Raw genomic sequence first — 56833 nt, 5'->3', positions numbered from 1 at the left:
AAAAGGAGAGGTGTATGTGCCAACTGAAAGTCCAAAAGGCGAACTTGGATTTTTTATCCACTCAGATGGTAGCGGTAGGCCATATAGATTAAGAGCTAGAACCCCAAGCTTTTTTCATTGTGCATTTTTAGAAGAAATGCTTGTAGGATCATATTTGGCTGATGCAGTGGCAATTTTAGGAAGTATTAATATAGTTTTAGGTGAGATAGACCGATGAGACGCGTGGATTTAAGAAAAAGTCAAGATTTATTTAAGGATTTAGAACAAATCATTCAAAATGCCTATATGGGTGAAGTTTTAGTAGTTTTATTTGAAATAGGAGATTTTTCTAATGTAGAAAAAAGTTTTGCTTTCATAAAAGAGCGAAATTGTGAACTTTTAAATTCTTTAAAATTTAATCAAGTAGATTGGACTATAGTTTTTAAAAAGGTAGGACAATGAAATTAGCAAAATATCAAGAAGGCTTAAATGCTTTGTGTTTTGTGGATTTGCTTTCTTTAAAAAATCCTTCACTTTGCGCTAAGCTTAACAAAAGTAAAAATTATAATATTTCTTGTTTAGAGGATAAAAATTTAAAAGCAAACTTTTATAAATGTGAGATTGCAAGTGCGCCTTTCGTGCTTGCTTTGCTTTGTAAGATGAGCTTGGAGACTGAATTTAACGAATTTGATGAGGGGTATTTAAGTGCTGAATCTTGCTTTGGTGAAGAAGAAGCTTTAGAGATTTTAGAGTTTTTAAAAGAAGCAAAATGTATTATTTTTGATGAAAATTTATATCAACATAAAGATTTTGAAAATATTAAGTATTTTTTAGAAAAACTTTGTCATAAATTTAATCTTTTGCTAATTTGCTCTAATGAAAATGAAGAAAATTTATCAATACAAAATTCTTTTAGTGAGCTTTTAGAACTTGATAATTTTGATGGAACTATTATCATGCAAGCACCTTTAGAGGACAAAAATTTGCATTGCTCTTCTTCCTTTGCTTTAATTGCTAAGGTTAAGGATGAGGATAAAATTAATTTAAAAATAAACACTCAAGAATTTACAACTATAGTAAAAATCAATCATGATTTGAAAGGCACGGTGGCTTTGTTTGATTATGAAAGTGCTGATTTTGCTTTTTCAAAAGCTCAAGTTAAGGTTATAAAATGAAAGTTATCATTAATGGTATAGAATGTGAGGCAAATGAGGGTGAGTATATCTTAAATGTCGCAAGAAAAAATGATATTTTCATTCCTGCAATTTGTTATTTAAATGGTTGTTCTCCAACACTTGCTTGTCGTATGTGTATGGTAGAAGCTGATGGTAAAAAGGTTTATTCTTGCAATACTAAAGTTAAAGAAGGTATGGTAGTAGAGAGTGATTTGTCAAATTTATGGGATGAGCGCAATGCGATTATGCAAGCATATTGTATCAACCACCCTTTACAATGTGGGGTATGTGATAAATCTGGCGAATGTGAGCTTCAAAACTTTACACACAAAGCAAGAGTAAATGTGCAAAATTATTGGATTAAAGATACCCATAAAGAGCATAAAAAATGGGGCGAGATTAATTATGATCCAGCTTTATGTATCGTGTGTGAAAGATGTATTACAGTTTGTAAAGATAAAATAGGAGAAAGCGCTTTAAAAACTACTCCAAGAGGGGCAAGCGCGCCCGATGCAAGCTTTAAAGAAAGTATGAGTAAAGATGCGCTAGCTATTTGGACTAAATTTCAAAAGAGTTTAATTGCACCGAGTAGTGGCGATATGCTTGATTGTTCTTTTTGTGGAGAATGTACAAGTGTATGTCCAACGGGAGCTTTGGTGGGTTCGGCTTTTCAATATACATCTAATGCTTGGGAGTTAAAGAAAATTCCAGCTAGTAATCCACATTCAAGTGATTGTGAGTTGATGTATTATGATATTAAACAAACTAGTATTAATAATCAAAAAGAAAAAATTTATAGAGTGAGCAATGATTTTGCTTTTGCTACGCTAAATAAAGCTGCAAGATATGGTTTTAATACCCAAAATGAAGTTCAAGGTAAAGACGAAAAAGCTTTTGAAAAACTAGTAAATATGATAAAAAATAATGAAATAAAAAATATTTTATTTAATAGTTTTATTACTAATGAAGAAGCTTTAATCTTGCAAAATTTAAGTAAAAAATTTAATCTTAATCTTATAAATCATGAAGCTAAAAAATTCCAAGATTTCCTAGCTTGTTTTTATCAAAATGCAAATGCAATGTATAATGCAAATACAGACGATATCACTCAAAGTGATTTTTTAATCATCGTAGGTTCATTTTTACGCTATGATGCGCCAACGCTAGGATATAAAGTTAATAACGCTTTGGTAATGAATAAAGGTGCAGGGCTATATTTTCACCCTATAAAAGATAAAGGCGTGGATAAATATTCTAAAAATTTCTTGCAGATTAATCATGATATTAAAGATAATGAAAGTATTTTATTATTTATCTTGCAAAAATTTGCCAAAGAGCTTCCGCAGGATTTTAAAAACACATTAGAAAATGCGTATTATCAAGATACAAAAGAAATAGAAGAAACTATCAATGAAGAAGTTACTGAAAAGATAGAAAAGCAAAATGAAAACGGCGAAACTATTATAGAAGAAGTTAAAAAACTTGTACCTAAAAAAATTAAAAAAAGCATAGAGGTGCAAAGATCAAATTATGCGAAAAATTTTGGCATAGATGAGGATATTTTAGAAACTTTACTCGCAAAAAAGCAAAAATTTACACTTATTATAGGAAGTGATTTTTACTATGATGAGCAAAGTGTCAAGCTAGCAAAACTTTGTGCTTTGGTGCAAAAATATACTGATTTTAAAGTCTTTTTAAATCCAACTTGCACTAATACCTTAGGTGTGAGTTTAATTTGTGATTTAAGTCAAGATTTTCAAGCAGGAAAAACATTAGGTTATAACGAAAAAGGCGATTTTACTTTTTCTTATGATGGGCATTTTGATCTTGCAAGTTCTAGTTTAAATCAACAAGAAGGTAGCTTTGTAAATTATGATAAAAGATTAGTTCCTACAAATGCGGCTTTAGAATTTAAAGGTTATTTTTTAAATGATTTGGCAAATGCCTTAGGTTTTGATGAAGAATTTACGATCAACTATACTAAATTTTTACCACAAAATAAAGGCTTTAGGGTAATTGACTTTGATGAGTTAGAAAATCATTATGATAATGGTGGGGTAAATCATAGAGGTTATGAGCTCGATTTTTCCCATTTTGAGTTTGAAAAAACATTAAGCATTCAAGAAGTTAAAGAGCAAAATGAAGGAAATTTAACCTTATATCATGCAAATAGCATTCATCAGTTTTCAAAGCTTAGTAATAGAGCTTTTAATGAGGTTGGAGCTTTATTTTTATCGTCTGATTTAATGCAAAAATTTGATTTAAACCAAGATGATAGTGTTATTTTAAAAAATGAAAAAACTCAAATTGCTATAAGTGTAAAATGTGATGAATCTTTAGAAAATGGTGCGTATTTAGGGGATTATGATAGTAAGATTGATTATAAATCTTTATTTGATAATACTCGATATGTAAAAGTTTGGCTTGAAAAAGCAGGAGCTAAAATATGAGTGATATTACTTTTTTTATTGTAGAAACAATTATAAAATGCGTGCTTGTTATAGCTATTTTTGCTACTTTAGCAGGCTTGGCAACTTATCTTGAAAGAAAGGCTTTGGCTTTATTTCATCGTCGTTTAGGGCCTGATATGGTAGGTCCTTTTGGATTGCTTCAAGTAGTTGCTGATATGATTAAACTTTTTACTAAAGAGGATATAGTGCCAACTTATGCTCAAAAAGTGGTATTTTTAATTGCTCCATTGATTGCAGCAATTTGTGCTTTTGTAGCAATTGCAGCTATACCTATTTTTCCTGAATTTACTTTATTTGGTAGAGTGATTCGTCCTATTATCGCTGATATTAATGTGGCCTTGCTTTTTGTTGTAGGTATGGGTGGAGTTAGTTTTTATGCGATTTTTTTAGGAGGTTTAGCAAGTAATAATAAATGGTCGTTGCTAGGCGGGGCAAGAGGGCTTGTTTCTATTATCTCTTATGAGAGCGTTGCAGGGCTTTCTTTGGTGTGTGTTGTAATGCTTGTTGGATCTTTGTCTTTAGTAGATATTAATAACTATCAAAGTGATGGCATACTTTCTTGGCTTATTTTTAAACAACCTTTAGCTTTTATTTTATTTGTGATAGCTATTTTTATAGAAACTAATAGAACTCCACTTTGTTTAAGTGAAAACGAAACCGAACTTGTTTCAGGTTATGGCACTGAATATAGCGGACTTAGATGGGGTATGTTTTTTATCGGAGAATATACAGCCATGATTACCGGAGCGATTATGATATCGCTTTTATTTTTGGGTGGATTTAATGATTTTTGGATTATACCAGGGGCTATTATGATGCTTTTGAAAGTGTCTTTTGTGTTCTTTTGGTATTTTTGGGCTAGAGGTGCTTTTCCGCAACTGCGTCCTGATCAAGTAATGAGAATGTGTTATTTGATTTTAATACCTTTAGCGGTTTTAAATTTATTAATTAGTGCTTTAGTACTTGTGATATAGGAAAAAACAATGAAAAAAGGTTATTTTAAAGTAGATTTTGAGCGTAAAAATCCTCAAAATACTTATGAAAAATTCATGCAAGTAATCAAGCGTTCTTTAAATACGGAGCTTTTTGTAGGTTTGTTTGTCGTATTAAGAGAAATGTTTAAAAAAAACAATAGTGCAACGATTAAATATCCTATGGAAAAAGTTGCTTTAGATGATAGATATCGTGCAGTTCATCGTTTGATGCGTTTTATTGAAAGTGAAAATGAATGTTGTATTGGTTGTGGCTTGTGTGAAAAAATTTGCATTAGTAATTGTATAAGAATGGAAACGAGTTTAAGCGAAGATGGACGCAAAAAGGTCGAAAATTATAGTATTAATTTAGGGCGTTGTATTTATTGTGGATTTTGCGCTGATGTTTGTCCTGAACTTGCCATTGTGCATGGTAAAGAATATGAAAATGCCGCAGAGCAAAGATCTTATTTTGGTCAAAAGGAAGATTTTTTAACTCCTATCGATGAGCTTAAAAATCAAGTAGTGTTTGAGGGAAGTGGCAGTTTAAGAAAAGATGCTGATGATTTAGTAAAGAAAACTCCAAATTATTATGAGATAGATTTGCAAAGACAGCAAGATGCTCCAAAGGAAGAAAATGTTTGAAACGATAGCTTTTTGTTTATTAAGTGTTTTGGTGTTGGGATTTTTTTTAATTAGTGTTTTAAGCACTAGCGTGCTTTATGCTATCAGTTCTTTGGCTGCGGCTATGGTTTTTTTAAGTGGATTTTATTTTTTACTTAATGCTGAATTTATTGGAGCAATTCAAATAATTGTTTACAGTGGAGCTATTTTAGGTCTTTATAGTTTTGCTATGATGTTTTTTGATGCTTCTATAAAAGTAAAAGAAAGTTTAAAAGGTAAAAGAATCTTCATTTTTGCCGTGATTTTTAGTGCTGTTTTATTAGTTAGTATTATTATGGGATATGAGTTTGGTTTAAATGAAACTAGTGAAGTTTATAGTCTTGATTCTACTCAGCAAATAGGCTTTGCTCTATTTACAAAATATATGCTTGCTTTTGAATTTATGGCAATTTTACTTTTAATAGCTTTAATTTGTGCTATAGCACTTACTCAAAAAAATATAAAAAAGGACGAACAATGATGTTAGAAAAATACTACATTGTGGCTATTTTGATGTTTATCATTGGTCTAATAGGTATCATAAAACGCCAAAATTTAATTATGCTTTTTATTTCAAGTGAAATTCTATTAAATGCTGCTAATTTGGCTTTAGTTACAGCAGGAGCTTCTCATAAAGACATAGAAGGTCAAATTTTTGCTTTATTTGTAATGGGAGTTGCAGCTTGTGAAGTAGCTGTTGGGATAGCGCTTTGTGTTTTATGGTATAGAAAAACAGGAACACTAGAGCTTAGCTCTTTAGTTGAAAAAGGAGAGATAAAATGCAAAATTTAGCTTTAATTGCACTTTTTTCTCCTTTGGCCTCAGCTGTTATTTTAGGTATTTTTGCTTTTAGTGCTAAGAAAATTATTTTAGGTTATTTAGCTTCTTTATTTATAGCTTTTTCAGCTCTTGCTTCAATTGTTTTATTAAATAATGGAGTACATTTTAATTTTGAACTTGGTACTTGGATATCTTTAATAGATGTTAGTTTTGGTTTTAAAATAGACTCTATTACTTTGATTATGATGAATGTGGTAAGTATAGTAGCGACTTTTGTGCATTTATATAGTATATTTTATATGGAGCATGATGAAGGGTTTAATCGCTATTTTAGCTATTTGGGACTTTTTGTTTTTTCTATGATGTTTTTGATTATGAGTGATAATTTCTTAGGACTTTTCATAGGTTGGGAAGGTGTTGGACTTTGCTCATGGCTTTTGATAGGTTTTTGGTATCATAATGAAAAATACACTTTTGCTGCTAATGAAGCATTTATCATGAATAGAATTGCAGATTTGGCTTTGCTTTTAGGAATTTTCTTAATTTATATAGAATTTAACTCTTTAAAATATGATGAATTTTTTACCCTTTTATCTTTAGGGCATGAAAATGATGTGATTTTGATTTTAATAGCACTTTTACTTTTTGTAGGTGCTATGGGTAAATCAGCACAATTTCCTTTCCATACTTGGCTTGCTGATGCTATGGCAGGACCTACGCCAGTTTCAGCTCTAATCCATGCTGCTACTATGGTTACTGCGGGAGTTTATTTGGTAATTCGCGCAGGGGAGCTTTATTTACAAGTTCCTGAAGTAGGGTATTTTATCGCTATACTTGGAGCTTTTGTAGCACTTTTTGCTGCTTCTATGGCCATGGTGGCTAAAGATTTAAAAAGAATTATTGCATATTCGACGCTTTCTCAACTTGGGTATATGTTTGTAGCAGCAGGTCTTGGAGCTTATGCAATAGCTTTATTTCATCTTGCAACTCATGCATTTTTTAAATCTTTATTATTCTTAGGTGCGGGTAATGTTATGCATGCTATGAATGATAAGCTTGATATTAGTAAAATGGGTGGACTTTATAAAAGTATGCGTTTTAGTGCTATTTTAATGCTTATAGGTTCTTTAGCTTTAGCAGGAATTTATCCTTTTGCAGGATTTTTCTCTAAAGATTTAATTTTAGGATTTTCTTTTATAAGCCATCATCATGGAATTTTTTTAGTACTTTTAATAGCAGCTTTTATGACAGCTTTTTATAGCTTTAGACTTTTAATGCTTGTATTTTTTACTCCAAAAAGACATGAAGAACATCCCCATGAAGCTAGTAAAATAGCTTTGCTTGCGATGAGTCCTTTGGCTTTACTTGCTATTATAGCAGGACTTTTTGAGCATAGCTTTATGGATTTTGTAAGTAAAAATTTAGCTTTTATTGATGGTCAAAATTCTTTAGTTATGATACTTGCAAGTGTTTCTGCGGTACTTGGAGTGCTTTTAGCTATCATAGCTTATTGGAAAAATTGGTTTAAACCATCACTTTCTAAAACAAGTATTTACAAACTTTTGTTTAATGAATACTACATACCAAAATTTTATCATCAATTTATTGTTAGTAAGTATGCTTTATTTTGTGAATTTTTAAGAAAAGCTGATAAAGAAATTTTAGATGCTTTGGTAGATAGTATTGCATTTTTCCTTAAAACATTTGCTAGGATTCTTAGTATGGGTAAGGATTATTCTTTGGCTTTAAGAATTGTAGTTTTGGCTTTTGTGTGTTTATTTTGTTTAGCTTTGGCGGTGTAATATGCTTGGTTTATTAATGTTATTTCCATTTTTTGCGGCTTTTATAGCTTTATTTTTACAAAAAGAAGATAGCAAGTCCTTTGCTGTTTTAGTTAGTTTTTTGATTTTAGTTTTTAATGTTTTTTTGTTATTTAACTACGATGGTGGTATGGCTTATGAATTTAGTTTAAATTCTTTGATAGTTAATTTTCACATAGGTGTAGATGCTATAGCGCTTTATTTAATATTACTTTGTTCTATTATGATTTTTTTATCTTTTATATGTTTGGATATTCAAGATAAAAGTGTTGTAATAAGTATATTTTTATTACAATTTTGCATTGTAGGACTTTTTGCTTCATTGGATGCTTTATTGTTTTATGTATTTTGGGAGTTTTCTCTTATACCGCTTATTTATTTAATAGGTAGATATTCAGATAATTATAAGGCAGGGATTAAATTTTTCATTTATGCATTTTGCGGTTCTATGCTTATGCTTTTAGCTATTATTTATGTGGGATTTTTGTATTATCAAAGTTTTGGATATTGGAGTTTTGATTTGTTAGCTTGGTATAAGAGTGAATTTTTTATACCTGAGAATGCACAAAATCTAATATTTGTAGGATTTTTTATTGCTTTTGCGATTAAAAGTCCTTTATTTCCTTTTCATACTTGGGCTCCAAAGGTTTATACCAAAAGTCCGACTTTAGTATCTGTAATGCTTGTAAGCTTTAAAATGGCGCCTTTTGGGTTTTTAAGATTTATTTTGCCTTTAGCGCCTGATACTTTGAATCATTATTATTCTTTACTTGCTATTTTATGTATAGTTGGAATTTTATATGCAGCCTTAATTGCTTTTAAAGCCAAGGATTTAAAAGAATTAATTGCTTATAGCTCAATTTCGCATTTGGGTGTGGTAATTTTAGGCATCGTAACTTTTACTTATAATGGGGTTAGTGGTTCTGTATTTTATATGTTTGCACATGGTATAGTAACAGGTGGCTTATTTTTAGCCGCTTATATGCTTTACAAAAGATATCATACTTTTGATTTAGACTTTTATAAAAATTTAGCTAAAACAGCCCCATTATTTAGCTTTTTCTTTGCAGTATTGTTGTTTTCATCTATTTCATTGCCTTTGACTATTTCCTTTGTAGGTGAGTTTTTGATCTTGCAAGGTGTGGCAAGTGTAAATTTATGGTATGCATTATTTGCGGGCGGTGTAATCGTTTTAGGAGCTATTTATATGCTAAATATTTATAGAAATATGTTTTTTGCTACTTGTGAAGAAGAAGTGTGCAGTAAATTTACGCTTAAAAAAGGTGAAATTTTTGTTTTAAGTATTTTAAGTGCATTAGTGATTTATTTAGGGGTAGCTCCAAGTGCTATGCTAGATCAAATTGCTTCTAATGTAAATAGTATTCTTGAAGTTATGCAAACAAGAAATATCGCCATAGAAAATCAAAAAATCATAGATAGTATAAGAGGTTTTTAATGAGTGGTTTTAGTTTAGAAAAATTAAATTTTGTATTATTATTTCCTGTGTTGTCATTGCTTTTTTGGGCTATTGCATTACTTTTATTGAGTGCATTTAAAAAACTTTCTAGAAATTTTTATATAGGAGCAAGTGTTATAGCTTTGCTTAGCACTTTGTGTTTTTTATTGCTTTATAATGGTTTTGTTTTAGATAATTCTCATGCTTTTTTTGGTTTATTTGTAAGCGATAATTATGCAATTTTTGCGCAAATAATTATTTTGTTTTTTTCTATGCTTTATTTGCTTATAGACAAAGATGAACAAAGAGCAGAATTTTTTTCTTTATTTTTGTTTATGGTTGCTTCCTTAATATTAATGGTTTCAAGTACTAATTTAATTGTGATTTTCCTAGCTTTAGAAGGATCTTCTTTAGCTCTTTATACATTAATAGCATTAAGAGGAACTCATAATGCTATTAGTTCTAGCATAAAATATTTTGCCTTAGCTGCAGTAGGGGCTGGATTTTTTGTTTTTGCTTGTGCTTTTGTGTATTTAAAAACAAAGTCTTTGGATTTGGATAATTTATTGCATTCTGAATATATTTCAGATCCTATATTATTATGTGCTGGAGTAATGTTTTTGGTTATTGTTGGAGTAAAACTTTCTATCGCTCCTTTTCATTTTTGGCTAAAAGATGTATATTGTGGAGTTCATACAAATTTTATAGCTTTCATATCTATTGTTCCAAAAATTGCTATGATAATAGTAGTTTTAAGAATTTTTTCTGCTTTAGGCGGTGGAGTAAAATTTGAATACATAGTCGCATCGTTAGCAATTTTTTCTATGCTTGCTGTAAGCATAGTAGCTTTAATTCAAAAAGATGCAAAAAAAATGCTTGCATATAGCTCTATTACTCATTCTTCTTTTATATTGGCTGTTATTGTTTCTAGTATGAGTGTGAGTTCTCAAGGAGATGGAACTTCTTACCTGCTTTCAATTTTTGCCTTGTTCGTTTATTGGGTTTCTTTTGCTTTTGCAAACTATGGAATTTTTTTAATCTTAAGTTTATTTCAAAAAAGCTCATTTGAAAGTTTTTCTGGCTTATTTGATCAAAGACCCGTATTATCTATAATATTAGCTATGTTTATTTTATGTATAGCAGGAATTCCACCTTTTGGGATTTTTTGGGGTAAAATTTTAATTTTAGCTTCTATTTTAAATTCGGGCTATTATGTGCTTATATTTGCTATAGCTTTAAGTTCCATGATCATGCTTTATGCTTATTTGAAAATTTTAATTTATATCTTTTTTAAAAAAAGTCAATCTATAAAGAGTATAAATTTAGATATTAAGCAAAAGATTATTTTAAGTTTATGTTTTATCGGAAGCTTATCATGTGCGTTTTTGCTTTTGTGAAATAATATTGCTATAATCACGCTCATGATAAGGATTTTATTTTTATTATTATTAAGCATAAATTATATATTTTCTTTTGAGGTTATTGTTAATAAAGGGGAAGAACAAAATCGTCCCTTTACACTTTTGCATTTAAAAGATAATAAAGATTTTACTTGCAAGAGTATTTTTGAATTTGAAAAAACTCATTTTGAGTGCAATGTTTTGGGCGTTAGTAATATGCAATTTCAAAATAAAGAATTTGATGATTTTACAATTTATTTTGAAAAACACCAAACTTTTTTGACAATTAAAATATATCCTAAAATTTTAGCTAAAATGTTTAATTATTCTCAAGATATTTTTAATGCTAAAGAAATTCAAAGTCAAAATGGAGATACTTCTAAACATTTTGTGTTTATTTTTACTAAGGATTTAAGGTATTATAAACCTAGCGATGGACTTGATTTTGATATTTATTTTGATGATGCATTAATGCCTTATATTGGAGCATTGGATTTAAATTCTAATCCTATGGAAACTTCAAAAAGTGCAGATTTTAATGCATATTTTAATATCAAACAAGAATATGAAGCCAAAAAATACGATCAAGTTTTACGAGATGCTGTTAATGCTATTAAGCGTTATCAAGGTAGTGTATTTATGAATGAATTTGAGCTTTATAAATTAAGAGCGCAAAATAAGCTTTACACTTATGAGCTTGATAAAGATCAGCAAATTTTAGAGCAAATGCTAGATGATGCTAAAAGATGGGTGAGAACTTATATTAATGATAAAGATTATACGGAAGTAATGTATATCATGATGAGAGTTTATATGGGCTTATCTCAAAGATCTAATGTCGATTATATTATTGATACTTTAAGTACTGAGCATAAAGACGATAAATATACCATAATAGCTTTACTTGATTATGCAGATTATTTATATCATTTGGGTAAAAAAAATATAGCAAATAATATTTATCAAGATGTATATTATTCTACTCCGAATGCAGATTTAGCTAGTAGAGCTGCTTTATTTTTGTCTAAAAATTATTTAGAAGCGCAAAATACAAAAGAAGCCAAGGAGTTAGCAAGTAAAATTTTAGAATCAAATCCTGAATTTTTTATGAGTGATTTAGAAAATTCTTTATCCTTAGCTAAGGCTTTTAGTAATCATAGAATTTATGATTTAAGTTCTAAAATTTATGAGTATATTTTTACGCATTTGACTAAAGTCGATAAAGAATATGAAAGAGTATTAAAAGATCTTTCTTTGGCTTTGTTAAATGCAAATGAACATACTAAAGCTCAAAAGTATTTAGATCTTTACACGGAAGATTTTCCTTTGGGTGAATATGTGAGTTTAATAAAAGAAGCTCAAGATAAAAATTTCTTATATTTAAAAGATAATAATGCAAGTTTTTTACATCAAAGATATGAAGAGATCATGCAAAAGTATGCTGGAGAAATTTCTAGTATGGCTTTATTTGATAATGTGAGATTATATTTTCAAGAAAAAAATTATGAAAAAGTTGTAAGTTATCAAAAAGACATAGAAAAATATTCCAACAAAGAAATCAAAAATCTTTTAGAACAAGCTGCTATCTTAGTTTTAGAACAAAATTTAAAAAATGATGAGTGCTTAGCTGCTGTTAAAATATATGATGATTTTAAGATATATGATGTGGGAAATAAAATACAAAATAAAAAACAAATGCTTGAATGCTTTAAGCGTACTACTCGTATAGAAGAAGCTAAAAAATATATAGTTGAAAATGAAAATGATGATATTATTTTTTATAAACTCCAAAGTGCAGATTTGGCGCTTAAAGATAAGCGTTATCGTTTTGTTGTAAAAGCAATTAATGATATTTTAAATACAAGAACTATTATTAGCGATGATGAAAAATTTGAAGCAAATTATATTAAATTTTTTGCTGAACTTAAATTGCAAGATTATAATGCTATGATAAGAACTTTGCAAAAACTAGAGCAATTTCCTATGAATTATCGTATGGTGGAATTATATTATGAGTTTTTGCGTTATTGTGAAAAAAATAATTTTCTAACAAGTATTTTAACTTATGCTCCAAAGGCTATTGATTATCAAAATTTAAAAGGAGTAAATCTTTTTAGTCCGGATTTAGAATTTATCTATATTAAAGCCTTAAAACAAAACAATCAAGCTCAACAAGCCTTAACTTTGTTTAAAGATTTACTTGCTAATCCTTTAAAAGATGATGAGCGTGCAAGAGCTTTTTATATGCAAAGTAATATTTATGAAGATTTAAAAGATGTACAAAATCAAAAGCAAAGTTTGCAAAATTGTATAGATATTAACACAACAAGCAATTGGCAAAATTTATGTAAAGATAAATTAAATGTCTTAAACACTCAGCCTTGATGTTTTTTTAAAATATAAGCTTTTAAATTTTCATAAGCGTTTTGAAAATCTAAAATTTCTTTGTTGAATTTTTTATTAAAAGTTCTTTGTCTTTTGGCAAGTTGTCTTGTGTGAATGATGATGAGTTCTTCAAGCTCGTTTAAATTTATTTTTTTATCTAAAAAATCTTTACATTCTTTTAAGCCTATGGAATTTAGTGCTTTTAAATGATGATCGTAGTTACTATATAGCATTTTAGCTTCATCTATTAAACCCTCATCAAGCATATTTTTAGTGCGTTTAATAATGCGTTTTTCTAAAAGATCTTTTTGCCAAGAAATTTCAAAAATATCAAGTTTTTTAATTAAAGCTTCTTGTTTTGTTTCTTTTAAAACTTCGCTTGGGATTTTATTAGTTTGCTCATAAATTCCAAGCCATTTTTTTAAGCGATAGGTGTCGTTTTTTTCTATTTTGGCATGTGGATCAGTTTTTATCATTAAATGATAAATTTCATCATTACTTAGCGTGCTTTGACTTTCTTTGAAATTTTCACTCAAGCCATCCATTAAAGCTTTTAAATAAAAACTAGTTCCACCTGTGATGATAAGCATTTGATCGTTTTTTTGTGCAAAAGCTTTTGCTTTTTTATATTCTTCAAAAAACAAAGCGATGTTAAAATGCTCATTGACATTTAATAAATTTATGCCAAAATAATCAAGCTCATCTAAGGTTTTTTGCTCTGTTTTGGCTGAAGCGATGTTGATTTGTTTATACACGCAAAGACTATCAAGGCTTAAAATGCTTGCATTAAATTCATAAGCTAGTTTGTTAGCAAGTTCTGTTTTGCCACTTGCAGTAGTTCCAATAAGAGCAAATTCAAAAAACATCGTAAAAATATCCTAAATTTAAAATTATTTTAGTAAAATCATAACAAAAATATATTATAAAGAGAAAAAATGCCTTTATTAAAAGAAAAATTAAAAGATATTTTGGACTTGATTGTTTTTAAGCATTCTATTTTTGCTTTACCATTTTTGTTTGTTTCTATGATTGTAGCTTCTGTTATTTTAAATGATAGCACTTGGTTTGGTTTTAAAGCTTTGTTTTTGGGTGTTATTTGCGCGGTAAGTGCAAGAAATTTTGCAATGGCAATCAATCGTTTGATGGATGAAGACATTGATAAAAACAATCCAAGATGTGCAAATAGACCTAATATCGATGGTCGTATAGGTAAAACTAGCATTTTACTTTTTATTATTTTAAATGCTATTATTTTTGTTTTGGCAAGTTATTTTATCAACAAACTAGCCTTTGCTCTTTCTTTGCCGGTATTGTTTATTTTAGCTATTTATTCAGCCTTTAAAAGATTTTCATCCCTAGCGCATTTAGTATTAGGATTTTGCTTAGGACTTGCTCCTATTGCAGGCAGTATTGTGGTTTTGGGAAGTATTGAAATTTATAGTGTTATTTTGTGTTTGGGTGTTACTTTTTGGACAGCTGGTTTTGATTTACTTTATGCTTTGCAAGATATGGAGTATGATAAAAAGACAGGCTTGCACTCTATACCTGCTAAATTTGGGCTTGAAGCGACCTTGTTCATCTCAGCATTTTGTCATGTTTTAGCAGTGCTTTTTTGGTTTTTATTTGTTTGGGTAGCTCCAACAGGAAATATTGCATTTTTAGGTGTGATTGTTAGTGCTGTTATTTTATTTTTTGAGCACCGCATTGTTAGAAAGAATTTTGCAAAAATTGACAAAGCATTTTTTACTTTAAATGGGTATTTAAGTATAGTGTTTTTTATTTTTATATGGGTTGATCTTTTATGGAGATGAAATTTTTTAAAAGTTCTTTGGAATTAGAATTTGAAGAGAGCACAGAAAGATATGAAGAGTTTTTGCAAGAATATGTTTCAAGTAATAATTATGTCAATTTAAGCAAATGGAAAAAGCTTGCTTCAAGGGTAGAATTTAGCGAGGGTGAGCAGTTGATTTTTGATTTGCTTATGGATTTAAAGCAAGAATTGTATTTGATAAAAAATGATATTAATAAAACAAAATTATTTGTTAATTTAAAATATAAATCTTTTGTGATTGGGGTAAATTTTACACATATTCAATTTAAAGATAGGTGTTTAATGCAAGATGAAGATTATTATGCTAGATTTAATTTAAATGGTCAAAAAATTAGTATTTTTTTTAAAGCATTAAATGAGAATGAAGCAAAAATCACGCAAATAAAAGCAGAAGATGAGCTCGTGTATGATAATTTTGTAGCAAATATGCAAAGAGCAATGATTAAAATTTTAAAGGAGCAAGAAAATGGATAGTGATTTATTATTGTGGCTAGTTGTAACTTTATTAATTTTTGCTATGTTTGCTTATATGATGATTAAAGAAAAAGAAAGTATTGTTAAGATCAATGAGCTTGGTAAAATGATAGAAGATTTAAATAAACAATATCATTATTTAAAAAAAGAAAGTTTAGATGAGCAAGAGCAAGAAAAAGAAGAAATAGACACTGAAGCCATAAGAGAAGAATTAAAAGAAGAACTTTTGCAGGTGCTAGAACAAAAAATCAATCAAAATATTATTCCTATTTTAAGTGCTTTAAAAGAAGTGGAAGAAGTAATTGAAGAATTTCAAAGTGAGCAAAAAAATCGTTTATTAAATTTAGAACAAAAAACCCAAAGTATTACAAAATTAAGCCCAAGCTATGATAATGAAGAGCAAAAAGTTATCGAACTTTTTAATCAAAAAAAATCCATAGAGCAAATTGCCAAAGATTTGCGTATAGGTATGGGCAGGGTTGAGCTTATTTTAAAATTTAATAAATTATTATAAAGGCCTTTGATGTTAGTAGATAGCTATGGAAGAGTGATTGATTATTTAAGAATTTCAGTAACACAAAGATGTAATTTTCGTTGCCTTTATTGTATGCCAAAAACTCCATTTGAATGGAGTGCTAAGGAAAATCTTTTATCTTTTGAAGAACTTTTTATGTTTGTTAAAGTTTGCATTGATGAAGGAGTTAAGAAAATTCGTATTACAGGTGGTGAGCCTTTAGTAAGAAAAGATTTGCATAAATTTATTGCTATGATTAGTGAGTATAAGCAAGATATAGATCTAGCGCTTACTACTAATGCTTCTTTATTAAAACAACAAGCAAAGGATTTAAAACAAGCGGGCTTAAAAAGAATTAACATCTCTTTGGATACTTTAAAAGAAGAAGTGGCCTTTAAATTAGCTCAAAAAAACATACTCAAAGATGTGTTAAATGGTATTAATGAGGCTTTAGAATTAGGTTTTAATATTAAATTTAACACCGTAGCGCTTAAAGGAATTAATGATAGTGAATTTATCGATCTTTTAGAATTTGCTAAAGCACGCAAAAGCCAAATTCGCTTTATAGAATTTATGGAAAATTATCATGCTTATGGAGATTTAAAAGGCTTAAAATCAACAGAAATTTTAAATATCATTGCTCAAAAGTATTCTTTTAAACAAGGACAAAAAAGTCCAAATGCACCTGCGACTATTTATGAACTTGAAGATGGGTATGAGTTTGGCATTATTGATCCACATAGCCATGATTTTTGTGATAGTTGTAACCGTATAAGGCTTTCAGCCGAAGGGCTTTTAATACCTTGTTTATATTATGATGAGGCTTTAAGCATTAAAAAAGCTATACGCAATAAAGACATAGCAAGTGCTTGTGAAGTTTTAAAAACCGTGATAAAAAATAAATCAGAAAAAAATAGATGGGCAGAAAATGAAGCCAATCAAAGTTCCACAAGAGCCTTTTATCAAACAGGTGGATAATGGAAGTTGTTGAAACTTTTTTAAGCTTGCAAGGTGAGGGAAAATATAGTGGAAATTTGGCTATATTTGTAAGATTTGCCGGGTGTAATTTTAACTGCGCAGGCTTTGGAGTAAAAAAAGAAAAAGATTCTAAAATACTTTTGGGCTGTGATACTATAAGAGCTGTTTTTACTAAAGAATTTAAAACTTGTTATAAAACATATACTTCAGCAAAGCTTTTTGATGAGGTTTTGAAGCTAGCAAATTCACGCAAAGTTATAGTTGTAATTACGGGCGGTGAGCCTTTGTTAAATTATCAAAATAAAGATTTTTTGTGTTTTATTAATTTACTTTTAGAAAATGATTTTATGGTGCATTTTGAAACAAATGCAAGCATTGAAATTGATTTTGAAAAATATCCTTTGTATAAAAAATGTTATTTTGCTTTAGGAGTAAAGCTTAGCAATAGTGGTGTAAAAAAAGAAAAAAGAATTAATGAAAAAGCTTTGAAAGCTTTTAAAAATTATGCTAAGGAAAGTTTTTATAAATTTGTTTTGGATAAGGATTTTTTACAAGAAAATAAAGCCTTAAAAGAAATCAATGAAATTTTACAAGTTTGTAAAAATGATGTTTTTTGTATGCCTATGGGGTCAAATGAAGAAGAAATTTCCAAAAACGCCTTAAGTGTTGCTGAATTTTGTATAAAAAATGGATATAATTACTCCGATAGATTGCATATTAGAATTTGGGGAGATAAAGAAGGCGTATGATTATTAGAAAAATGTTTGAATTTGAAAATGCTCATATTGTTAGATTTTGTAGCTCCAAGCGATGTAAAACAAGCATACATGGCCACTCTTATAAGGTAGAAATTTTACTTGAGAGTAAATACCTTGATAATGCTGGAATGGTGTATGATTTTGGTTTGTTAAAAGATGAAATAAAACAAATTATTGATAGTTTTGATCATGCTATTACGCTTTTTAAAGATGATGATAAAGCTTATTTAGAAGATATGAAAAAGCACTCGCAAAGATGGGTGAGTTTACCTGTGAATGTAAGCGCGGAAAATTTTGTACGCATATTTTTTGTACTGATTGATACTTTGCTTTTAAAGACTAAGATGGTCAATGGCGAGCAAGGTGTTAGTTTAAAAAGCATTATTGTACATGAAACAAGAACGGGTTATGCACAAGGTTTTAGAGAAGATGCTTATAGTGAATTTTTACCAAAGATTGATTTGGCAGATATTGACTTTTCACAAGCTATAAGAGATGAATGGAAAGATAAAGATTTTTTTGAAAAACTTCAAGATGTAAATTTTGTTTTTATCAATCAAAAGGAGGTGTAATGAAAAAGATTTTATTGATTGTGCCAATATTGCTTTTTATGGCTTGTTCAAATCAAGAGAATAAAAATATAAAAAAAGAAATACAAACCGAGCAAGTTCAGATTGAACAAAGTGATTCTAATGTCATTATAGATGATGAAACACTTCCTATACCTGTTGATGATGATATACAAGATGAAAATAATACACAAGGACAATAATGGATCAAAGTTATGAATTTTTTTTAGCATTGCATGTGTATAGTTTATATACAAATGGTTTTTTAATGTTGTTTTATTTGTATTTGACTCAAAGTAACTTCTCACAAGAATTTATCTTTATAAAAAGAATTCGTCTATTTTTACCAATTTATTATTTGTTTTTAGCAATTACACTTTTTACTGGAAGTTTGTTATGGGCTTTAAAGCATTTTGAATTTAATTTCTATGTGCTTTCTATGTGGTTTTGTTGGATTTTGATTTTTGCTTTGGCTATTTATCAATTTGTTTTATTTAAAAAAGCAAGATTGTTTAAACGCTATGCTAAATTTAGATTTTTAAGTTTTTTTATTTTGTGTTTGGGTATATTCTTACTTTTTGTACCTTATTTACTTAAGAGGTTTTATTTTTAATGCAATTTTTATATCACCCACAAAGTGGTACTGCAAGTTTAGAGCTAGAAAATGAAGCCTTTTTGCACTTAAAGGCTCGAAGAATTAAAGTGAGTGATAAAATTATATTAAAGAATTTGAAAGATTTTTATACTTACACTTATGAATGCATAGAGCTTTCTAGACGCTCTTGCGTATTAAATTTACTTGATAAAAAAGAAGAAAAACAAGAATTAAAAACATATATACATTTAGCTTTGGCGGTGATTGATCCAAAGGTTATAGAAAAAACTTTACCTTTTTTAAATGAACTTGGAGTAGCAAAACTTTCTTTTGTGCATATGGAATACTCGCAAAAAAATTTTAAATTAGATTTTAAAAGAATGGAAAAAATTCTTATAGAATCATCCCAGCAATGCGGTCGTGCTTCTTTAATGGAACTTGAAAGTTTTGATGACTTTAAAAAATTTCAGCAAGCTTATGAAAATATTGTTTTGATAGATTTTGAAGGTGAAGATTTGATGAATTTTGATCCCGGTAGGTATGTATTTTTGGTTGGGGCTGAAGGCGGATTTTCGCAAAAAGAAAGAGAGATAAATATAAAAAGAGCAAAATTACAAGCCAACTATATACTTAAAGCACAAACAGCACTTATAGGGGTTGCTTCAAAATTTATAATTTAAAAGCATGCTTAAATTTAGCTATTTTTTATATAAAAATCTATATAATTACGCCTTAATGTTTTGAAAAAGGATAAACAATGAAGAAAGAAATTCATCCAGAATATGTAGAGTGTAAAGTTAGTTGTGCTTGTGGAAATTCTTTTACTACTAAGTCAAATAAATCAGAAATTAAAGTTGATATTTGTTCAAGCTGCCACCCATTCTTTACAGGTAGTGAAAAAATCGTAGATGCTGCGGGTCGTGTAGAGAAATTTAAGAAAAAATACGCAATGCAATAATGTTATATTTTATTCCTACACCCATAGGAAATTTAAACGATATTTCTTTTCATTCTTTAGAAATTTTACAAAAATGCAAGCTCTTTTTATGTGAAGATACAAGAGTTTGCAAATCTTTAATTCATCTTCTTAATGAAAAATTTAATTTAGAAATAAAGCCTGATAAATATATAGCTTTACATACTCATAATGAAAAAGATTTTTTAGCAAAAATAAATGAGGATTTTTTTAAACAAGATATTGCATATTTAAGTGATGCAGGTATGCCAGGTATTAGCGATCCGGGACAATTTTTAATCGAATATGCTATTAAAAACAATATTGACTATGAAGTCTTAGCAGGATCAAATGCTGCTTTGCTTGCATTGGTTTCAAGTGCATTTTGTAAAAAAGAATTTATTTTTATGGGTTTTTTGGCTAATAAAAATCCTCAAAGACAAAAAGATATTGAAAATTTAATGCTTAATCCTTATCCTAGTATAGTTTATGAAGCACCCACTAGAATACTTAATTTGGTAGAAGAAATTAGTAAAATTGATCCTTTAAGAGAAATTTTTATCATAAAAGAAGCAACAAAGAAATTTGAAACTAAATTTAGAGCAGAAGCTTTAGAGGTTTTGGAAAAATTAAAAACAATGGATTTACGCGGTGAGTGGTGTGTAGTGGTAAATGCTAAAGAAAAGCAATTTCATCAAAATACCTTGTGTGAGCAAGATATTTATGAGCTTGATTTATCTTTAAAGGCAAAGGCAAAACTTCTTTCGAAAATCAATGCAAAATCTCCAAAAGAAAATTATCAAAAACTGCTTTTAAGTTGAATTTGGTTATTATTTAAAAATGATAGTTTATGGTAAGCAAGTGTTTTTTTATATCTTAGAAAAGCATGAAGAAAAAATTAAAGAAATTTATTTAGCGAAAGAATGTGAAAAAGCTGATTTTTCAAAAATAACAAGGGCATCAAAAAAAATTAAAAAACTCGATTTTAAAGCCGCACAAAGCTTGGCAAGAGGTGGAAATCATCAAGGTTTTTTAATGGAAATTGATGAATTTGAATTTAGCTCTTTTGAGGGTTTAAAAGAAAAAGATTTTATAGTTATTTTATATAATATTAGCGATGTTGGAAATATAGGTGCTATCGTGCGTAGTGCTTATGCTTTAGGTGCTGATGGGGTTATTTTGGTAGCTAAAAGCGTGGCTATGGATGGAGTTATTCGTGCAAGTAGTGGAGCAGCTTTAGATATGAAAATAGTCTTAAATGATGATATTTTAAGCATGATAAATGAGTTAAAACAAAAAGGTTTTTATATCTATGCTAGTGCAAGCGGAGGTAGTGATATACATACTATCAAGGCTAAAGATAAAAAAGTTTTGATTATGGGAAGTGAAGGTTTTGGTATAGCGCCAAAGGTGCTTAAAAAATGCGATGAGTGCGTAGGTATAAAAATGCACAATGATTTTGATAGTTTAAATGTTAGTGCAGCATTTGCAATACTTTGCGATAGGATGAAAAATGGATAGTTGGAAAAAATTAGAAGATTTAAATTTGTTAGAAGTTCAAAAAAGAACACAAATAGAAATAGCTTGTCTTGAATATATCATTAAGAAAGATTTTAAGTCTTTATCCCGCTTTAATGTAAATGGCTTTATTAAAATTTTACAAAGAGAGTATGAGCTTGACTTTTCTAATTTTTTAGAAGAATATCATGCCTATTTAGAAGAAAATGGTATTGAGAAAAAAAATCATGTGCATATTTCACCTAGAATGAACTCATATACCAAAGAAAGCTCAAGTGTATGGTATATTGTGATTATAGTAGTAGTACTTTTGATAGTAGCTTTGGCCTGGGGTGTTTCAAGATTTTTTCAAAGTTCTACTTTAGATGAAAATACTACCAATGTATTAAATCAAGAGCAGGTTGTTTTAGAAGAAAAAGTTGATGAAAATGAAACACCAGTTCTTAATTTTTTTGCTGATGATGCTATGGAAAATAATGAAACAAACGCGACTATTTTAGAACCAATAAGCGAGAACAATAATACAGAAAAAACATTAGAAGATAATGCTAGCTCAAATATGCCTGAAGAAAATATCATTTTACTCAATGAAAGCATTATAAAACCAAGTGCAGAGCTTTGGATTGGTATGGTGGATTTAAAAACTTTTAGAAAGAGCTCTTTAACTATTAAAAATGATTATGTTTTACCTTTGGATAAAGATATGTTAATTACCACAGGCCACGCTGCTTTTAGCTTAAACGATGAAAATAATAATACTTTAGAGTTTAAAAACGGTGTGTCTAAATTTTTAATGATTAAAGATGGTAAAATCAAACAAATTACAAAAGCTGAATTTATCAAAGAAAATAGAGGAAAATTATGGTAAGAATTTTAATATTTTCCATTTTTTTTACTCTTAACGCTTTTGCACTAAGTGCTTTAGAAGTTGCAAAACATATTGTTAATGATAATTCTAAAGATGCGAAATTAGAGCTTTTGTTTGCAAGGAATGATTATAAAGATGAACGCGGAAACGTAGATATTTACACTATTTCTCAAATTTTAAAAACTAATTCTTTGGCAAATTTTATATTAAATGAGCCAAAAACTCTAACTTTTAGTTTTAAAGCTCAAGCTGATTCTGTTTTATTTTTTAAAACTATTAATGATACTTTAAATGAATTAGGCTATGTGTATTTTATACCAACTGAATTAACTTTAAGGGAAAATTATATCACCTATAAGTTAGCTGTAGATTCTCAATATATGCTTGATCCAGGAGTTTTCTATAAAGCCTTATTATCAAGCTCTGTTTTTATTAAAGATATTTCTAAAATTTCAGAGTTAAATTATGAGTATGAGCTAGATTTTTCAAAAGCAAAACCTAAAGTTAATACTCAAATTCCACTAAATACCATCACTCAATTAAATAAGCCTTTAAGAGAGTATATTGTTGATTTACAAGGAGCAAAAAGCATAGAGCTTAGCGCGCACAATCTTGATTCTTGGTTTTGTAAAATTCAATTTTTAGATAAAAATTTAAATTTTATTCAAGGTATAGAAAACACACACAAACAAAATGAAATTAATATAAATATCCCATTGGGTGCAAAATATGCTATCATTGGCGATATGTTTAGCCTTGATAACATAAAAAGGGGTTTAAAGATTTACTTAAGACGCTAAAAAGGATGGAAAATGTTTGAAGAAATTCATTTTAATACCATAGAAAGACTTCCAAATTATGTTTTTGCTGAAGTTAATGCGATTAAAATGGCAGCAAGAAGAGCAGGGGAGGATATAATAGATTTTTCTATGGGAAATCCTGATGGTAAAACTCCTCAACACATTATAGATAAACTTTGCGAAAGTGCAAATAAAGAAAAAACTTCTGGTTATTCTGCTTCGAGTGGAATTTATAAACTAAGACTTGCAATTTGCAATTGGTATAAAAGAAAATACGATGTTGATTTAGATCCTGAAAGTGAAGTAGTTGCAACGATGGGTTCTAAAGAAGGCTTTGTAAATTTAGCAAGAGCCGTTATTAACCCAGGAGATGTAGCTATTGTACCTACACCCGCTTACCCTATACACACTCAAGCTTTTATCATAGCAGGTGGTAATGTAGCAACTATGAATTTTGATTTTAATGAAAATTATGAATTAAATGAAAATACTTTTTTTGAAAATTTACAAAAAACACTACATGAAAGTATTCCGCGTCCAAAATATGTAGTAGTAAATTTTCCGCACAATCCTACAACAGTCACTGTGGAAAGAAGTTTTTATGAGAGATTAGTTGCAATGGCAAAAAAAGAAAGATTTTATATTATTTCTGATATTGCTTATGCAGATTTGACTTTTGGTTCTTATAAAACCCCTTCTATTTTTGAAGTTGAAGGTGCTAAAGATGTAGCGGTGGAAACTTATACACTTTCAAAGTCTTACAATATGGCAGGTTGGCGTGTAGGTTTTGTAGTGGGTAATAAACGCTTAATTGTGGCTTTGAAAAAAATCAAGTCTTGGTTTGATTATGGTATGTATACTCCTATACAAGTTGCTGCTACTATAGCTTTAGATGGAGATCAAACTTGTGTTGAAGAGATTAAGGCAACTTATGCAAAAAGATTAGAAGTCTTGCTTGATTCATTTTTTCAGGCAGGATGGGAGCTGAAAAAACCTAATGCAAGTATGTTTGTTTGGGCAAAACTCCCTCAAGGTAAAGCTCACCTTGGAAGTATGGAATTTTCTAAACAGCTTTTGCAAAAAGCAAATGTAGCGGTAAGTCCTGGAGTTGGTTTTGGTGAAGCGGGTAATGAGTATGTTAGAATAGCTTTAATAGAAAATGAAAATCGCATTCGTCAAGCAGCAAGAAATATAAAAAAATATTTAAGAGAATAAAATGAAAATCGCAATTTTGGGATATGGTACGGTAGGAAGTGCTGTTGTAGAGACTTTGCTAAAAAATCAAGATTTAATCAAAGCAAGATGTGATGAAGAAATTATTCCAGTAATTGCTTTGGCAAGAAATCCAAAACCAAATGCATTAATTCCTGTGGTAAATGATATTGATGAGATTTTAGAGCGTGAAGATATTGATGTATTTGTGGAGTTAATGGGTGGTATTGATTTACCCTTTGAGATAATTTCAAAAATTTTAAAAAGAAAAAAAGCAGTGGTAACTGCTAATAAAGCTTTGCTTGCTTATCATCGTTATGAGCTTGAAAAATTAGCACAAGATACAGCTTTTGGTTATGAGGCGAGTGTAGCGGGTGGAATTCCTATTATTAAAATTTTAAAAGAGGGCTTGAGTGCTAATAATATTGTTTCTATTAAAGGTATTTTAAATGGCACAAGCAATTATATTTTAAGTAAAATGACCGAAGATAATACCAAATTCCAAGAGGTGTTAAAAAAAGCACAAGATTTAGGATATGCTGAAGCTAATCCCACTTTTGATATAGAGGGTTTTGATGCAGCGCATAAACTTTTGATTTTAGCAAATATTGCCTATGGATTAAGAGTAAAACCTGAAGATATTTTGATTGAGGGTATTAGCAAAGTAAGTAATGAGGATATTTATTTTGCAAAAGAATTTGAATATACCATAAAACACTTGGGTATTGCTAAGATTAAAGATGAAAAAATAGAATTAAGAGTTCATCCTACCATGCTTAGCAAAGATAAAATACTAGCAAAAGTTGATGGGGTAATGAATGCTATTAGTATTGATGGAGATGTATTGGGTGAAAGTTTATATTATGGCCCAGGAGCAGGTGGCAGGGCAACTGCAAGTGCTGTTATAGCTGATTTAATCGATATAGCAAGAAAAGAAAAAAATAGTGCTATTTTTGGGTATTTAAATGATACTTCTTATAAACTTTTAAGTAAAGATGAAATTTATACAAGATATTACTTAAGATTAAAGGTATTAGATAAAATAGGAGTTTTATCAAAAATCACACAATTAATGAGCGAACATCAAATTTCAATCGATACTTTCTTGCAAAAACCTAAAAAAGAAAAGCAAGATTATAGTACTTTATTTTTCATCACTCATCAAACTTATGAAAAAAATATACAAATTTTAACTCAAAAGCTTAGAGAACAAGAATTTGTAAAAGATGATGTTTTTATGATGAGAATAGAAGAGTAATGGCATTATTTGAGTATCTTTTTGGTAAAAAAGGAGAAGAGTTAGCGTGTGAATTTTTAAAAACACAAGGATTTGAAATTTTAAAAAGGAATTTTTATTCTAAATTTGGAGAAATTGATATTATTGCTAAAAAAGATAAAATTTTACATTTTATTGAAGTTAAAAGCACGCAAGGTGATTATGAGGTAGAATATAGATTAGATAATAAAAAATATAATAAAATTATTAAGACTATAGAATATTACTTTATGAAACATAAAAATGATGAAAATTATCAACTAGATTTACTTTGCGTATATAAAGATGATGTAAAACTTTTAGAGAACATTAGTTATTAAGGGAATGTTTATTCTATTTTAATAGAATTTGAAAAAACAAAGGAGAAAAAATGGGAAAATATATTGATTTAACTACAGAAAATTTTGCACAAGCAAAAGAAGGTGTAGCTTTAGTAGATTTTTGGGCTCCATGGTGCGGACCTTGCAGAATGCTTGCACCGGTAATTGATGAGCTTGCAAATGATTTTGATGGTAAAGCTAAAATTTGTAAAGTAAATACAGATGAGCAAGGTGATTTGGCTGCACAATTTGGTGTAAGATCTATCCCAACTATCATTTTTTTTAAAGATGGTGAAGTAGTTGATCAACTAGTTGGTGCTCAATCAAAACAAGCTTTAGCAGATAAACTAAACTCACTTTTATAATCTTAAGCCACTTTTTGTGGCTTTTATTCATATTTTTTACTATTTAATAATTTTTATTATTTATAATTAAAGAAAAATTTGTATAATACTTATAAATAAAACTATAAGGAAAATATCATGTTAGATTTAGCTATTATAGGTGGTGGACCTGCAGGTTTGAGCGCAGGTTTGTATGCTACAAGAGGTGGATTAAAAAATGTTGTAATGTTTGAAAAAGGTATGCCTGGTGGGCAGATTACTTCGAGTTCAGAGATAGAAAATTATCCTGGAGTTGCTCAAGTTTTAGATGGAATTTCTTTTATGGCTCCTTGGAATGAACAATGTATGCGTTTTGGTTTAAAACATGAGATGGTAGGTGTTGAGCAAATTAGTAAAAATTCTGATGGAAGTTTTAATATAAAATTAGAAGGCGGTAAAAACGAACAAGCAAAAGCAGTTATTGTTTGCACAGGCTCTACTCCGCGTCGTGCTGGTTTTAAAGGCGAGGATGAATTTTTTGGTAAAGGTGTGAGTACTTGTGCAACTTGCGATGGCTTTTTTTATAAAAATAAAGAAGTGGCTGTTTTAGGTGGGGGAGATACTGCTTTAGAAGAAGCTTTGTATCTAGCTAATATTTGTTCAAAAGTGTATTTAATCCACAGAAGAGATGAGTTTAGAGCAGCACCTTCAACAGTTGAAAAAGTAAAAAATAATGACAAAATAGAATTAATCACAAATGCGGTTGTTGATGAGGTTTGCGGTGATAATATGGGTGTTAATAAAATTAAAATAGCATTTAATGATGGTTCTAAAAGAGAGCTTGATGTGCCTGGAATATTTACCTTTGTTGGATTAAATGTAAGAAATGAAATTTTAAAACAAGATAATGGTGAATTTTTATGTGCTATGGAAGAAGGTGGTCAAGTTAGTGTTGATCTTAAAATGCAAACTAACATAGCAGGGTTATTTGCAGCAGGTGATTTAAGAAAAGATGCTCCAAAACAAGTAATATGTGCAGCAGGCGATGGAGCGGTTGCAGCGCTTAGCGCTTTAGCTTATAATGAAAATTTACACTAGAATTTCTAGTGTAAATTGATTAACTTCCAATAACTCCGCCATCAATTTTACTTATTGCTATTATACTTGATCTTGGTGTTTTGCCATAAGGAAATTGACTGCCTTTTAATTTCTCTCCTGGATGTTGAATTCCAACAAACATAGTTTTATAATCTTGACTAAAAGCAATTCCTGTTATTTCGCAAGCTATTGGTCCTGTTAAAAATCTTTTTATTTCCCCTGTTTTTGGATTAGCTGCTAACATACAATTATTTCCCATGCCTTCAAATTCTTCTTGATTAGAATAGTTTCCATCAGTTTGTATCCAAAGGCGACCATCTCTATCAAAACTTAATCCATCAGGGGAATTAAATTTATTATTACTTGTAATGTTGTTTGAGCCTTTATTTAAACTTGTTTGATTATCAGGGTTTCCTGCAAGTGCAAAAATTTCCCAAGTAAATTCATCGTCTTTATGAGAATTTTTATGCTCCCATTTAATTATTTGTCCGTAAATATTTTTTGTTCTCGGGTTTGCTGGATTTGGGTTATTGTTTTTTTTATTGTTTGTTAAGGTAGCAAATACTTCTTTTGAGCCACTTTCTTTATGGCTTGCTATCCATTCACATCTATCCATAGGAGTTGCATTTACAATAGTTCCAGCAATTCTAGCATTGATTAACACATCTGCTTGAGAGTTAAAACCATTTTTTTTATTAAGGTTATTTTTACCATATTCTAACTCAATCCATTTTCCACTCCCTCTAAAATTTCCTATTTTTCCATTAAATTGTGCTACATATAAGGTTCCTTCATCTAAAATTTTGCTAGTATCTAGACCTTTTTTATATTTATGTTTGCTTATAAATTTATAAATAAATTCATTGGCTTCATCATCTCCCATATAAATTACAACGGTTCCATCATCTTCTACAATTAATTCTGCATTTTCGTGTTTAAATCTTCCAAGAGCTGTTCTTTTTATAGGTATGTTGTTTGGATCAAATGGATCAATTTCTACAACCCATCCAAATTTATTTGCCTCGTTTGGATTTTTACTTAAATCAAATCTTTCATCAAATTTTTCCCACCCATATTGACTTTGAGCTTTAAATCCAAATCTAAGTTGCTCTTTTGAAAATTTAATTTTTTCATCTAAACTTCCAAAAAAATCATTTATATTTTCTTCGCAAGTAAGATAAGTCCCCCAAGGTGTTTTTCCATTGGCACAATTATTTAAAGTTCCATATATAAAATTTTCATTTTGAAGTACTTGTTGTTTTGCTGGACCACTAACGCTCATTTTTGTATTTGCATCGATTCTGCGGTTGTATTTAGAATCAAGCACCACAGACCATTGATCTTTTTCTTTTTTTATTTCAAAAATACTCACCCCTAAATTTGCTTGTTCATATAAAATATCATCTAAGCTAAGATTTTTACCTTGATGTTTAAACATAATTTCAGGATTTATATATTCATTATTAATAGCTAGTATAGCCCTATCTTTTGAAAGAGGAAAAAAACTCATACCATCGTTATTGTCCCCAAAAGTTAATTTAGCATTTTCCACAGCTTTTTTATCGATATTTTTTTCTTCATCATAAATAGATGCTTTGCTAAAAAGAGGATCGCCCCATGAGATTAAAATATCTGCTTTGTAGCCATCTGGTACGATAACTTTATCTTCTGTGCTAGCAGGTATTTCTTTAAAATTTAGCAAATCCTTATCTTTTAATAAACTCGCATTTAAATTTGAGCTAGCAAAAAATGCTACCATAGAACCCAAAGCTGAACCTTTCAAAAATGTTCTTCTTTTCATAAAACTCCTTTTAAAAATGTGTTATAAATTTAAAGTTTTTTGGAAACTTTTTGGAAACTTTTGCTCATGGTATGTAATATTGTATTAATTAACTTAGTGATACAATTTCTCACTGCAAATATAAAGGATAAATTTATGATATGTATAGGAATTCATGGGAGCAATGGTCGCATGGGTAAACAAATTGAAAATTGTTTACAAGATCAAAAAGATGCTAAAGCAAGTGCATTTTTTTATCAAGGATCAAGCTATGAAGAATTTTTTAACAAATGCGATGTAATAATTGATTTTTCTTCCCCGAAAGGTTGTGAGGATTTGTTGTTATACGCAAGAAGCAATCCTAAACCTTTAGTGATAGGTACTACAGGATTAGATGCTAAGCAAAATGAGTTAATGCAAAGTGCAAGCATTACTATGCCAATTCTTTATGCTACCAATATGTCTTTGGGTGTAGCTATTTTAAAAAAACTTTCATGTTTAGCAAGTGAAGCTTTAAGGGATTTTGATATAGAAATACTTGAAATGCACCATAATAAGAAAAAAGACGCTCCAAGTGGTACAGCTATGACTTTAGCACAAAATGTCGCTAAGGCTAGGAATTTAGATTTGGAAAAGGTTAGAGTAAGTGGTAGAGATGGGATTATTGGTCAAAGAAGTAAAGATGAAATCGCAGTGATGAGCTTAAGAGGTGGTGATATAGTGGGTTCTCATAGAGTTGGATTTTATAATGATGGTGAATTTATAGAATTAAATCATAGTGCTACTTCAAGAGCTACTTTTGCTATGGGGGCTATTAGATGTGCTAAATGGCTGGTTTCTCAAGAAAATGGCTTATATGATATAGACGATTGTTTAGGAATTTAAATGTGTGCGGTAGTTGGAGTAATTAATTCAAAAAATGCAAGCACGGTGGCTTATTATGCTTTATTTGCTATGCAACATCGTGGCCAAGAAGCAAGTGGAATTAGTGTAAGTGATGGTTTAAATATCAAAACTCATAAAGCTAAAGGTGAAGTAGGACAAATTTTTAATACTCAAATTTTAGCAGATTTAAAAGGTAGTATAGCTATAGGGCATAATCGTTATTCTACCGCCGGAAATTCTTCTTTGCATGATGCACAGCCTGTTGCAGCTACTTGTTCTTTGGGTGATATTTCTTTAGTGCATAATGGAAATTTGATTAATAAAGAAGAAGTTAGAAAAGAGTTAATTGACAATGGGGCTATTTTTCATTCTAATATGGACACAGAAAATGTTGTACATTTAATAGCAAAAAGCAAAAAAGAAACTTTAAAAGATAGGTTTATAGAAAGTCTAATGCAAAGTAAGGGTGCATATTGCTTTATGTTGGCCAGTAAAAATCAACTTTTTGTGGTAAGAGATCCTTATGGGGTTAGACCTTTATCTTTGGGAAAATTAAAAGATGGTGGATATATTGTAGCGAGTGAAACTTGTGCTTTTGATTTGATAGAAGCTGAATTTATCCGCGATATAAAGCCCGGTGAAATGCTAGTTTTTACTCAAGGTAGTGATGAGTTTGAAAGCATTCAAGTTTTTGATAAAACAGATCCAAGAATTTGTGCATTTGAATATATTTATTTTGCTAGACCTGATAGTATTATAGAAGGTAAAAGTGTATATGAAGTGCGTAAAAAAATGGGTGAAGCCTTGGCTAAAAAATTTAAAGAAAAAGTAGATTTTGTAGTGCCTGTTCCTGATAGTGGAGTAAGTGCTGCTATAGGTTTTGCGCAATATTTAAAAATTCCACTTGAAATGGCCATAGTTAGAAATCACTATGTTGGAAGAACTTTCATAGAGCCAACTCAAGAAATGAGAAATTTAAAAGTAAAACTGAAATTAAATCCTATGAAGAAAGTTTTAGAAGGTAAAGATATAGTGGTGATTGATGATAGTGTAGTAAGAGGAACAACTTCTAAAAAAATCATCACACTTTTAAGACAAGCAGGTGCTAGAAAAATTCATTTGGCTATAGCTTGTCCAGAAATCAAATTTCCTGATATTTATGGTATAGACACTCCAACTTTTGAAGAGTTAATTTCAGCTAATAAGAGTATTGAAGAGGTTAGAGAATATACAGGTGCAGATAGTTTGACTTTTTTAGATATTAATGAGTTAGTTTCAAGCATAGGCAATGAAAGAAAATATTCTTTGATTAGTTTTGATGGGGATTATTTTATTAAATAATCCTTATCTGCATTTTAATTGTTTAAAAATTTTATAACTTTGAAAATGAGGTGGCAATCCCACTTCAAAAGAAAAGTCTTTGTAGGTATGACCTGATAATTGATTTGCAATGTTAATATTATACGAAACATCTCTTTGTTGTTGATTTGCTTTTTTTATGCTATCAAAATTTTGTTGATTAAAAATTTCTCCACTGATTTCATGCTTTTTATTATTATCAATAATTCTAAGTTCTAAAAAGCATTCTGAAATTTTAAAATTAGTATCGTTGGTTACTCTACCTTTTATAATAATACTTTCTGTAGCTAAGCGTCTGTAGGTTGAAAAATTACTCAAACTAGCTTTTTTTGTGTATTGATCTATAGTTAATAATAAAGAAATAGTTAAGATTGAGGCTAATATAAAACTTATTATGCAAAAAATTATCATATATTTTTTGTTTTGTATTTTTAAATAGAATAAAATCCAAGTAAGGAAAGTTGAAGCTAGCATAATAAAAATGATAAGAATATGAAAAAAAGTAAAATATCCCATTAAAAACACTTTGAATTAATTTTAATATCAAAATCTTGACCTTCATTAAAATCGGAAAATTTGGTTTTTAGATTAATAGTTTGGTTGGGACTTATTGTTTTTTCGATAGTGGTAGATTTGCTTCTTAATGGTTTTAATAAATGTATTAAATTTTTAAAAGTATTATTTTCATCGCTTTTTCTAAATACTTCTACTTTTATTTTGCAAAATTTAAAACTTTTTTTAGAAGTATTTGTCAAGCTATAATCAACACTTAAAGAATTATCATATACAAAAAATTGAGCATTATCTAAGCTGGCTATTCTGGATCTAACTTTAGTATCAATTAAAAAATATCCCAAATACGCAATACTAAGTGAACATAAAATTCCTAAAAAAATTATAATAAAAGCAAAAGTAGGTTTGTTTCTAACAATCAAAGCAATAAATAAAGTGACAATGAAAAAGAATACAACTAAAGCCATTAACAAAAAATCGATCAAGTGCAAATGAGCTGTATAAAAGATCATTTGCTCTCGGATATGTTGAACATTCATTATCACTTCTTTATTTTTTAATTTGCTACTGAACTTGTTCTTTTATTATCTTTGCTATCAACCCAAATATTTGGCACAGCTCCACCTGGTGTTAAGAAAATTTTAGCATCTTTATTGACTTTAAGTGCTTCATTAAATTGCTTTTGGGTTTCAATTTGTTTTAAATCAAGTAAAGGATTATTTAAACTTTTTGCTATTTCTCTATTTGAATATGCTTGTGCATCAGCTTCAATTTTTACGGCACTTGCTCTACCTTTAGCACTAATAATAGTTGCATTTGCCTCCCCTTCAGCTAAAGCCGCTTTTTTAAGTGCTTCTTGGTTAGCTCTTTCAACTTCATATTTAGTTCTTTCAGCTTCTTGTTTAGCAATTTGTACTCTTTCGATTTGTTCTTTTACTTTTATAGGTAAGATAATTTCTCTAAGCTGAACTGCTTGAAGCTCTGCTGGCTCATTTGGTTGGCTTTCAATAGTTTTTCTAATGCCCTGATCAATTTGCACCGCTATAGTATTACGATTTGTTGGAAGCTCTTCTGCAGTGTATTGACCTACAACATTTCTTACAACATCTCTTACTACTGGATCTATGATTTTATTTTCCCAATTAAGCCCCCATGTTGCGATAGTTTGAGGAACTTGTAAAGGATTTAATCTGTATTGAACGGTTACATCAATAGATACAGGCAAGCCTCTTGAATCAAGCACTGAAATACTATTTTTATTAACAACGCCTGATCCTATTTGTAAATTTTCATTTATTCCTTCGATTGAAGCATAGTTGATTTGTCTTACTCTAGTATCTACGATAGTGATTTTTTGCAGTATAGGCATAAAAAAATGAAGTCCTGGTTCAAGTGGGGTAGGGCTGTATTTACCTGTAGTGGATTTGATCCCCATTTCCCCTGAATTTACTATTGCAAAAGGTTTAAAAAGTGCAAAAACTAAAATAATCGCAATTGCACTATAAATTAATGGGGAAAATTTCCCAAAACCTTTGAAATTAAATTCTGGTGTTTTGAAGTTTAAATTTTGCTTATTGTTGTTTTGATTGTTTTTTTTATTAAAATAATCATTCAAATCAGCTGGCATTTAGTTCCTTTGTTAAATATAAGTTAGCATAGAAGCGTATTTTTCATTGCGTCCATAAACTATATCAAAATACGCATTTTGGAGCTTTGTCGTTAGCTCACCTCTTTTTCCATCTCCTATAATTCTTGCATCAATATTATTTATCGGAGTTATTTCTGCTGCAGTTCCTGTGAAAAATGCTTCATCAGCTACATAAACTTCATCTCTTGAAATTCTTTGACGCACTACACTTATGCCCAAATCATGTGCAATTTTTAAAACAGTATCTTGAGTGATACTTTTTAATGAAAAATCATTTGGTGGTGTGATTAGCTTATTATCTTTAATCATAAAAAAACACTCACCTGTTCCTTCTGCTACAAAACCTTCTTCATCGAGCATTAAGGCTTCCTCATATCCTGCTTCTATAGCTTCATATTTAGCCATTTGAGAATTTAAATAATTTGCACTTGCTTTTGCTTTACCTAAGCTAGATTTTACACTATTTCTAGCAAAAGAAGAAATTTTAACCTTAATACCTTTTTCTAAGCCTTCTTCACCTAAATAAGCACCCCATTCCCAAGCAGCAATAGCTACCCTAACAGGAGCTTTAGCATGATAAACTCCCATAGTACCATCACCTAAAAAGATTAATGGTCGCAAATAGGTGTTATTTTGAAAATTATTTGCTCTTAAAAGTTCAACTTGTGCATTTTCAAGTTCTTCTTGAGAAAAAGGAGAATTAATTAAAGTAATTTTTGCAGACTCTAAAAGTCTTTTGGTGTGTTCTTTTAATCTAAAAATTGCTAAACCATTTTGTGTTTTATAAGCTCTTGTTCCTTCAAAAACTGCATTTGCATAATGTAATGAATGTGTTAAAACATGAATTTTTGCATCATCAAAATCAATGATTTTTCCATCCATCCAAATTTTTTTTGCCCTAATCATAACTAAGCCTTTTTGTTGAAAATAAAACTAATTTTATCAAAAATATACTAATAATTACTAGAATATAGTAAAATTATTATATTTGAAACAAGGAAAAATCATGCCAATTATAAATATCAAATTAGCTAAACCAGAATTTAGCAAAACACAAAAAGAAGAGTTAATAGCAGATATTACAGAACTTTTACATACAAAATACAACAAGCCAAAGCAAAATATAGTGATTATGTTAGAAGATATTGAGCCATATAATATTGCTTTTGGTGGCGAAAGTGTAGAAAAATTAAGATTGAAAGATAAAAAATGAAAGAATTGCAAATTGGTGATAAAGCTCCTGTGTTTGAACTTTTAAATCAAGATGGAGTTAAAATTTCTTTAAGTGATTTCTTGGGTAAAAAAATTATTTTGTATTTTTATCCAAAAGATAACACCCCAGGTTGTACCACACAAGCTTGTGAATTTAGTCAAAGTTATGAGGATTTTTTAGAGCAAAATGCTGTGATTATAGGTATTAGTCCAGATAGTGTTAAATCGCATGAAAATTTCATAAAAAAATATGATTTAAAACACACTTTATTAAGCGATAGTGAAAAAGAAATTTGCAAACTTTATGGTGCTTGGGGTTTAAAGAAAAATTATGGTAAAGAGTATGAGGGGCTTATAAGATCTACTTTTGTGATTGATGAAAATGGAAAAATCTCAAAAATTTATAAAAATGTAAAAGCTAAAGATCATGCTTTTAAGGTGTTAAAAGAATTATGCTAGTGCATATTTGCTGTAGTGTGGATAGTCATTATTTTATACAAGAATTAAGCAAAACTTATCCTGATGAGAAAATTATAGGTTTTTTTTATGATCCAAATATTCATCCTTATAGTGAGCATGAACTTAGATTTTTAGATGTTAAGCGTAGTTGTGATAAATTGGGTGTTAAGCTTTATAAAGGTGAATATGAGTATGAAAAATGGCTTGAGAGTGTAAAGGGTTATGAAGACGAGCCTGAAAAAGGCGCAAGATGTCAAATTTGTTTTGATTTTAGAATGCATAAAAGTGTTGAATTTGCTCAAAAAATTGGTGAAAAAAAACTTACAACAACCCTTTTAACATCCCCTAAAAAAGACTTAGAGCAGCTAAAATTAGCTTTACAAAAAGAATGCGATAAATTTGGTATAGAGTTTTTGGCACCTGATTTTAGAAAAAATGGAGGCACGCAAAGACAATTTGCCTTAGCTAAGCAAGATATGCTTTATCATCAAAATTATTGTGGGTGTATTTATGCACTTTCTAAACAAAAAGGTCAAAAAGCTTTTATAGATGAGCTTATGAGTCCTGTAAATAAACAAATATTACCTTCAAGCATAGAAGAAAAGATAAAATTTTACAATCAAGTAAAAAAATTAGAAAAAAAGGGTGTTAAATTTGAAATTCAAAGAGAGAAATTTTTAAATTATCGCTTACTAAGAGCTTTGATAAAAGAAAACAAAAAAGCCATAAAAACTCATGTTTTATTTTATTCTCATTTTAAAAATTCTTACACTAAATTTAGTATTTTAGAAGAGGATTTAAAGTGCTATAAAAGCGTAAAGGATGAGATTAATTTATGGAGTTTTGATTATTTAAATAGTTTGTGCAAAATGCGATTTAAAAATTTTGAAGATTTTTTACAAAATCCTTTAAAAATAGAGCAAGAAATCAAAATAAGGCAAAAGCATTTTGGCGCTTATGATCTTTCGCCGGTGATTATTGTTGAAAACATCACCAAAGGTGCTTATGAATTTATAGCAAAAAGTGAAATTTATTTTGATAGTAAAGAAAAGATTGTGAAGTTATAAAACTTAACTAGTTTGTTAATATTTTTTTTGTAAAATCTGAATTTTGAATATATTTTAAGGCTAAATTTATGATAGATGTAATGCAAATTCAAAAAATTTTACCACATAGGTATCCATTTTTACTTGTAGATAAAATCGTAGAATTAAAAAATAAAGAAGTTGTTAGAGGTTATAAAAATATTAGTATAAGCGACCATGTTTTTATGGGACATTTTCCAGATCATCCAATTTACCCGGGTGTGTTAATTTTAGAAGGTATGGCACAAACTGGAGGGGTTTTGGCATTTGAAAGCATGGATGATAAGGTAGATCCAAGCACTAAAGTAGTATATTTTACAGGCATTGATAATGCTAAATTTAGAAATCCAGTGCGTCCAGGTGATAGGCTTGATTATGAGATGAGTGTGGTAAAAAATCGTGGAAATATGTGGATTTTTCAAGGAAAAGCTTTTGTTGATGGACAATTGGTTGCAGAAGCTGAACTTAAAGCTATGATAGTAGATAAATGATGAGCAAAATTCATCCAAGTGCTGTTATAGAAGATGGAGCTATCATAGCAGATAGTGTTGTAGTAGAAGCCTATGCTTATGTTGGAAAAAATGCCAATATAGGTGCAAATACTATCATCAAACAAGGTGCAAGAATTTTACCTAATGTAAGCATAGGTGAAAATTCTAAAGTTTTTTCTTATGCCATAGTTGGAGATATTCCACAAGATATATCTTATAAAGATGAGATAAATTCAGGTGTTATTATAGGAAAAAATGCAGTTATTAGAGAATTTGTTACTATAAATTCAGGTACAGCTAAGGGTGATGGTTTTACAAGAATAGGCGATAATGCTTTTATAATGGCTTATTCTCATATTGCACATGATTGTTTGCTTGGAGATAATATTATTTTAGCAAATAATGCTACTTTAGCAGGTCATGTGGAACTTGGAGATTATACTGTGGTAGGTGGACTTACTCCAATACATCAGTTTGTTAAGGTAGGTGAGGGGTGTATGATAGCAGGTGCTAGTGCGCTTTCTCAAGATGTGGTGCCATTTTGCTTAGCTGAAGGAAATCGAGCAAGCATTAGAAGTTTAAATTTAGTAGGCATTAGAAGACGCTTTGATAAAGAAGAAGTGGATGTTTTAAGCAAGGCTTTTAAATTTTTATTCAGACAAGGAAGTTTAAAAGATAATGCTTTAAGTTTGCTAGAAAATACTTCTAGTGAAAATGTGAAAAAAATGTGTAATTTTATCTTAGAAACAAAAAGAGGAATTCCTATATATAAGGAAAAAAGTCATGGTTAAAAGATGTAGTTTTTGCAATGAAATAGAAACAAGTGAAAGAAGAATTTTAGTAAATGATTATAATAATGCCTTTATATGTGAGTATTGTGCCGAAAGTGCTTGTAATATTTTCTTTGGAGAGGAAAAAGAATTAAAAAATAAAGAAGTTGATAAAGAAAATTTTAAAGATATTACTCCTAAGGAATTAAAAGCATATTTAGATAAATATGTTATCGGGCAAGATAGAGCTAAAAAAATCTTTAGTGTAGGGGTGTATAATCACTACAAAAGGCTTTTTAGATCTGACTTAGAAGATGATGATACAGAATTAGCAAAATCAAATATTTTATTAGTAGGCCCAACGGGAAGTGGAAAAACTTTACTGGCACAGACTTTAGCTAGATTTTTAGATGTGCCTATTGCAATTTGCGATGCGACTTCTTTAACTGAAGCAGGTTATGTGGGAGAAGATGTTGAAAATATCCTTACTCGTCTTTTGCAAGCTGCTGATGGAGATGTGCAAAGAGCACAAAAAGGGATTATATTTATCGATGAGATAGACAAAATCGCAAGAATGGGCGAAAATCGCTCCATTACAAGAGATGTAAGTGGTGAGGGCGTGCAACAAGCCTTACTCAAAATTATCGAAGGATCTTTGGTAAATATCCCACCAAAAGGCGGTAGAAAACACCCAAATCAAGACTTCATACAAATAGATACAACTAATATTTTATTTGTGTGTGGCGGGGCTTTTGATGGTATTAGTGATATTATTAAAAGAAAATTAGGCGATAATGTCATGGGCTTTTTTACTGATGATAAAAAAGATGAAAAAGAAGCTTTACTTCAAAGACTAGAGCCTGATGATTTGGTGCATTTTGGGCTTATTCCTGAACTTATAGGAAGATTACATGTGCTTGCTTCTTTAGAAGAGCTTGATGAAGAAAGCATGGTGCGTATTTTAACTGAGCCAAAAAATGCCATTATTAAGCAATATCAAAAACTTTTTGCTATTGACAATGTGGAATTAAAATTTGAAGATGAAGCACTAAGAGAGATTGCTAAGCTTTCACTAGAGCGTAAAACAGGTGCTAGAGGTTTAAGAAGTATTATTGAAGAAATGATGGTAGATTTGATGTTTGATTTGCCAGAGTATAATGGATATAGCATAGTAATTACTAAAGAAGTGATCAAAGAAGGTGCAAAACCTTTATTTATAAAAAATAAAAAAGTTAAAGGCTGAGAATGATTTTAGATCAAATAATTGGATTTTTTTCAAGTGATATGGGGATTGACTTAGGTACTGCAAATACTTTAGTTTTGGTAAAAGATAAAGGTATAGTGATTGATGAACCTTCGGTTGTTGCGGTAGAGCGTGAAAGATATGGTAGGGTTAAAATTTTAGCTGTTGGAAAAGAAGCTAAGGAAATGGTAGGAAAAACCCCAGGTAATATCGAAGCAATCCGTCCTATGAAAGATGGTGTGATTGCTGATTTTGATATGACTGAAAAAATGATCCGTTATTTTATAGAAAAAACTCATAGAAGAAAATCTTTTTTAAGACCTAGAATTATCATTTCAGTTCCTTATGGATTAACCCAAGTAGAAAGAAAAGCAGTTAGAGAAAGTGCGTTAAGTGCGGGTGCTAGAGAAGTATTTTTGATAGAAGAACCTATGGCAGCAGCTATTGGTGCAAATTTACCAATTAGAGAGCCTCAAGGGAGCTTGGTGGTAGATATTGGCGGTGGTACTACTGAAATTGGTGTTACTTCTTTGGGCGGTCTTGTGATTTCAAAATCTATCCGAACAGCTGGTGATAAGCTTGATACTAGTATAGTAAATTATGTAAAAGAAAAATACAATCTTGTCATAGGTGAAAGAACGGGCGAGGAAATCAAAATCGCAATAGGCTCAGCAGTTCAGCTTCCAAAAGAGCTTTCTATGGTAGTTAAAGGACGCGATCAAGTAACAGGATTGTTAAATAGAATAGAGTTAACAAGTGAAGATGTAAGAGAGGCTATGCGTGAGCATTTAAAAGAAATTGCTGATGCATTAAAAATCGTTCTTGAAATGATGCCGCCTGATCTTGCAGCTGATATTGTTGAAAATGGTGTTGTTTTAACAGGAGGCGGAGCTTTAATACGCGGTCTTGATAAATATTTATCTGAAATTGTAAAACTTCCAGTATATGTAGCTGATGAGCCACTTTTAGCAGTGGCAAAAGGCACAGGTAAAGCTTTGGAAGAAATTTCTTTATTGCACCAACTAACGAATGAAGAGTAAAATTCTTAGTGTTTTAATTTTATCTTTTTTAGTGTTTGTTTCGTTTTATTATGGAGATATAATAAAACGAAATGTTTTAGATTTAAATATTGCTATTGTTAATCAGTTTTCTCAAAGCATTAATCTTTTAAAAGATAAATTTAATGAGCATTTTAATCAAGCTCAAGAAATTAAAAAATTAAGAGAAAGAAATGCTGAACTTGAAAAAAACAATATCTATATGAAAAACTTTGCCAATGAATTAAACAATATTTTAAGTGATAAAAATTCAAGTTTTTATTATCCTAATGTTAGTTTAGTTAAGGCAACTTCTTATGCTCAAATTAGCGATTATCATAAGGTTTGGCTTGATGTGGATTATAAAGGAAAAATTAAAGGCTTAATTTATAATGGCTATACAGCAGGCATAGTTATAGAAAAAAATGGTAGAGCTTTGGGACTTTTACAAGGTGATGAAGAGTGTATTTTTTCCGTATATATAGGTAAGGAACAAGCGCCAGGTATAGCTCATGGTAGAAATGATTATGTTTTAGTTAAATATATTCCTAAATGGCTTGAACTTAAAATGGGTGATAAGGTTTATACAAGTGGCTTAGATGAGATTTTCTTTTCAGGAATTCCAGTGGGCGAAATTTTTAAAATAGAAGAAGAAGGCGCCTATCAAAATGCATATGTTAAACCTTATGTAAAAATGAAAGTACCAAGTTATTTTTATATGGTAGAAAATTTTTAATAAAAAGTTATTTATTTTAGTTGATATAAATTATTATTTACTATTAAATATTAGAATTATCTCCGAATTTTAAAAATTTAGGAGATTAAATGAAAAAATATATCAGTAGTTGTTTAGCTTTTTGCTGTTTAAGTGGTGCTATTTATGCAAATGAAGTGGAATATGATGCACAAAAAATAGCAGATATTTTTTATCAACTTAATGCTGATCCTAAAAATCCAAAAGCAAAAGTTAATCATGCAAAAGGCTTTTGTGCTATGGGAACTTTTGAGCCAGCTTTGTCTATTAATAAAGAAGTTGATGTGCCTTTGTTAACACAAAAAAGTTTGCCAATCCAAGTAAGATATTCTTTGGGTGGAGCTTTTAAAGATGATAAAAGCAAAACAAGAGGTATGGCTATTAGAATTACTGATCCTAAAGATTCTGCTTCTTGGACTATGGTTATGCTAAATACAGAAATAAATTTCGCAAAAAATCCTAAAGAATTCGGTCAGTTTTTTGAAATGAGACTTCCTGTAAATGGTAAAATCGATCAAGAAAAAATAAGCAAGATGATGCAAGAGGTTGATTCTTATAGAAATTTTGCTGCATATACTGATAAAATTGGCATTAGTAAAAGTGTAGCAAATACTCCATTTTTTAGTATTCATACTTTTTATTTTAAACAAGCAAACGGAGAAAACTATTTACCAGCAAGATGGAAATTAGTTCCAAGTGAAGGTGTGGCATATTTAAATGAAGCACAAATGAAAAGTGCGAGTAGTGATTTTTTAAAAGAAGATTTCCAAAATCGTGTAAAAGCTAATAAGCCGGTTGAGTATAAAATGTATTTAGTATATGCAAATAAAAATGATATTACCAATGAAACAACGGCTTTATGGAGTGGTAAGCACAAAGAAAGTCTAGTTGGGACTTTTAAGGTTAATGCCTTGAGCGATGAAGATTGTAATTTTGATGTATATTTTCCTTCGGATGTACCTCAAGGGGTTAATCCACCACAAGATCCTTTATTTGATGTAAGAAATGAAGCTTATGCTATAACTTTTGGTAAGCGTCAATAAAATTTAGCTCTTTAAGAGCTAAATTCTTTGTTAAATTCAACTTCTAAAAAACTTATATTTGTTATAATTTGGCTAAAAATTTAGCTTAGGAAAATACATGCCAAAAAGAACAGATATAAAAAATATATTATTAATAGGCAGTGGGCCTATCATTATAGGTCAAGCTTGTGAGTTTGATTACTCAGGAACTCAAGCGGCAAAAACTTTAAAAGAGCTAGGTTATAGAGTAGTTTTGATCAATTCTAATCCGGCTACGATTATGACAGATCCTGAATTTGCTGATGCAACTTATATAGAACCAATTACCAAAGAAAGTATTCTAAGTATTATCAAAAAAGAAAAAATCGATGCGATTTTACCTACTATGGGTGGCCAAGTTGCTTTAAATGTTGCTATGGAAGTTTATGAAAGTGGCGAGCTTGCAGATGTAAAATTTTTAGGTGCAAATCCTGAAGCGATTAAAAAAGGCGAAGACAGACAAGTTTTTAAAGAATGTATGAAAAAAATCGGCATGGATTTACCAAAATCTATGTATGCGTATAATTATGAAGAGGCTTTAAAAGCTGTTGATGAGATTGGCTTTCCTTTGATGATTAGAGCTTCTTTTACCTTAGGTGGTGCAGGAAGTGGCGTGGTATATAATATGGATGAGTTTGCAGAACTTGCAAATACTGCTTTAGCGCTAAGCCCTATCCATGAAATTTTAATCGAAGAAAGCTTACTTGGTTGGAAAGAATACGAAATGGAGGTCATTAGAGATAAAAATGACAATTGTATTATCGTTTGCTCTATTGAAAATGTCGATCCTATGGGAGTTCATACAGGCGATTCTATTACTATAGCTCCTGCTTTAACTTTGACTGATAAAGAATACCAAGCGATGCGTAATGCTTCTTTTGCTATTTTAAGAGAAATTGGAGTAGATACAGGTGGATCAAATGTGCAATTTGCTATCAATCCAACTAATGGTAGAATGATAGTTATTGAAATGAATCCTAGGGTTTCAAGATCTTCAGCCCTAGCTAGTAAAGCTACGGGCTATCCTATAGCTAAGGTAGCTACGCTTTTAGCAGTTGGATTTAGTTTAGATGAGATTAAAAATGATATCACAGGAACTCCTGCTTCATTTGAACCGGTAATTGATTATATCGTAACTAAAATTCCTCGTTTTACTTTTGAAAAATTCCCAAATGCAAGCACAGAGCTTGGCACTGCTATGAAAAGCGTGGGTGAGGTTATGGCTATAGGGAGAACTTTTAAAGAAAGCATTCAAAAAGCACTTTGCTCACTTGAGAGAAATTTAAGTGGGTTTGATACTATAGAATGTGATAAAAATGAGCTTTTAGCAAAAATTCGCCAAGCTAATGAAAAACGCTTACTTTATATAGCACAAGCTTTTAGAGAAGGTTTTAGCACACAAGAGCTTTTTGAGCTTTGCAAAATAGATCCTTGGTTTTTAAACCAAATCAAAGAAATAGTGGAATTTGAAAATCAAATAGATATGGATATTTTAAGTAATAAGCAACTATTAAGAAAAGCTAAAACCTTAGGTTTTTCAGATAAAAAAATTGCTAGCTTAATTAATCAAAAAGATAATCTTGAGTTAAGCCAAAATGATATTTATTATGCAAGAATTAAACACAAAATCATCGCTCAATATAGTGAAGTAGATACTTGTGCAGGAGAATTTGAAGCACTGACCCCGTATTTATACTCAAGTATTAATACAAATGAAGCTACGCAAGTAAAAGAAAGTAAAGATAAAAAAGATAAAAAAGTGATGATTATAGGTGGTGGACCAAACCGCATAGGACAAGGCATTGAGTTTGATTATGCTTGCGTGCATGCTTCTTTTGCTCTAAAAGATATGGGTGTAAAAACTATAATGTATAACTGTAACCCAGAAACGGTTTCAACAGATTATGATACGAGTGATATTTTGTATTTTGAGCCAATTGATTTTGAGCATTTAAGAGCGGTTATTGATAGAGAAAGACCCGATGGAGTGATAGTGCATTTTGGTGGTCAAACCCCGCTTAAATTTGCAAAACGCCTTAGTGCTTTTGGAGCAAAGATTATAGGAACAAGTGCAAGGGTAATAGATTTAGCTGAAGATAGAAAGAAATTTGCTAAATTTATTGAAGATCTAGGTATAAATCAACCTAAAAATGGCACAGCCATAAGTGTAGAAGAAGCGATTATAAAAGCAAATGAGATAGGTTATCCTGTGCTTGTTAGACCAAGTTATGTTTTGGGTGGTCGTGCAATGCGTGTAGTGCATGATGAGAGTGAGCTTAGACTTTATATGCAAGAAGCAGTAGATGTGAGTGATAAATCTCCGGTATTAATCGATCAATTTTTAGATAATGCAACTGAGCTTGATGTAGATGCGATAAGTGATGGAAAAGAAGTTTATGTAGCAGGTATTATGGAGCATATTGAAGAAGCAGGAATTCACTCAGGCGATAGCGCTTGCTCTTTACCTGCTGTAAATATTGATGAAGCTATGCTTGAAATGATTGAGCAAAAAACAAAAGATATTGCTTTAAATTTAGGTGTAGTAGGGCTTTTAAATATACAATTTGCTATTTATGATAATAAACTTTATATGATAGAAGTAAATCCAAGAGCTAGTAGAACCGTGCCTTTTGTGAGCAAAGCCACAGGAATTCCTTTAGCTAAGGTTGCAACGCGCGTGATGTGGCAAGGAAATTTAAGAGAAAGCTTGAAATTTTATGACACCTTTAAAGTGGTAGAGGAAAAAAACGGAATTTTAAGAGCTAAAAAACCAAAACATATTAGTGTAAAATCAGTGGTATTTCCTTTTGCTAAACTTAGCGGAAGCGATCTTGAGCTTGGACCTGAAATGCGCTCAACCGGTGAAGTTATGGGAGTAAGTAAAGATTTTGATAACTCTTATGCAAAAAGCCAACTTGCTTCTTCAAATTTCTTACCAGAAAGTGGTAATGTGTTTTTATCACTAAGAGAGCAAGATAAAAAATATGCAGTAGATTTAGCTAATGAGTATATTAAGCTAGGATTTAAAATCATTGCTACAAGTGGTACTTATAAAGTTTTACAAGAAGCGGGCTTGGAGTGTGAGTTTGTGCATAAAATTTCTGAAGGACGCCCGAATGTAGAGGATAAATTAAAAAATTCTCAAATTCAACTTGCTATAAATACTAGCGATGAGCATAGTTTTAAAGGCGACACTAAAAAAATTAGAGCAAATATTTTACGCTTTAAAATCCCATATTTTACAAATCTAAGAGCAGCTTATGCGGGGATTAAAGCTATCAAAGCTATACAAAATAAATCATGTCTTGAAGTAAAGAGCTTACAAGAATACTTAAAAACATGATTTATCTTGCTCAAACTGATACAACAGCAGGGTTTTTAAGTAAGGACTTAAAAGCCCTTAATACTTTAAAAAAAAGGCCCTTAAAGCAAGATTGTTTAATTACTACGGCTAAATTTAGTGAGCTTAAAAAACTTACAAGAGTGCCAAATTATTTTAAAAATACTATTAGAAAATCCAAAAAAACTACTTTTTTATATCCTAATTCTAAAGCAATACGCGTTGTGAAAGATTGCACTCATGAGGAATTTTTAAAAAAGTTTGATTGGCTTTATTCTACTTCTGCAAACATTCATGGAAAAAAATTTGATCTAAATTGGGCTATGCAAAATGCAGATAAAATAGTAGATGAAAAGTTTTTTGAAAGTGGGGCCTCAAAGATTTTTAAACTTCGAGGCATTAAAAAAGTTAAACTGCGTTAATTTCCAAGCGGCCAAAATACTTTTGGCTCTTCGCCGATTTTTGCTTGTCCATGATACATTCCAAGTTTATCTTTAGTCCAAGCATAACCAACTTTTCCATTTTTATCTATTGAAATAATTCCGCCTGTACCACCAAGTTTTGCAACTTGTTTGATGGTTTCTTGGGCTGCTTTTTGCACTGAAAGTTTTTTGTATTTGTATAAAGACGCAACTTCATGAGCTGCAGCTACTCTTATGTAAATGTCACCTGTTCCTGTGCAAGAAATTGCTACTGAGTCATTATTTGCATAATTTCCTGCTCCTATGATAGGAGAATCCCCAATGCGTCCTGTCATTTTATTTGTAGTGCCACCTGTGCTTGTACCTGCTGCTAGGTTGCCGTTTTTATCTAAAGCTATTGCACCTACTGTGCCTAAATATGGCTCGGTGCTTACACCAAGATGAGCTTTTGCCTTATCACTATCTAATAAAACTTCCTTGCTTTTTTTAGCTTCTTGAAGTTGTTTGTATCTGTGCTCTGTAAAGAAGTATTTTTGTCCTACTATTTCTAAGCCATGTTTTTTGGCTAATTTATCAGCACCCTCGCCCGCTATTAAAGTATGGGGTGTTTTTTCCATAACAAGTCTTGCTGCTTCTATAGGATTTTTAATCGTCCTAGCCATAGCAACTGCACCTGCTTTTAAATTTTTTCCATCCATTATAGATGCATCAAGCTCATTAAATCCATCAGAGGTAAAAACAGCACCTTTCCCAGCATTAAATTCAGGACTATCTTCCATTACTTTAATAGCGGCTATAACAGCATCAACCGAGCTTCCTCCTTTTTCAAGTATGCTTTGACCTGCTTTTAAAGATTCTTTCATTACCTTTTCTCTTTTGGCAAATTCTTCTTTGGTAAGTCCTAAGCCACTTGTTCCACCATGTATAACGATGATAGGTTCAAAATCTTTTGCAAAGACATTATTGCTTAGTAAAAATATTAAACTAGTTAATGTCAATAAAATTCTTTTACTACAGGTTAAAAATTTCATTATTTACTCCTTTTTTAAAATTATTTATTATATTTAATAAAAATTAAATATAACTAAAATTTAATTAATAAATGAGTATTTTTAGGACAAAAATTCTACTTTTTATTTTTATAGGTGTTATTTTTGAAAAATTTTTTAGAAATTAATTAAAATGTTTTTATATTTATTGCAAAATTAGGAGGTATTTTAATGTTTAAAACTATTGTAGCTAAGAAAATATCATTTTTCACAGCTTTGATTTTGGTTGTTGGATTTGGTATTTTTGTTGGACTAAATTATTATTCGTCTAAAACGGATATTCTTCAAAGTATTGTAAGTGGAAAGCAAGAAAGTGTTAAAAATGGAAAAAATTTTTCAGATTTATACTTCAATACCAAGATAGAGAATATTAAAAAAATCGCTGCAAATATTATTGAACATAAAAATGTAAGTGAGGAATATATTGGTTCTTTTTTAGAAAAGATGTTTGGTTTTTATTCTTTTAATGCTATTTATGTTGGGTATGAAAAAGATGGTAGCTTAATTGATGTAGATATTAATTCTAAAGGAAAACATTTTATTTTAAATCAAGAAAAAGATGGTTTTGATGCTAGAGAACGCGTGTGGTATCAAAATGCAAAAAATAAAAATAAGGTAAGCATTTCAGAACCTTTTTTAGATGTCGTAACTAAAAAAATAGCTTTGTCAGTGTCAATTCCGATTGTTATTGATGGGAAATTTTATGGAGTTTTAGCAGGCGAGTTTTTTCTAGATGATATACGCAATGCTTTTGGAAGATTAAAAACTACTGCAAGTAATAATGTGTTTTTAATCAATGAAAGAAAGGAAATGATAGCTCATTCTTCTGCTAATATAGATTTTTATGAAGACAATGAAGTTAAAGAAGTGTTAAAAAATTTTGTTAATGTTGCAAGTGTAACTCCAAATGAAACTACTGATTTGATTTTGTATAAACTTAAAGGTCAAGAACGCTTAGCTGTGTGTATTATGGGAGAAAATTCTTTAACTTTGTGTTCTTCTAATGCTTTGAGTGATTATGATGAGGTTTTAAACGGACTTTTAATTACCCAAGTTATATTTGGTGTGATTTTTGTCCTTGTTATTATCGTTATTTTGGGTGGTATGATAGAGCATTTTCTTAAGAAAATTATATTTATTAAAGAAGCTTTAGAAGATTTTTTTGAAAGTTTAAACTACAAAGGCGATATGAAAGATATAGATTTAAATATCAAAGGAAATGATGAATTTGCTATTATTGGTAAAGAAATCAATAATGGTATAAAAAATATCCAAAAGAATTTAAAGCAAGACAAGAAGGCTGTGTTTGAAAGTGTTCAAAAGTTGAAAGAGATAGAGCTTGGAGATTTATCTGTTAGAATTGATAATGATCCTATAAATCCTCAACTAATAGAGTTAAAAAATGTATTAAATGAATTGCTTGATATTTTAGAAGAGAAAATAGGATCAAACATCAACGAGCTTGATAGAGTGCTTGAAAGTTATAAGGCTTTAGATTTTTCAACACAGGTTGAAAATGCAAAAGGAAGTGTAGAAATAACAACAAATGTTTTAGGTTCAGAAATCAAAAAGATGTTGATTTCTTCTTCTAAATTTGCACATAAACTAACTATACAATGTGAAAAACTAGAAGAATTTATGCAAAAACTTGTTGATGGAACTTATTCTCAATCAAATTCTTTGGAAAAATCCATAAAAGCAGTAGAGCAAATAAACATTTCTATGCAAAATGTTGGAGGTAAAACTACAGAGGTTGTTTCTCAAGCTGAAAATATTAAAGAAGTAGTAAATGTGATCAAGGACATAGCAGAACAAACAAATTTATTAGCATTAAATGCTGCCATAGAAGCTGCTCGTGCGGGTGAACATGGCAGAGGTTTTGCTGTGGTTGCTGATGAAGTGCGTCATTTGGCTGAAAAGACAGAAAGAAGTTTAGGTGAGATAGAAGCTAATGTAAATATTTTAGTTCAAAGTGTTAATGATGTTTCTATATCAATGCATGAACAAACTCAAAGTATTTCACAAATCAATGATGCGATAATTCAACTAGAAGATGTCACAAAAGAAAATGTAAAAATAGCTAATTTTACTAATGAAACTACTAAAGAAGTAGGGGATATTTCTCAAGATATATTAAAAGAGGTGGAAAGTAAGAAAATTTAATACCAAGGAGCTTATTATTTTGTAATTTTGGTTATAATTTGCACTTTTAAAAAAGGTAGATTATGATTGAAAGAACAAAAATAAGCTCTAATTTTGGTTGGTTTATGGTAATTTTAGGTGGTTTGGTTGAGTGTTTTTGGGTAAGTGGTTTAAAATACTCTACTGAAATTTGGCATTATGCTTTAACAGCCATTGGAGTTTGTATATCTTTTACATGTTTTTTGAAAGCTTGTGAAAGACTTGAAGTAAGTATTACTTATAGTGTTTTTGTAGGTATTGGCACGGTTGGAGTGGTGCTTAATGAGATGTTTATTTTCAATGAGCCAAGCTCTATTACCAAGCTTACTTTAATAGCCATTTTGCTTTTAAGTATCATAGGCCTTAAAATCATTAGCAAGGAAGCTAAATAATGGAATGGTTTTTTTTATTTTTAGCGACCGCTTTTGAAATTTTTGGCGTGATTATTATGAAACAACTTGTAAGCACTAAAAATAAGCTTTATCTTTTAGCTTTGATAGTGTGTTTTGCTTTTTCATTTGGATTTTTAAGCCTTAGCATGCAAAGTATTGCTATGAGTGTGGCTTATTCTATATGGACAGGAGCTGGAACTGCAGGCGGGGTTATCATAGGGGTGCTTTTTTATAAAGAAAGCAAAAGCTTTTTAAAGCTTTTTTTGATCGCTCTTATCATTGCTTGCACCGTGGGTTTAAAAATACTTTCATAGGTTTAAAATGAAAATATACATTAGCGGTATAGACACAGATGTTGGCAAAACTTATCTAAGTGCTAGAATTTGTAAAGAATTGGGTTTTGATTATTTTAAGCTTATCCAAGCAGGCACGCCAAAAGATAGTGAGGTAGTAGCTGAGTTTAGCCCAAAAACTAAGATTTTCAAAGAAGGTGTGTTTTTAAAAACCCCTGCTTCACCGCACAAAGGTAGGATTTTAGAGAATTTAAACTATAAAGCTTTTGATATACAAATTCCACAAAGTGAAAAACTCATTATCGAACTAGCTGGTGGGCTTTTTTCGCCCCTTGATGATGAAAAAACAATGATTGATTATATGAGTGCGTTTAAGCACCCTACGATTTTAGTCGCAAAAGACTATCTAGGAAGTATCAATCACACTCTTTTAAGCATAGAAGCATTAAAACAAAGAGATATTAAAATCCTTGCTTTAATCTTAAAAACCCAAGATACTTTTAGTAAGGATTTTATAAGCAATTACGCTAAAATTCCTATCATAGAATTTGATGATAAAGTGTGCGAAAATATTAAACCAATTTTAAAAAATCTCTAAAACTTTCATTTAGCAAGCAATTTTCTAAACTTCTTTGGGAAAATAAAAATCTTCCATCACAAACAAAGCCAAGCTCATTCCAATCAATTTTATTTAATTTATCACATATTTTTTGTAAAAGATTTTTATCACATTTAAATTTTGGGAAAATAGCTAGTATAGAACCATCATAAGCTTTGCAATCATTTATAAAAAATGGATTTTTATTTCTTGTTTTTGTATTGACATAAATTCTTTCTAAATCACTTTTATAATAGTTTCTACCCCATTGCCACCAATTATCTTCATTAAATTTTTTGATTTTTCTTGTTAATAATATATTTTTATGTTGTATTAAATATTCACATGTTTTACCATAATTTCCATAAATCATCTTTTTTGTCTTTTTTGTTTTATTTGTTGAAGAACAAACGAAATCTATATTTCCAAATTTGTCATTTGTAAAAATTTTATCTGCACCACTTACAGCTCCAACTTTTACAAAAAATAATTTTGAAAATGGTATAAAATAATGATTCTTAGTAAATAGTATTTGTCCATTTATGCAATTAAATTCTTTTAAACAATTTGTACTTCTTTTAAAATTTCCTTTTTCAAATCTCCATATAGCACAATTTGGTTGGGCGTTATGAAAAATTTTTTTATCACCTAAATCTATAAAATCAGTTATACTTCCTTGAGAAAATAAAAAATTATTTAATTTTATACTAGAAGTGCTTTTTAAAAAATCTCTAGGTGTGATAAATATCAATTCGCCATTATCTTTTAAATGTAAAATGCATTTATATATGAAAAACAGATATAAATTGCTTCTTTCATCAAATATTTGACTATAAGTTTGTAGGGAAAATTTGGTGTTATATTTTATATCTTTATATTTTACATAGGGAGGATTTCCTATTATAGTATCAAACTTTTCATTTATTGGATAATCAAAAAAATCTATATTTAGTATTTGTTGATCATTTATAACATTTTTATCTATTTCTATACCTATTTTATTAGCAGGTAAATTTCTAAAAAATGCTCCATTTCCACAACTTGGCTCTAAAAACCTACCATTGTTTTTAATTAAGCTCATCATGTCACTTACTACATATTGTGGCGTAAAAACTTGCCCTAGTTCTTTTATATTAAGCATATTCATTAAAATATTTCTTAAAATGAAAATACGCATCAGCTCTAAGTTTTAAAGAATTAGCAAAACATTTCATTATAAAATCTTTGGCTTCTTTAAAATCTCTTGATATAGGACATCTATTTTCATCCCATTTTGCTTGAAAAGGTAAATTATTTCCATTAGGTGAAATTTTATTAAGACTTTTAAGTGAAGCTACAAATATATCTTGAGTATTATCTTTATTTATAATTAAAAAATAATAATCTTTGCAATTTTCTTTTAAATTCTTTTTTAAGTTATAAAAATATTGTTCCCAGTTTATATTATTAAAAATCGGAATATTTCCTGTCAATGCATAATATATACCTAGTTTACAATTTAAATTATCCGTAGTATGCGTTGTTGTGACTTTTATATTTACAGGATAAAATTCCCCGTTTTCTTCCAAACTAAAATCAAACCAAGCCCTAGCATTTGGTAAATTAATTTTAAAATCATTATTTATGATATTTATTATATCATCTTCATTTAAAGCAGAATTTATTCTTCCATCTCTTGAGTATTCTTTTAGTTGTGCTCTATTTTCTAATAAAAAATTTTGAATTTCAATAAGCTTACTTGGAAACATTTTATTCCTTATTTAGATTATTTGATATTTATTTTAAATTAAAAATCTTTAAAAATTTCTTTTAAAGATTTTACCATATAAGCAATCTCATCTTCATTTATAACATATGGTGGCATGAAATAAATTGTATTTCCAAGTGGTCTTAAAAGCAAGCCTTTTTTTAAGGCTCTTTGAAAGACTTCAAGTCCTGCTCTTTGATATTTGCTTTTTTGTATATCAAATGCACTTACCATACCTAAATTTCTAAAATTTCCTAAAAAGTCAAATTCTTTTAAACTCTCCCATTGAGTTTTTATAAAAGCACTTTTGATTTTATTTTTTGCGATGATATTTTCTTTTTCAAAAATATCCAAAGTCGCATTAGCCGCTGCACAAGCTAGGGCATTACCCGTGTAAGAGTGAGAGTGTAAAAAGGCCTTTTGGCTCTCATAGCTATCATAAAATTTCTCATAAATTTCATCTTTAGTAAGCACCACTGAAAGTGGTAAATACCCACCCGTGATAGCTTTAGAAAGACATATATAATCAATACTTTGTGAGCAATAATCAAACGCAAACATCTCCCCTGTGCGTCCAAAACCTGTGGCTATTTCATCAAATATCACTTGCACACCATAATCTTTAGCAAGTTTAACTGCCTCATCTAAATACCCAAGCTCGTACATATGCATATTGCCCGCACATTGAAGTAAAGGCTCGAGTATAAAAGAACAAATTTCATGATGATAATTTTTTAAAATACTTTCTAAAATTTCAAGTTCTTTTGTATAGTTCTTGCTTGTTGGCACAGGTGTTGTGATGCTTTTTAAAAGTAAAGGTTCATAGGTTTTTTTATAAAGCGCTACATCACCAACGCTTAATGCACCTAAGGTTTCTCCATGGTAAGAATTGCTAAGCGATAAAAATTTATCCTTTTTAGAGCCATTGTTTAGGTGGTATTGAAAACTCATTTTTAAAGCCACTTCTATGGCTGAACTACCATTGTCTGCAAAAAAGCATTTATCAAAAGGTAAAAGCTTACAAAGTCTTTGCGAAAGCTTTATGATAGGCTCATGTGAAAAGCCTGCAAGCAAGACATGCTCTAAATTTTGAAGTTGATCTTTGATTTTTTCATTGATGTATTCATTACAATGACCAAAGATATTTACCCACCAAGAGCTAATGCAGTCTATGTATGATTTTTCATCAAAATCATACAAATACACTCCCTTAGCCTTTTTTATAGGTATTAAAGGTAAAAACTCATGATCGCTCATTTGCGTGCAAGGGTGCCAAATGTGTTTTAAGTCTAGTTCTTTTAAATTCATTTTTACTTCTTTGATTTTTATTACTAATGATACTACAATTTTTACTCAAATTTATGCTTTAAAATGAAAAAGGATTATTTAGAAAATATTTATATAATTAGCTTTTATCTTAAATTTAGAGGTAAAGTATGAAAAAAGTTTTGATTATCTTAGCGATTTTATTTTTAAATTTTGCATATTCGCAAGAGGATATACTCGAAAAAGGAATTAAAGTCTATGAGAGTGGTGATTATATAAATGCTATGAAGTATTACAAACAAGCTTGTGATTTGAATAGTGGAATCAGTTGCTCTAATCTTGGTGTCATGTATGAAGATGGAAAAGGTGTTGAAAAAGATAATTTCAAAGCAGTAGAATTTTATCAAAAAGCTTGCAAATTGAATGATAATGTAGGTTGCTCTCACCTTGGGTATATGTATGCAAATGGATATGGTGTAAAAAAAGATAATTTTAAAGCAATTAGTTTTTTTCAAAAGGCTTGTGATTTAAACAATGGTTTTGGTTGTAGTGCTACTGGTGTTATGTATGCAAATAGATATGGTGTAAAAAAAGATAATTTTAAAGCAATTAGTTTTTTTCAAAAGGCTTGTGATTTAAATGATAACTTGGGTTGCTTTAATCTTGCTATTATGTATGAAAATGGCAAAGGTATTAGAAAGGATCTTTCTAAAGCTTTAGAATATTTTGGCAAGGCTTGTGATTTAAAAAATGATTTAGGTTGTCAAGCTTACGCAAGGCTTAAACAATAATGCAAATTGCACAAATTTTAGATGCGTTAAAACAACAAGATAATTTTAGAATTCTACGCTCATTAAAACATGAGGGAAAATATGTTATTTATAATGAGCAAAAATTGCTGAATTTAGCAAGCAATGATTATTTAAATTTAAGTAATGAAAAAGCATTGAAGCAAGATTTTTTAACACATTTAAAAGAATTTGAATTTTCTAGTTCAAGCTCAAGAAGCTTGAGTGGAAATTATGCGATTTTTGATGAATTTGAAAGCTTTTTAGAAGCTAAATTAGGCAGAAAAATCTTGCATTTTAACAACGGCTATGCCTTAAATGTTAGCTGTTTGCAAGCTTTAGCAAGCATTAAAAATACTTTGTTTTTAGCAGATAAACAAGTACATGCAAGTATCATCGATGGTTTAAGGCTTAGCGGGGCTAAATTTATAAGATTTAAGCACAATGATATAAAGCATTTGCAAAGCTTAGTGCAAAAGCATTATAAAGAATTTGAAAATATTATCATCATAAGTGAAGCACTATTTAGTATGGATGGAGATTTTGCACCTATAAAAGAATTCATAAATTTAAAAAAAGAATTTAAAAATATCAAAATTTACATCGATGAAGCTCATAGCATAGGGTGTTTTAATGATGATGGTTTGGGTTATGTGAAATTTTTAGGCTTAGAAAAAGAAGTGGATTTTTTAGTTTTTACCTTTGGTAAGGCCATAGCTTCCATGGGAGCTTGCATGATAAGTAATGAAAAAGATTTTTTTATCAACAAAGCAAGGGCCTTTATATACTCAACTGCCATTGCGCCTATCAATGTAGCTTGGACTTTGCATGTTTTTAAGCATTTGCATGAATTTAATACTCAAAGAAAAGAGCTTTTAGAGTTAAGCACTTGGTTTAAAAATGCTTTAGCAAGTAAAGGTACAGTTTTAGGTGAGGCTTATGTGATATCTTTTATTTTAGGGCAAAATGCACTAGCTAGTGAAATTTCACAAAAGCTTTTAGAAAATGGTATTTTTGCACCTGCTATTAAAGAGCCAACCGTAGCTAAAAATACAGCTAGAATTCGCTTTTCTTTGCATGCTGGTTTAGTGAAAAAAGACTTAGAAAAGGTTTTGGAGGTACTTTGAAAACTCATTTTTTACATGAAAATGCAAATTCATCTGAGTTGATTTTATTTTTTTCAGGATTTTGCTCGCATTTTAGCCATTTTACGCATTTAAAAAGTGATGTAAATGTTTTAATGGCGTATGATTATACGAGTTTTGATTGGGAAATTGATTTTAATAAATTTGAAAAAATCACTCTTGTTGGCTTTTCTATGGGAGTTTGCGTGGCGAGTAAAATTTTAAAAGATATAAAATTTGATAAAAAAATAGCCATAAATGGCACAAATTTACCTATAAATGATGAATTTGGGATTAAAAAAGCCATTTTTAAACTTACGATAAAAAGATTTGCTTTAGAGGATTTTAAAGCAAATTTGCTTGAAAAAAGAATGAGTTTGAGCGATGAATTTTACTTTGAAAAAAATGAGTATTTAAAAGAAGAACTTTTAAGTTTATATGAGTTTTGCACTAAAAACTTAAATGAAAATTTCACTTGGGATAAAGCCATAATCAGTAAAGATGATAAGATCTTTCCACCAAAACATGTTTTAAATTTTTTTAAAGAAAAGGCAGTGTTTATCGATGAGCCACATTTTGCATTTTTTAAATACCACACTTGGGAAGAGCTTTGCAAACTTTCATAAGAGCAAAAGATACTTATAGCGCAAATACACCAGTGCAAAAAGACATGGTTAAAGAGCTTTGTAAAATGCTTAGTGAGAATGATTTGAGCGATTTTAAAGCGGTATTTGAGTTTGGCTGTGGAGTAGGGGTTTTTAGTAAGGCTTTGCAAGAGTGTATTAAATTTAAGTATTATTTTTTAAATGATATTTATCCTTTTGAAAATCCTTGCAAGTTTGATGAATTTGGCGTTTTTGATATGAATGAACTTAAAAATCATCATTTTTATACGAAAAAATTTGATCTTATAGCTTCAAATGCTTGTATGCAGTGGCTAAAGATAGATGAGCTTTTAGAAAATTTTGCAAGCATGCTAAATAAAAATGGGATTTTGCTTTTTTCTACTTTTGGAGAAAAAAATTTCACTCAAATAAAACAAAGCACTAATTTATCACTTGAATATTTAACTTTAGAGCAAATTAGGCAAAAACTTTCTAAAAATTTTAAGATCATAAAAGCAAAAGAAGAATTAAAAGAGTTAAAATTTGATCATACTTTGGAGCTTTTTAGGCATTTGAAATTAAGCGGAGTAAATGCTTTGAGTGAAAAATTTTTCATAGGCAAGGTATTTTTAAAAAACTATGAAAAAGAATTTCAAAATACCTTGACTTATCATCCTTTATTTTTTCTAGTTAGAAAACTATAATCGCTAATGTTTTAAGTAAAATGGATAGGTAAAAAATATCAAATGGATTAAATTTAATCCATAGTGAAACAATACGCTCATCCATAAGCTTTTTGAGTATTTATAAGCTAAGCCATAAATCACGCCTGCAACACCAGCAAATACAATCATCAAAACACCGCTTTTATAATGCACTAATCCAAAAGCTATGCTTGCGATTAATAAAGCAAGATTGGGGTGAATAAATTGTGTAAGTCTTTGTTGGAGATAACCTCTAAAAAAAGCTTCTTCTACTAAAGCAACTAACAAAAGATTTGAAAATAAAAAATATAAAATCCATGATGGTATGCTTATTTCTAGTTTGATAACACCCAAATACCAAGGCACGCACAGCAAAAGAATAGGAGATAAAAGCAATAAGCTCCATTTTAGCACTGAAGCTTTGGTGTAGTTTGTGTTTTTAAATAAAATAGGAAAAAGTATAAAAAGTATAAAAACCCCTAGTGGCTTGTCAATACTAAAGTAAAGATTAAAAGGTGCGCTATTTGTGCTTGCATAAACTTGATCTAAAACTTTGATGTTATTTACACCAGGGATAAAATGAAGAAATAAAGCTAAAGCATAGATAAATAATGCTATTTCTAATATGAAAATTTTTTTATACTGATACAATATAGCCGTTATAAAAACTAATACATTAATCACTATAAAAGTTATATCTATAATTTTAAATACATATCCCAACAAGACTGAAAAGAGTAAAAAAATATACGAAATTTTGACTTTATCAAATGAAAGCAATATCAAAGAAATAGCCAAAAAAAGATGAGTGCTTAAAGCTAACATATAAAATCCTTGT

63 protein-coding genes and 1 pseudogene (1 of these 64 running past the window's edge) are annotated in these 56833 nt (G+C 29.8%); 53 read left to right on the top strand and 11 right to left on the bottom strand.

The genetic code is table 11. From position 1 onward, the window contains the following. The 12 genes in view from nuoD to L8Y18_RS03545 are tightly spaced (at most 24 nt apart) and all read left to right on the top strand, a layout consistent with a single transcriptional unit that may run on beyond the window. Positions 1-217, top strand: the end of a protein-coding gene (gene nuoD, locus L8Y18_RS03600; protein WP_263666587.1) for an NADH dehydrogenase (quinone) subunit D. The gene continues 1010 nt to the left of window position 1, outside the view; 217 of the gene's 1227 nt are visible here — the last part of the coding sequence; its start codon lies off the left edge, out of view; it ends in the stop codon at positions 215-217. After that, positions 214-441, top strand: coding sequence for an NADH-ubiquinone oxidoreductase subunit E family protein (locus L8Y18_RS03595; protein ID WP_263676259.1), 228 nt, complete (start codon positions 214-216; stop codon positions 439-441). Before nuoD ends, L8Y18_RS03595 begins: the two co-directional genes overlap by 4 nt. Next, positions 438-1154 (top strand): hypothetical protein, encoded by a 717-nt coding sequence (locus L8Y18_RS03590; RefSeq protein WP_263676258.1) that lies wholly within the window; start codon positions 438-440, stop codon positions 1152-1154. The genes L8Y18_RS03595 and L8Y18_RS03590 overlap by 4 nt, the downstream gene beginning before the upstream one ends. Beyond that, on the top strand, positions 1151-3604 hold the full coding sequence (locus L8Y18_RS03585) for an NADH-quinone oxidoreductase subunit G (protein ID WP_263676257.1): 2454 nt from the start codon (positions 1151-1153) through the stop codon (positions 3602-3604). The genes L8Y18_RS03590 and L8Y18_RS03585 overlap by 4 nt, the downstream gene beginning before the upstream one ends. Beyond that, entirely contained in the window at positions 3601-4599 is a 999-nt protein-coding gene (gene nuoH / locus L8Y18_RS03580) for an NADH-quinone oxidoreductase subunit NuoH (RefSeq protein ID WP_133319476.1), read from the top strand. Before L8Y18_RS03585 ends, nuoH begins: the two co-directional genes overlap by 4 nt. A 9-nt stretch (positions 4600-4608) precedes the next feature. Next, complete coding sequence (nuoI, locus tag L8Y18_RS03575) at positions 4609-5241, top strand: NADH-quinone oxidoreductase subunit NuoI (RefSeq protein ID WP_263676256.1); 633 nt, start codon at positions 4609-4611, stop codon at positions 5239-5241. After that, positions 5234-5740, top strand: a complete 507-nt coding sequence (locus L8Y18_RS03570) for an NADH-quinone oxidoreductase subunit J (RefSeq protein WP_133319478.1) — start codon at positions 5234-5236, stop codon at positions 5738-5740. The genes nuoI and L8Y18_RS03570 overlap by 8 nt, the downstream gene beginning before the upstream one ends. After that, on the top strand, positions 5740-6051 hold the full coding sequence (gene nuoK, locus L8Y18_RS03565; protein WP_263676268.1) for an NADH-quinone oxidoreductase subunit NuoK: 312 nt from the start codon (positions 5740-5742) through the stop codon (positions 6049-6051). Before L8Y18_RS03570 ends, nuoK begins: the two co-directional genes overlap by 1 nt. Further along, entirely contained in the window at positions 6039-7841 is a 1803-nt protein-coding gene (gene nuoL, locus L8Y18_RS03560) for an NADH-quinone oxidoreductase subunit L (protein WP_263676254.1), read from the top strand. The genes nuoK and nuoL overlap by 13 nt, the downstream gene beginning before the upstream one ends. A gap of 1 nt (position 7842) precedes the next feature. Beyond that, a complete protein-coding gene (locus tag L8Y18_RS03555) occupies positions 7843-9315 on the top strand; it encodes a complex I subunit 4 family protein (protein WP_220566536.1) in 1473 nt (490 codons plus the stop codon). Then, positions 9315-10712 (top strand): NADH-quinone oxidoreductase subunit N, encoded by a 1398-nt coding sequence (locus L8Y18_RS03550; RefSeq protein WP_263662756.1) that lies wholly within the window; start codon positions 9315-9317, stop codon positions 10710-10712. Before L8Y18_RS03555 ends, L8Y18_RS03550 begins: the two co-directional genes overlap by 1 nt. 24 nt (positions 10713-10736) lie before the next feature. Continuing rightward, a complete protein-coding gene (locus L8Y18_RS03545) occupies positions 10737-13100 on the top strand; it encodes a tetratricopeptide repeat protein (RefSeq protein WP_263676252.1) in 2364 nt (787 codons plus the stop codon). On the opposite strand, the gene miaA is transcribed toward L8Y18_RS03545, so the two are convergent. After that, the gene (miaA, locus tag L8Y18_RS03540; protein ID WP_263676250.1) at positions 13091-13966 is read right to left on the bottom strand and encodes a tRNA (adenosine(37)-N6)-dimethylallyltransferase MiaA; all 876 of its coding nucleotides are present in this window, start codon (positions 13964-13966) and stop codon (positions 13091-13093) included. The genes L8Y18_RS03545 and miaA overlap by 10 nt on opposite strands. A gap of 69 nt (positions 13967-14035) precedes the next feature. On the opposite strand from miaA, the gene mqnP reads away from it, so the two are divergent. The 19 genes from mqnP (at position 14036) to trxB (ending at position 27189) form a co-directional block, all read left to right on the top strand. Further along, positions 14036-14911, top strand: a complete 876-nt coding sequence (gene mqnP / locus L8Y18_RS03535; RefSeq protein WP_263660452.1) for a menaquinone biosynthesis prenyltransferase MqnP — start codon at positions 14036-14038, stop codon at positions 14909-14911. Next, complete coding sequence (locus tag L8Y18_RS03530; RefSeq protein WP_220566541.1) at positions 14908-15405, top strand: hypothetical protein; 498 nt, start codon at positions 14908-14910, stop codon at positions 15403-15405. Before mqnP ends, L8Y18_RS03530 begins: the two co-directional genes overlap by 4 nt. Then, a complete protein-coding gene (locus L8Y18_RS03525) occupies positions 15398-15919 on the top strand; it encodes a DUF6115 domain-containing protein (RefSeq protein WP_263676248.1) in 522 nt (173 codons plus the stop codon). The genes L8Y18_RS03530 and L8Y18_RS03525 overlap by 8 nt, the downstream gene beginning before the upstream one ends. A 9-nt stretch (positions 15920-15928) precedes the next feature. Continuing rightward, entirely contained in the window at positions 15929-16897 is a 969-nt protein-coding gene (gene moaA, locus L8Y18_RS03520) for a GTP 3',8-cyclase MoaA (protein WP_263661507.1), read from the top strand. Continuing rightward, positions 16897-17646 carry a 7-carboxy-7-deazaguanine synthase QueE gene (locus tag L8Y18_RS03515; RefSeq protein WP_220566543.1) on the top strand — a complete coding sequence of 250 codons (750 nt, stop codon included), beginning with the start codon at positions 16897-16899 and terminating at the stop codon, positions 17644-17646. The genes moaA and L8Y18_RS03515 overlap by 1 nt, the downstream gene beginning before the upstream one ends. Next, a complete protein-coding gene (locus L8Y18_RS03510) occupies positions 17643-18227 on the top strand; it encodes a 6-pyruvoyl trahydropterin synthase family protein (protein WP_220566544.1) in 585 nt (194 codons plus the stop codon). Before L8Y18_RS03515 ends, L8Y18_RS03510 begins: the two co-directional genes overlap by 4 nt. Continuing rightward, entirely contained in the window at positions 18227-18427 is a 201-nt protein-coding gene (locus tag L8Y18_RS03505; RefSeq protein WP_133319490.1) for a cytochrome C, read from the top strand. Before L8Y18_RS03510 ends, L8Y18_RS03505 begins: the two co-directional genes overlap by 1 nt. Continuing rightward, positions 18427-18837 carry a hypothetical protein gene (locus L8Y18_RS03500; RefSeq protein WP_220566545.1) on the top strand — a complete coding sequence of 137 codons (411 nt, stop codon included), beginning with the start codon at positions 18427-18429 and terminating at the stop codon, positions 18835-18837. The genes L8Y18_RS03505 and L8Y18_RS03500 overlap by 1 nt, the downstream gene beginning before the upstream one ends. Further along, on the top strand, positions 18837-19499 hold the full coding sequence (locus L8Y18_RS03495; RefSeq protein WP_263666595.1) for a 16S rRNA (uracil(1498)-N(3))-methyltransferase: 663 nt from the start codon (positions 18837-18839) through the stop codon (positions 19497-19499). Before L8Y18_RS03500 ends, L8Y18_RS03495 begins: the two co-directional genes overlap by 1 nt. 77 nt (positions 19500-19576) lie before the next feature. Beyond that, entirely contained in the window at positions 19577-19777 is a 201-nt protein-coding gene (rpmE, locus tag L8Y18_RS03490; RefSeq protein ID WP_039664588.1) for a 50S ribosomal protein L31, read from the top strand. Further along, positions 19777-20595, top strand: a complete 819-nt coding sequence (rsmI, locus tag L8Y18_RS03485; RefSeq protein WP_263676246.1) for a 16S rRNA (cytidine(1402)-2'-O)-methyltransferase — start codon at positions 19777-19779, stop codon at positions 20593-20595. Before rpmE ends, rsmI begins: the two co-directional genes overlap by 1 nt. A 19-nt stretch (positions 20596-20614) precedes the next feature. Continuing rightward, positions 20615-21295, top strand: coding sequence for a 23S rRNA (guanosine(2251)-2'-O)-methyltransferase RlmB (rlmB, locus tag L8Y18_RS03480; RefSeq protein ID WP_263676244.1), 681 nt, complete (start codon positions 20615-20617; stop codon positions 21293-21295). Continuing rightward, positions 21288-22160: a hypothetical protein gene (locus L8Y18_RS03475; protein ID WP_263676242.1), complete on the top strand. Its 873-nt coding sequence runs from the start codon at positions 21288-21290 to the stop codon at positions 22158-22160. The genes rlmB and L8Y18_RS03475 overlap by 8 nt, the downstream gene beginning before the upstream one ends. Further along, positions 22154-22960, top strand: coding sequence for a hypothetical protein (locus tag L8Y18_RS03470; RefSeq protein ID WP_263659525.1), 807 nt, complete (start codon positions 22154-22156; stop codon positions 22958-22960). The genes L8Y18_RS03475 and L8Y18_RS03470 overlap by 7 nt, the downstream gene beginning before the upstream one ends. Before the next feature lie 12 nt (positions 22961-22972). Further along, complete coding sequence (locus tag L8Y18_RS03465) at positions 22973-24175, top strand: LL-diaminopimelate aminotransferase (protein ID WP_263676241.1); 1203 nt, start codon at positions 22973-22975, stop codon at positions 24173-24175. A gap of 1 nt (position 24176) precedes the next feature. Beyond that, a complete protein-coding gene (locus L8Y18_RS03460; RefSeq protein WP_263676240.1) occupies positions 24177-25430 on the top strand; it encodes a homoserine dehydrogenase in 1254 nt (417 codons plus the stop codon). Then, positions 25430-25768 carry a YraN family protein gene (locus tag L8Y18_RS03455; protein WP_263676239.1) on the top strand — a complete coding sequence of 113 codons (339 nt, stop codon included), beginning with the start codon at positions 25430-25432 and terminating at the stop codon, positions 25766-25768. Before L8Y18_RS03460 ends, L8Y18_RS03455 begins: the two co-directional genes overlap by 1 nt. 50 nt (positions 25769-25818) lie before the next feature. After that, complete coding sequence (trxA, locus tag L8Y18_RS03450) at positions 25819-26133, top strand: thioredoxin (RefSeq protein ID WP_039619298.1); 315 nt, start codon at positions 25819-25821, stop codon at positions 26131-26133. 117 nt (positions 26134-26250) lie between these two features. Then, positions 26251-27189 carry a thioredoxin-disulfide reductase gene (gene trxB, locus L8Y18_RS03445; protein ID WP_263676238.1) on the top strand — a complete coding sequence of 313 codons (939 nt, stop codon included), beginning with the start codon at positions 26251-26253 and terminating at the stop codon, positions 27187-27189. 19 nt (positions 27190-27208) lie between these two features. Here the strand turns inward: trxB and L8Y18_RS03440 are convergent, their stop codons facing one another. Next, the gene (locus L8Y18_RS03440; protein ID WP_263676237.1) at positions 27209-28990 is read right to left on the bottom strand and encodes a PhoX family protein; all 1782 of its coding nucleotides are present in this window, start codon (positions 28988-28990) and stop codon (positions 27209-27211) included. Positions 28991-29125: 135 nt separating this feature from the next. Between L8Y18_RS03440 and dapB the strand changes: the two genes are divergently transcribed. Further along, on the top strand, positions 29126-29854 hold the full coding sequence (gene dapB / locus L8Y18_RS03435) for a 4-hydroxy-tetrahydrodipicolinate reductase (protein WP_133319502.1): 729 nt from the start codon (positions 29126-29128) through the stop codon (positions 29852-29854). After that, positions 29855-31195: an amidophosphoribosyltransferase gene (purF, locus tag L8Y18_RS03430; protein ID WP_220566553.1), complete on the top strand. Its 1341-nt coding sequence runs from the start codon at positions 29855-29857 to the stop codon at positions 31193-31195. A 3-nt stretch (positions 31196-31198) separates the two neighbouring features. Here purF and L8Y18_RS03425 read toward each other — a convergent pair whose 3' ends face one another. Genes L8Y18_RS03425 through ilvE form a run of 4 tightly spaced genes read right to left on the bottom strand, consistent with a single transcriptional unit; the run spans position 31199 to position 34280 of the window. Continuing rightward, entirely contained in the window at positions 31199-31687 is a 489-nt protein-coding gene (locus L8Y18_RS03425) for a DUF2393 domain-containing protein (protein ID WP_259443337.1), read from the bottom strand. Positions 31688-31728: 41 nt separating this feature from the next. Next, positions 31729-32265: a DUF2393 domain-containing protein gene (locus tag L8Y18_RS03420; RefSeq protein ID WP_263664566.1), complete on the bottom strand. Its 537-nt coding sequence runs from the start codon at positions 32263-32265 to the stop codon at positions 31729-31731. 17 nt (positions 32266-32282) lie between these two features. Beyond that, positions 32283-33353, bottom strand: a complete 1071-nt coding sequence (locus L8Y18_RS03415) for a prohibitin family protein (RefSeq protein ID WP_133319506.1) — start codon at positions 33351-33353, stop codon at positions 32283-32285. Positions 33354-33365: 12 nt separating this feature from the next. Beyond that, a complete protein-coding gene (gene ilvE / locus L8Y18_RS03410) occupies positions 33366-34280 on the bottom strand; it encodes a branched-chain-amino-acid transaminase (RefSeq protein WP_263666599.1) in 915 nt (304 codons plus the stop codon). A 100-nt stretch (positions 34281-34380) separates the two neighbouring features. Here ilvE and L8Y18_RS03405 point away from each other — a divergent pair, with 100 nt between their 5' ends. From L8Y18_RS03405 to L8Y18_RS03355, 11 genes are all read left to right on the top strand, one after another. Beyond that, positions 34381-34587, top strand: a complete 207-nt coding sequence (locus L8Y18_RS03405) for a tautomerase family protein (RefSeq protein ID WP_133319508.1) — start codon at positions 34381-34383, stop codon at positions 34585-34587. Then, positions 34584-35045 carry a thioredoxin-dependent thiol peroxidase gene (bcp, locus tag L8Y18_RS03400; protein ID WP_263659520.1) on the top strand — a complete coding sequence of 154 codons (462 nt, stop codon included), beginning with the start codon at positions 34584-34586 and terminating at the stop codon, positions 35043-35045. Before L8Y18_RS03405 ends, bcp begins: the two co-directional genes overlap by 4 nt. After that, complete coding sequence (locus L8Y18_RS03395) at positions 35039-36112, top strand: epoxyqueuosine reductase QueH (protein WP_263676236.1); 1074 nt, start codon at positions 35039-35041, stop codon at positions 36110-36112. Before bcp ends, L8Y18_RS03395 begins: the two co-directional genes overlap by 7 nt. A gap of 68 nt (positions 36113-36180) precedes the next feature. After that, positions 36181-36621 (top strand): 3-hydroxyacyl-ACP dehydratase FabZ, encoded by a 441-nt coding sequence (gene fabZ / locus L8Y18_RS03390; protein ID WP_039619275.1) that lies wholly within the window; start codon positions 36181-36183, stop codon positions 36619-36621. Then, positions 36621-37412 carry an acyl-ACP--UDP-N-acetylglucosamine O-acyltransferase gene (gene lpxA / locus L8Y18_RS03385; RefSeq protein ID WP_263664602.1) on the top strand — a complete coding sequence of 264 codons (792 nt, stop codon included), beginning with the start codon at positions 36621-36623 and terminating at the stop codon, positions 37410-37412. Before fabZ ends, lpxA begins: the two co-directional genes overlap by 1 nt. After that, a complete protein-coding gene (gene clpX / locus L8Y18_RS03380) occupies positions 37405-38634 on the top strand; it encodes an ATP-dependent Clp protease ATP-binding subunit ClpX (protein WP_039619273.1) in 1230 nt (409 codons plus the stop codon). The genes lpxA and clpX overlap by 8 nt, the downstream gene beginning before the upstream one ends. 2 nt (positions 38635-38636) lie before the next feature. Further along, positions 38637-39674 carry a rod shape-determining protein gene (locus tag L8Y18_RS03375; protein ID WP_012662095.1) on the top strand — a complete coding sequence of 346 codons (1038 nt, stop codon included), beginning with the start codon at positions 38637-38639 and terminating at the stop codon, positions 39672-39674. Then, positions 39664-40407, top strand: a complete 744-nt coding sequence (gene mreC, locus L8Y18_RS03370) for a rod shape-determining protein MreC (RefSeq protein WP_133319511.1) — start codon at positions 39664-39666, stop codon at positions 40405-40407. Before L8Y18_RS03375 ends, mreC begins: the two co-directional genes overlap by 11 nt. Before the next feature lie 89 nt (positions 40408-40496). Next, positions 40497-41468 carry a catalase gene (locus tag L8Y18_RS03365; RefSeq protein WP_263664569.1) on the top strand — a complete coding sequence of 324 codons (972 nt, stop codon included), beginning with the start codon at positions 40497-40499 and terminating at the stop codon, positions 41466-41468. 97 nt (positions 41469-41565) lie between these two features. Further along, a complete protein-coding gene (gene carB / locus L8Y18_RS03360; protein WP_263661499.1) occupies positions 41566-44829 on the top strand; it encodes a carbamoyl-phosphate synthase large subunit in 3264 nt (1087 codons plus the stop codon). After that, positions 44826-45248, top strand: coding sequence for a Sua5 YciO YrdC YwlC family protein (locus L8Y18_RS03355; RefSeq protein WP_133319514.1), 423 nt, complete (start codon positions 44826-44828; stop codon positions 45246-45248). The genes carB and L8Y18_RS03355 overlap by 4 nt, the downstream gene beginning before the upstream one ends. Here the strand turns inward: L8Y18_RS03355 and L8Y18_RS03350 are convergent. Then, positions 45245-46279 carry an isoaspartyl peptidase/L-asparaginase family protein gene (locus L8Y18_RS03350; RefSeq protein ID WP_263659513.1) on the bottom strand — a complete coding sequence of 345 codons (1035 nt, stop codon included), beginning with the start codon at positions 46277-46279 and terminating at the stop codon, positions 45245-45247. The genes L8Y18_RS03355 and L8Y18_RS03350 overlap by 4 nt on opposite strands. A gap of 189 nt (positions 46280-46468) precedes the next feature. Between L8Y18_RS03350 and L8Y18_RS08730 the strand changes: the two are divergent. The 5 genes and pseudogenes from L8Y18_RS08730 to bioD all read left to right on the top strand — a co-directional run. Continuing rightward, positions 46469-47245: pseudogene (locus L8Y18_RS08730) on the top strand (cache domain-containing protein); the annotation flags it as partial. A 21-nt stretch (positions 47246-47266) separates the two neighbouring features. After that, entirely contained in the window at positions 47267-48460 is a 1194-nt protein-coding gene (locus L8Y18_RS08725; RefSeq protein ID WP_404842198.1) for a methyl-accepting chemotaxis protein, read from the top strand. Between the two features lie 62 nt (positions 48461-48522). Then, positions 48523-48870, top strand: coding sequence for a DMT family transporter (locus tag L8Y18_RS03335; RefSeq protein WP_263676235.1), 348 nt, complete (start codon positions 48523-48525; stop codon positions 48868-48870). After that, complete coding sequence (locus L8Y18_RS03330) at positions 48870-49184, top strand: DMT family transporter (protein WP_087699706.1); 315 nt, start codon at positions 48870-48872, stop codon at positions 49182-49184. Before L8Y18_RS03335 ends, L8Y18_RS03330 begins: the two co-directional genes overlap by 1 nt. Before the next feature lie 7 nt (positions 49185-49191). Beyond that, positions 49192-49761: a dethiobiotin synthase gene (bioD, locus tag L8Y18_RS03325; protein WP_263664570.1), complete on the top strand. Its 570-nt coding sequence runs from the start codon at positions 49192-49194 to the stop codon at positions 49759-49761. Here the strand turns inward: bioD and L8Y18_RS03320 are convergent. From L8Y18_RS03320 to L8Y18_RS03310, 3 genes are read right to left on the bottom strand one after another with little or no spacing between them, the layout of a single operon-like run. After that, complete coding sequence (locus L8Y18_RS03320) at positions 49736-50908, bottom strand: class I SAM-dependent methyltransferase (RefSeq protein WP_263664571.1); 1173 nt, start codon at positions 50906-50908, stop codon at positions 49736-49738. The genes bioD and L8Y18_RS03320 overlap by 26 nt on opposite strands. Continuing rightward, the gene (locus L8Y18_RS03315; protein WP_263664572.1) at positions 50895-51509 is read right to left on the bottom strand and encodes a restriction endonuclease; all 615 of its coding nucleotides are present in this window, start codon (positions 51507-51509) and stop codon (positions 50895-50897) included. Before L8Y18_RS03315 ends, L8Y18_RS03320 begins: the two co-directional genes overlap by 14 nt. Positions 51510-51547: 38 nt before the next feature. Then, positions 51548-52816, bottom strand: a complete 1269-nt coding sequence (locus L8Y18_RS03310; protein WP_263676234.1) for an adenosylmethionine--8-amino-7-oxononanoate transaminase — start codon at positions 52814-52816, stop codon at positions 51548-51550. Between the two features lie 128 nt (positions 52817-52944). Here L8Y18_RS03310 and L8Y18_RS03305 point away from each other — a divergent pair, with 128 nt between their 5' ends. From L8Y18_RS03305 to L8Y18_RS03290, 4 genes are read left to right on the top strand one after another with little or no spacing between them, the layout of a single operon-like run. Then, positions 52945-53565 (top strand): tetratricopeptide repeat protein, encoded by a 621-nt coding sequence (locus L8Y18_RS03305; protein ID WP_263676233.1) that lies wholly within the window; start codon positions 52945-52947, stop codon positions 53563-53565. Then, the gene (locus L8Y18_RS03300) at positions 53565-54689 is read left to right on the top strand and encodes an aminotransferase class I/II-fold pyridoxal phosphate-dependent enzyme (protein ID WP_263676232.1); all 1125 of its coding nucleotides are present in this window, start codon (positions 53565-53567) and stop codon (positions 54687-54689) included. Before L8Y18_RS03305 ends, L8Y18_RS03300 begins: the two co-directional genes overlap by 1 nt. Then, positions 54686-55312 (top strand): pimeloyl-ACP methyl esterase BioG family protein, encoded by a 627-nt coding sequence (locus L8Y18_RS03295; RefSeq protein WP_263676231.1) that lies wholly within the window; start codon positions 54686-54688, stop codon positions 55310-55312. The genes L8Y18_RS03300 and L8Y18_RS03295 overlap by 4 nt, the downstream gene beginning before the upstream one ends. Beyond that, a complete protein-coding gene (locus L8Y18_RS03290) occupies positions 55297-55995 on the top strand; it encodes a methyltransferase domain-containing protein (protein ID WP_263676229.1) in 699 nt (232 codons plus the stop codon). The genes L8Y18_RS03295 and L8Y18_RS03290 overlap by 16 nt, the downstream gene beginning before the upstream one ends. Before the next feature lie 3 nt (positions 55996-55998). Here the strand turns inward: L8Y18_RS03290 and L8Y18_RS03285 are convergent, their stop codons facing one another. Beyond that, a complete protein-coding gene (locus L8Y18_RS03285; RefSeq protein WP_263662777.1) occupies positions 55999-56820 on the bottom strand; it encodes a CPBP family intramembrane glutamic endopeptidase in 822 nt (273 codons plus the stop codon). Positions 56821-56833: the final 13 nt, after the last annotated feature.

Origin of the sequence: Campylobacter sp. CNRCH_2007_0968H, from assembly GCF_025773245.1 — a bacterium.
GTDB lineage: Bacteria > Campylobacterota > Campylobacteria > Campylobacterales > Campylobacteraceae > Campylobacter_D > Campylobacter_D lari_D.
This window is presented reverse-complemented; position numbering and strand designations above follow the sequence as displayed.

Coding starts and splice junctions, on each gene's coding strand:
- L8Y18_RS08725 (WP_404842198.1), top strand. CDS start 47,267: ATGGGAGAAAATTCTTTAACTTTGTGTTCTTCTAATGCTTTGAGTGAT.
- L8Y18_RS03505 (WP_133319490.1), top strand. CDS start 18,227: ATGAAAAAGATTTTATTGATTGTGCCAATATTGCTTTTTATGGCTTGT.
- L8Y18_RS03440 (WP_263676237.1), bottom strand. CDS start 28,990: ATGAAAAGAAGAACATTTTTGAAAGGTTCAGCTTTGGGTTCTATGGTA.
- L8Y18_RS03475 (WP_263676242.1), top strand. CDS start 21,288: ATGGATAGTTGGAAAAAATTAGAAGATTTAAATTTGTTAGAAGTTCAA.
- L8Y18_RS03355 (WP_133319514.1), top strand. CDS start 44,826: ATGATTTATCTTGCTCAAACTGATACAACAGCAGGGTTTTTAAGTAAG.
- trxB (WP_263676238.1), top strand. CDS start 26,251: ATGTTAGATTTAGCTATTATAGGTGGTGGACCTGCAGGTTTGAGCGCA.
- L8Y18_RS03330 (WP_087699706.1), top strand. CDS start 48,870: ATGGAATGGTTTTTTTTATTTTTAGCGACCGCTTTTGAAATTTTTGGC.
- rlmB (WP_263676244.1), top strand. CDS start 20,615: ATGATAGTTTATGGTAAGCAAGTGTTTTTTTATATCTTAGAAAAGCAT.
- L8Y18_RS03425 (WP_259443337.1), bottom strand. CDS start 31,687: ATGCTAGCTTCAACTTTCCTTACTTGGATTTTATTCTATTTAAAAATA.
- mqnP (WP_263660452.1), top strand. CDS start 14,036: ATGCCTTTATTAAAAGAAAAATTAAAAGATATTTTGGACTTGATTGTT.
- moaA (WP_263661507.1), top strand. CDS start 15,929: ATGTTAGTAGATAGCTATGGAAGAGTGATTGATTATTTAAGAATTTCA.
- nuoI (WP_263676256.1), top strand. CDS start 4,609: ATGAAAAAAGGTTATTTTAAAGTAGATTTTGAGCGTAAAAATCCTCAA.
- L8Y18_RS03460 (WP_263676240.1), top strand. CDS start 24,177: ATGAAAATCGCAATTTTGGGATATGGTACGGTAGGAAGTGCTGTTGTA.
- L8Y18_RS03455 (WP_263676239.1), top strand. CDS start 25,430: ATGGCATTATTTGAGTATCTTTTTGGTAAAAAAGGAGAAGAGTTAGCG.
- rsmI (WP_263676246.1), top strand. CDS start 19,777: ATGTTATATTTTATTCCTACACCCATAGGAAATTTAAACGATATTTCT.
- L8Y18_RS03550 (WP_263662756.1), top strand. CDS start 9,315: ATGAGTGGTTTTAGTTTAGAAAAATTAAATTTTGTATTATTATTTCCT.
- trxA (WP_039619298.1), top strand. CDS start 25,819: ATGGGAAAATATATTGATTTAACTACAGAAAATTTTGCACAAGCAAAA.
- purF (WP_220566553.1), top strand. CDS start 29,855: ATGTGTGCGGTAGTTGGAGTAATTAATTCAAAAAATGCAAGCACGGTG.
- L8Y18_RS03300 (WP_263676232.1), top strand. CDS start 53,565: ATGCAAATTGCACAAATTTTAGATGCGTTAAAACAACAAGATAATTTT.
- fabZ (WP_039619275.1), top strand. CDS start 36,181: ATGATAGATGTAATGCAAATTCAAAAAATTTTACCACATAGGTATCCA.
- L8Y18_RS03320 (WP_263664571.1), bottom strand. CDS start 50,908: ATGAATATGCTTAATATAAAAGAACTAGGGCAAGTTTTTACGCCACAA.
- L8Y18_RS03310 (WP_263676234.1), bottom strand. CDS start 52,816: ATGAATTTAAAAGAACTAGACTTAAAACACATTTGGCACCCTTGCACG.
- nuoL (WP_263676254.1), top strand. CDS start 6,039: ATGCAAAATTTAGCTTTAATTGCACTTTTTTCTCCTTTGGCCTCAGCT.
- L8Y18_RS03585 (WP_263676257.1), top strand. CDS start 1,151: ATGAAAGTTATCATTAATGGTATAGAATGTGAGGCAAATGAGGGTGAG.
- L8Y18_RS03375 (WP_012662095.1), top strand. CDS start 38,637: ATGATTTTAGATCAAATAATTGGATTTTTTTCAAGTGATATGGGGATT.
- L8Y18_RS03395 (WP_263676236.1), top strand. CDS start 35,039: ATGCTAGTGCATATTTGCTGTAGTGTGGATAGTCATTATTTTATACAA.
- L8Y18_RS03335 (WP_263676235.1), top strand. CDS start 48,523: ATGATTGAAAGAACAAAAATAAGCTCTAATTTTGGTTGGTTTATGGTA.
- L8Y18_RS03470 (WP_263659525.1), top strand. CDS start 22,154: ATGGTAAGAATTTTAATATTTTCCATTTTTTTTACTCTTAACGCTTTT.
- bioD (WP_263664570.1), top strand. CDS start 49,192: ATGAAAATATACATTAGCGGTATAGACACAGATGTTGGCAAAACTTAT.
- L8Y18_RS03365 (WP_263664569.1), top strand. CDS start 40,497: ATGAAAAAATATATCAGTAGTTGTTTAGCTTTTTGCTGTTTAAGTGGT.
- L8Y18_RS03510 (WP_220566544.1), top strand. CDS start 17,643: ATGATTATTAGAAAAATGTTTGAATTTGAAAATGCTCATATTGTTAGA.
- L8Y18_RS03595 (WP_263676259.1), top strand. CDS start 214: ATGAGACGCGTGGATTTAAGAAAAAGTCAAGATTTATTTAAGGATTTA.
- L8Y18_RS03515 (WP_220566543.1), top strand. CDS start 16,897: ATGGAAGTTGTTGAAACTTTTTTAAGCTTGCAAGGTGAGGGAAAATAT.
- nuoK (WP_263676268.1), top strand. CDS start 5,740: ATGTTAGAAAAATACTACATTGTGGCTATTTTGATGTTTATCATTGGT.
- rpmE (WP_039664588.1), top strand. CDS start 19,577: ATGAAGAAAGAAATTCATCCAGAATATGTAGAGTGTAAAGTTAGTTGT.
- L8Y18_RS03415 (WP_133319506.1), bottom strand. CDS start 33,353: ATGCCAGCTGATTTGAATGATTATTTTAATAAAAAAAACAATCAAAAC.
- L8Y18_RS03405 (WP_133319508.1), top strand. CDS start 34,381: ATGCCAATTATAAATATCAAATTAGCTAAACCAGAATTTAGCAAAACA.
- L8Y18_RS03495 (WP_263666595.1), top strand. CDS start 18,837: ATGCAATTTTTATATCACCCACAAAGTGGTACTGCAAGTTTAGAGCTA.
- miaA (WP_263676250.1), bottom strand. CDS start 13,966: ATGTTTTTTGAATTTGCTCTTATTGGAACTACTGCAAGTGGCAAAACA.
- bcp (WP_263659520.1), top strand. CDS start 34,584: ATGAAAGAATTGCAAATTGGTGATAAAGCTCCTGTGTTTGAACTTTTA.
- L8Y18_RS03570 (WP_133319478.1), top strand. CDS start 5,234: ATGTTTGAAACGATAGCTTTTTGTTTATTAAGTGTTTTGGTGTTGGGA.
- L8Y18_RS03285 (WP_263662777.1), bottom strand. CDS start 56,820: ATGTTAGCTTTAAGCACTCATCTTTTTTTGGCTATTTCTTTGATATTG.
- nuoH (WP_133319476.1), top strand. CDS start 3,601: ATGAGTGATATTACTTTTTTTATTGTAGAAACAATTATAAAATGCGTG.
- L8Y18_RS03590 (WP_263676258.1), top strand. CDS start 438: ATGAAATTAGCAAAATATCAAGAAGGCTTAAATGCTTTGTGTTTTGTG.
- L8Y18_RS03500 (WP_220566545.1), top strand. CDS start 18,427: ATGGATCAAAGTTATGAATTTTTTTTAGCATTGCATGTGTATAGTTTA.
- L8Y18_RS03530 (WP_220566541.1), top strand. CDS start 14,908: ATGAAATTTTTTAAAAGTTCTTTGGAATTAGAATTTGAAGAGAGCACA.
- L8Y18_RS03555 (WP_220566536.1), top strand. CDS start 7,843: ATGCTTGGTTTATTAATGTTATTTCCATTTTTTGCGGCTTTTATAGCT.
- mreC (WP_133319511.1), top strand. CDS start 39,664: ATGAAGAGTAAAATTCTTAGTGTTTTAATTTTATCTTTTTTAGTGTTT.
- lpxA (WP_263664602.1), top strand. CDS start 36,621: ATGAGCAAAATTCATCCAAGTGCTGTTATAGAAGATGGAGCTATCATA.
- L8Y18_RS03305 (WP_263676233.1), top strand. CDS start 52,945: ATGAAAAAAGTTTTGATTATCTTAGCGATTTTATTTTTAAATTTTGCA.
- carB (WP_263661499.1), top strand. CDS start 41,566: ATGCCAAAAAGAACAGATATAAAAAATATATTATTAATAGGCAGTGGG.
- L8Y18_RS03420 (WP_263664566.1), bottom strand. CDS start 32,265: ATGAATGTTCAACATATCCGAGAGCAAATGATCTTTTATACAGCTCAT.
- L8Y18_RS03315 (WP_263664572.1), bottom strand. CDS start 51,509: ATGTTTCCAAGTAAGCTTATTGAAATTCAAAATTTTTTATTAGAAAAT.
- ilvE (WP_263666599.1), bottom strand. CDS start 34,280: ATGATTAGGGCAAAAAAAATTTGGATGGATGGAAAAATCATTGATTTT.
- L8Y18_RS03465 (WP_263676241.1), top strand. CDS start 22,973: ATGTTTGAAGAAATTCATTTTAATACCATAGAAAGACTTCCAAATTAT.
- clpX (WP_039619273.1), top strand. CDS start 37,405: ATGGTTAAAAGATGTAGTTTTTGCAATGAAATAGAAACAAGTGAAAGA.
- L8Y18_RS03545 (WP_263676252.1), top strand. CDS start 10,737: ATGATAAGGATTTTATTTTTATTATTATTAAGCATAAATTATATATTT.
- dapB (WP_133319502.1), top strand. CDS start 29,126: ATGATATGTATAGGAATTCATGGGAGCAATGGTCGCATGGGTAAACAA.
- L8Y18_RS03350 (WP_263659513.1), bottom strand. CDS start 46,279: ATGAAATTTTTAACCTGTAGTAAAAGAATTTTATTGACATTAACTAGT.
- L8Y18_RS03525 (WP_263676248.1), top strand. CDS start 15,398: ATGGATAGTGATTTATTATTGTGGCTAGTTGTAACTTTATTAATTTTT.